At 70.7% G+C, this 52,300-nt stretch carries 49 protein-coding genes and 6 pseudogenes; 28 read left to right on the forward strand and 27 right to left on the reverse strand.

The genetic code is table 11. From position 1 onward, the window contains the following. Nucleotides 1–199: hypothetical protein (locus VS93_RS14870; protein ID WP_046470531.1), on the reverse strand; the 199-nt coding region annotated here is incomplete at its 3' end. A gap of 470 nt (nucleotides 200–669) precedes the next feature. Between VS93_RS14870 and VS93_RS14875 the strand changes: the two genes are divergently transcribed. Continuing rightward, nucleotides 670–981, forward strand: a complete 312-nt coding sequence (locus VS93_RS14875) for a DUF3040 domain-containing protein (RefSeq protein ID WP_046470532.1) — start codon at nucleotides 670–672, stop codon at nucleotides 979–981. Nucleotides 982–988: 7 nt separating this feature from the next. Here VS93_RS14875 and VS93_RS14880 read toward each other — a convergent pair whose 3' ends face one another. Next, on the reverse strand, nucleotides 989–1,723 hold the full coding sequence (locus VS93_RS14880) for a GAF and ANTAR domain-containing protein (protein WP_046470533.1): 735 nt from the start codon (nucleotides 1,721–1,723) through the stop codon (nucleotides 989–991). Nucleotides 1,724–2,343: 620 nt separating this feature from the next. After that, complete coding sequence (locus VS93_RS14885) at nucleotides 2,344–2,814, reverse strand: NUDIX domain-containing protein (RefSeq protein WP_046470534.1); 471 nt, start codon at nucleotides 2,812–2,814, stop codon at nucleotides 2,344–2,346. A 255-nt stretch (nucleotides 2,815–3,069) separates the two neighbouring features. On the opposite strand from VS93_RS14885, the gene VS93_RS14890 reads away from it, so the two are divergent. Both VS93_RS14890 and VS93_RS14895 read left to right on the forward strand, forming a co-directional pair. Beyond that, a complete protein-coding gene (locus VS93_RS14890) occupies nucleotides 3,070–4,794 on the forward strand; it encodes a serine/threonine protein kinase (protein ID WP_046470535.1) in 1,725 nt (574 codons plus the stop codon). An 85-nt stretch (nucleotides 4,795–4,879) separates the two neighbouring features. After that, a complete protein-coding gene (locus tag VS93_RS14895; protein ID WP_236700556.1) occupies nucleotides 4,880–5,659 on the forward strand; it encodes a DUF817 domain-containing protein in 780 nt (259 codons plus the stop codon). A 46-nt stretch (nucleotides 5,660–5,705) separates the two neighbouring features. Here VS93_RS14895 and VS93_RS28200 read toward each other — a convergent pair. Next, nucleotides 5,706–5,858, reverse strand: a pseudogene (locus tag VS93_RS28200) (transcriptional regulator); the annotation flags it as partial. A gap of 316 nt (nucleotides 5,859–6,174) precedes the next feature. On the opposite strand from VS93_RS28200, the gene VS93_RS14900 reads away from it, so the two are divergent. Beyond that, complete coding sequence (locus tag VS93_RS14900) at nucleotides 6,175–7,125, forward strand: threonine ammonia-lyase (RefSeq protein ID WP_046470536.1); 951 nt, start codon at nucleotides 6,175–6,177, stop codon at nucleotides 7,123–7,125. 3 nt (nucleotides 7,126–7,128) lie between these two features. Here VS93_RS14900 and VS93_RS14905 read toward each other — a convergent pair whose 3' ends face one another. Further along, entirely contained in the window at nucleotides 7,129–7,323 is a 195-nt protein-coding gene (locus VS93_RS14905) for a hypothetical protein (RefSeq protein WP_046470537.1), read from the reverse strand. A gap of 318 nt (nucleotides 7,324–7,641) precedes the next feature. Between VS93_RS14905 and VS93_RS14910 the strand changes: the two genes are divergently transcribed. The 4 genes from VS93_RS14910 to VS93_RS14925 all read left to right on the forward strand — a co-directional run bounded on the left by VS93_RS14910 (nucleotide 7,642) and on the right by VS93_RS14925 (nucleotide 11,706). After that, nucleotides 7,642–8,082 (forward strand): pyridoxamine 5'-phosphate oxidase family protein, encoded by a 441-nt coding sequence (locus VS93_RS14910; RefSeq protein WP_046470538.1) that lies wholly within the window; start codon nucleotides 7,642–7,644, stop codon nucleotides 8,080–8,082. 96 nt (nucleotides 8,083–8,178) lie between these two features. Next, nucleotides 8,179–8,595 carry a TIGR03668 family PPOX class F420-dependent oxidoreductase gene (locus tag VS93_RS14915; protein WP_046470539.1) on the forward strand — a complete coding sequence of 139 codons (417 nt, stop codon included), beginning with the start codon at nucleotides 8,179–8,181 and terminating at the stop codon, nucleotides 8,593–8,595. Nucleotides 8,596–8,750: 155 nt separating this feature from the next. Beyond that, nucleotides 8,751–11,141, forward strand: a complete 2,391-nt coding sequence (locus VS93_RS14920; RefSeq protein WP_338022747.1) for a lysylphosphatidylglycerol synthase transmembrane domain-containing protein — start codon at nucleotides 8,751–8,753, stop codon at nucleotides 11,139–11,141. A gap of 22 nt (nucleotides 11,142–11,163) precedes the next feature. Beyond that, a complete protein-coding gene (locus VS93_RS14925; RefSeq protein WP_173434312.1) occupies nucleotides 11,164–11,706 on the forward strand; it encodes an MOSC domain-containing protein in 543 nt (180 codons plus the stop codon). A gap of 271 nt (nucleotides 11,707–11,977) precedes the next feature. On the opposite strand, the gene VS93_RS14930 is transcribed toward VS93_RS14925, so the two are convergent. Then, a complete protein-coding gene (locus VS93_RS14930; RefSeq protein ID WP_046470540.1) occupies nucleotides 11,978–12,229 on the reverse strand; it encodes a type B 50S ribosomal protein L31 in 252 nt (83 codons plus the stop codon). 29 nt (nucleotides 12,230–12,258) lie between these two features. Next, the gene (rpmG, locus tag VS93_RS14935) at nucleotides 12,259–12,423 is read right to left on the reverse strand and encodes a 50S ribosomal protein L33 (protein ID WP_046470541.1); all 165 of its coding nucleotides are present in this window, start codon (nucleotides 12,421–12,423) and stop codon (nucleotides 12,259–12,261) included. A 271-nt stretch (nucleotides 12,424–12,694) separates the two neighbouring features. On the opposite strand from rpmG, the gene VS93_RS14940 reads away from it, so the two are divergent. Beyond that, nucleotides 12,695–13,204 (forward strand): MarR family winged helix-turn-helix transcriptional regulator, encoded by a 510-nt coding sequence (locus tag VS93_RS14940; RefSeq protein WP_046470572.1) that lies wholly within the window; start codon nucleotides 12,695–12,697, stop codon nucleotides 13,202–13,204. Next, on the forward strand, nucleotides 13,201–13,623 hold the full coding sequence (locus VS93_RS14945; RefSeq protein WP_046470542.1) for an organic hydroperoxide resistance protein: 423 nt from the start codon (nucleotides 13,201–13,203) through the stop codon (nucleotides 13,621–13,623). Before VS93_RS14940 ends, VS93_RS14945 begins: the two co-directional genes overlap by 4 nt. A gap of 105 nt (nucleotides 13,624–13,728) precedes the next feature. Here the strand turns inward: VS93_RS14945 and VS93_RS14950 are convergent, their stop codons facing one another. The 4 genes from VS93_RS14950 to VS93_RS14965 form a co-directional block, all read right to left on the reverse strand. Beyond that, complete coding sequence (locus tag VS93_RS14950) at nucleotides 13,729–14,742, reverse strand: hemolysin family protein (protein WP_046470543.1); 1,014 nt, start codon at nucleotides 14,740–14,742, stop codon at nucleotides 13,729–13,731. Beyond that, nucleotides 14,739–16,130: a hemolysin family protein gene (locus VS93_RS14955; RefSeq protein WP_046470544.1), complete on the reverse strand. Its 1,392-nt coding sequence runs from the start codon at nucleotides 16,128–16,130 to the stop codon at nucleotides 14,739–14,741. The genes VS93_RS14950 and VS93_RS14955 overlap by 4 nt, the downstream gene beginning before the upstream one ends. A gap of 212 nt (nucleotides 16,131–16,342) precedes the next feature. Then, a complete protein-coding gene (locus VS93_RS14960) occupies nucleotides 16,343–16,915 on the reverse strand; it encodes a TrmH family RNA methyltransferase (RefSeq protein ID WP_046470545.1) in 573 nt (190 codons plus the stop codon). A 119-nt stretch (nucleotides 16,916–17,034) separates the two neighbouring features. Beyond that, complete coding sequence (locus tag VS93_RS14965) at nucleotides 17,035–17,655, reverse strand: class I SAM-dependent methyltransferase (protein ID WP_046470546.1); 621 nt, start codon at nucleotides 17,653–17,655, stop codon at nucleotides 17,035–17,037. A gap of 126 nt (nucleotides 17,656–17,781) precedes the next feature. Here VS93_RS14965 and VS93_RS14970 point away from each other — a divergent pair, with 126 nt between their 5' ends. The 4 genes and pseudogenes from VS93_RS14970 (at nucleotide 17,782) to VS93_RS14980 (ending at nucleotide 20,877) form a co-directional block, all read left to right on the forward strand. Then, entirely contained in the window at nucleotides 17,782–18,540 is a 759-nt protein-coding gene (locus tag VS93_RS14970) for an SDR family oxidoreductase (RefSeq protein WP_046470547.1), read from the forward strand. 210 nt (nucleotides 18,541–18,750) lie between these two features. Continuing rightward, nucleotides 18,751–18,843 (forward strand): annotated as a pseudogene (locus VS93_RS33440) (chromate transporter); the annotation flags it as partial. Between the two features lie 415 nt (nucleotides 18,844–19,258). Further along, nucleotides 19,259–19,534: a DUF1876 domain-containing protein gene (locus tag VS93_RS14975; protein WP_046470548.1), complete on the forward strand. Its 276-nt coding sequence runs from the start codon at nucleotides 19,259–19,261 to the stop codon at nucleotides 19,532–19,534. A gap of 81 nt (nucleotides 19,535–19,615) precedes the next feature. Beyond that, nucleotides 19,616–20,877 (forward strand): annotated as a pseudogene (locus VS93_RS14980) (APC family permease). A 21-nt stretch (nucleotides 20,878–20,898) separates the two neighbouring features. On the opposite strand, the gene VS93_RS14985 reads toward VS93_RS14980, so the two are convergent. The 5 genes and pseudogenes from VS93_RS14985 to VS93_RS15005 all read right to left on the reverse strand — a co-directional run bounded on the left by VS93_RS14985 (nucleotide 20,899) and on the right by VS93_RS15005 (nucleotide 25,801). Further along, nucleotides 20,899–21,777: an NUDIX hydrolase gene (locus VS93_RS14985; protein ID WP_046470549.1), complete on the reverse strand. Its 879-nt coding sequence runs from the start codon at nucleotides 21,775–21,777 to the stop codon at nucleotides 20,899–20,901. Next, nucleotides 21,774–22,622: an HAD family hydrolase gene (locus VS93_RS14990; protein WP_082126904.1), complete on the reverse strand. Its 849-nt coding sequence runs from the start codon at nucleotides 22,620–22,622 to the stop codon at nucleotides 21,774–21,776. Before VS93_RS14990 ends, VS93_RS14985 begins: the two co-directional genes overlap by 4 nt. A 124-nt stretch (nucleotides 22,623–22,746) precedes the next feature. After that, complete coding sequence (locus tag VS93_RS14995; protein WP_046470550.1) at nucleotides 22,747–23,694, reverse strand: VWA domain-containing protein; 948 nt, start codon at nucleotides 23,692–23,694, stop codon at nucleotides 22,747–22,749. Nucleotides 23,695–23,740: 46 nt separating this feature from the next. Next, entirely contained in the window at nucleotides 23,741–24,718 is a 978-nt protein-coding gene (locus VS93_RS15000; RefSeq protein WP_046470551.1) for a DUF58 domain-containing protein, read from the reverse strand. A 7-nt stretch (nucleotides 24,719–24,725) separates the two neighbouring features. Further along, nucleotides 24,726–25,801: pseudogene (locus VS93_RS15005) on the reverse strand (AAA family ATPase). Nucleotides 25,802–25,995: 194 nt separating this feature from the next. Here VS93_RS15005 and VS93_RS15010 point away from each other — a divergent pair. Together VS93_RS15010 and VS93_RS15015 are read left to right on the forward strand one after the other, a co-directional pair. Next, the gene (locus VS93_RS15010; RefSeq protein ID WP_046470552.1) at nucleotides 25,996–26,778 is read left to right on the forward strand and encodes a hypothetical protein; all 783 of its coding nucleotides are present in this window, start codon (nucleotides 25,996–25,998) and stop codon (nucleotides 26,776–26,778) included. 201 nt (nucleotides 26,779–26,979) lie between these two features. After that, on the forward strand, nucleotides 26,980–27,285 hold the full coding sequence (locus VS93_RS15015) for a 4a-hydroxytetrahydrobiopterin dehydratase (protein ID WP_046470553.1): 306 nt from the start codon (nucleotides 26,980–26,982) through the stop codon (nucleotides 27,283–27,285). A 15-nt stretch (nucleotides 27,286–27,300) separates the two neighbouring features. Here the strand turns inward: VS93_RS15015 and VS93_RS15020 are convergent, their stop codons facing one another. Next, nucleotides 27,301–28,923 carry an AMP-binding protein gene (locus tag VS93_RS15020; protein WP_046470554.1) on the reverse strand — a complete coding sequence of 541 codons (1,623 nt, stop codon included), beginning with the start codon at nucleotides 28,921–28,923 and terminating at the stop codon, nucleotides 27,301–27,303. A 168-nt stretch (nucleotides 28,924–29,091) separates the two neighbouring features. Here VS93_RS15020 and VS93_RS15025 point away from each other — a divergent pair, with 168 nt between their 5' ends. Further along, complete coding sequence (locus VS93_RS15025) at nucleotides 29,092–30,105, forward strand: acyltransferase domain-containing protein (protein WP_046470555.1); 1,014 nt, start codon at nucleotides 29,092–29,094, stop codon at nucleotides 30,103–30,105. 16 nt (nucleotides 30,106–30,121) lie between these two features. On the opposite strand, the gene VS93_RS15030 is transcribed toward VS93_RS15025, so the two are convergent. Then, a complete protein-coding gene (locus VS93_RS15030) occupies nucleotides 30,122–30,307 on the reverse strand; it encodes a hypothetical protein (RefSeq protein WP_046470556.1) in 186 nt (61 codons plus the stop codon). 65 nt (nucleotides 30,308–30,372) lie between these two features. Then, nucleotides 30,373–31,209 (reverse strand): arginase family protein, encoded by an 837-nt coding sequence (locus VS93_RS15035; protein ID WP_046470557.1) that lies wholly within the window; start codon nucleotides 31,207–31,209, stop codon nucleotides 30,373–30,375. A gap of 921 nt (nucleotides 31,210–32,130) precedes the next feature. On the opposite strand from VS93_RS15035, the gene VS93_RS15040 reads away from it, so the two are divergent. From VS93_RS15040 to VS93_RS31750, 9 genes are all read left to right on the forward strand, one after another. Next, nucleotides 32,131–33,552: a heparan-alpha-glucosaminide N-acetyltransferase domain-containing protein gene (locus VS93_RS15040; protein WP_046470558.1), complete on the forward strand. Its 1,422-nt coding sequence runs from the start codon at nucleotides 32,131–32,133 to the stop codon at nucleotides 33,550–33,552. 107 nt (nucleotides 33,553–33,659) lie between these two features. Then, nucleotides 33,660–34,718: a tyrosine-type recombinase/integrase gene (locus tag VS93_RS15045; protein WP_236700558.1), complete on the forward strand. Its 1,059-nt coding sequence runs from the start codon at nucleotides 33,660–33,662 to the stop codon at nucleotides 34,716–34,718. 70 nt (nucleotides 34,719–34,788) lie between these two features. Continuing rightward, nucleotides 34,789–35,592, forward strand: a complete 804-nt coding sequence (locus VS93_RS32565; RefSeq protein WP_338022748.1) for an alcohol dehydrogenase catalytic domain-containing protein — start codon at nucleotides 34,789–34,791, stop codon at nucleotides 35,590–35,592. Then, nucleotides 35,586–35,921 carry a hypothetical protein gene (locus VS93_RS33015; RefSeq protein ID WP_236700559.1) on the forward strand — a complete coding sequence of 112 codons (336 nt, stop codon included), beginning with the start codon at nucleotides 35,586–35,588 and terminating at the stop codon, nucleotides 35,919–35,921. Before VS93_RS32565 ends, VS93_RS33015 begins: the two co-directional genes overlap by 7 nt. A gap of 115 nt (nucleotides 35,922–36,036) precedes the next feature. Continuing rightward, nucleotides 36,037–36,834 carry an exodeoxyribonuclease III gene (locus VS93_RS15055; RefSeq protein ID WP_046470560.1) on the forward strand — a complete coding sequence of 266 codons (798 nt, stop codon included), beginning with the start codon at nucleotides 36,037–36,039 and terminating at the stop codon, nucleotides 36,832–36,834. A 93-nt stretch (nucleotides 36,835–36,927) separates the two neighbouring features. Further along, the gene (locus tag VS93_RS15060) at nucleotides 36,928–37,698 is read left to right on the forward strand and encodes an alpha/beta fold hydrolase (RefSeq protein ID WP_046470561.1); all 771 of its coding nucleotides are present in this window, start codon (nucleotides 36,928–36,930) and stop codon (nucleotides 37,696–37,698) included. A 91-nt stretch (nucleotides 37,699–37,789) separates the two neighbouring features. After that, a complete protein-coding gene (locus VS93_RS15065; RefSeq protein ID WP_236700560.1) occupies nucleotides 37,790–38,455 on the forward strand; it encodes an HAD-IA family hydrolase in 666 nt (221 codons plus the stop codon). A gap of 452 nt (nucleotides 38,456–38,907) precedes the next feature. Then, entirely contained in the window at nucleotides 38,908–40,041 is a 1,134-nt protein-coding gene (locus tag VS93_RS31745; RefSeq protein ID WP_173434313.1) for a cation:proton antiporter domain-containing protein, read from the forward strand. After that, nucleotides 40,011–40,919 (forward strand): NAD-binding protein, encoded by a 909-nt coding sequence (locus VS93_RS31750; protein ID WP_236700561.1) that lies wholly within the window; start codon nucleotides 40,011–40,013, stop codon nucleotides 40,917–40,919. Before VS93_RS31745 ends, VS93_RS31750 begins: the two co-directional genes overlap by 31 nt. Before the next feature lie 49 nt (nucleotides 40,920–40,968). Here VS93_RS31750 and VS93_RS15085 read toward each other — a convergent pair whose 3' ends face one another. Together VS93_RS15085 and VS93_RS15090 are read right to left on the reverse strand one after the other, a co-directional pair. Beyond that, nucleotides 40,969–41,670, reverse strand: a complete 702-nt coding sequence (locus VS93_RS15085; protein WP_046470563.1) for a class I SAM-dependent methyltransferase — start codon at nucleotides 41,668–41,670, stop codon at nucleotides 40,969–40,971. Nucleotides 41,671–41,760: 90 nt separating this feature from the next. Further along, nucleotides 41,761–42,738 carry an EamA family transporter gene (locus tag VS93_RS15090; RefSeq protein WP_046470564.1) on the reverse strand — a complete coding sequence of 326 codons (978 nt, stop codon included), beginning with the start codon at nucleotides 42,736–42,738 and terminating at the stop codon, nucleotides 41,761–41,763. Between the two features lie 140 nt (nucleotides 42,739–42,878). Between VS93_RS15090 and VS93_RS15095 the strand changes: the two genes are divergently transcribed. After that, nucleotides 42,879–43,382: an NUDIX domain-containing protein gene (locus VS93_RS15095; protein ID WP_046470576.1), complete on the forward strand. Its 504-nt coding sequence runs from the start codon at nucleotides 42,879–42,881 to the stop codon at nucleotides 43,380–43,382. Nucleotides 43,383–43,401: 19 nt separating this feature from the next. Here the strand turns inward: VS93_RS15095 and VS93_RS15100 are convergent, their stop codons facing one another. Then, entirely contained in the window at nucleotides 43,402–43,821 is a 420-nt protein-coding gene (locus VS93_RS15100) for an ankyrin repeat domain-containing protein (protein ID WP_082126905.1), read from the reverse strand. Between the two features lie 219 nt (nucleotides 43,822–44,040). Here VS93_RS15100 and VS93_RS15105 point away from each other — a divergent pair, with 219 nt between their 5' ends. Continuing rightward, entirely contained in the window at nucleotides 44,041–44,550 is a 510-nt protein-coding gene (locus VS93_RS15105; RefSeq protein WP_046470565.1) for a hypothetical protein, read from the forward strand. Nucleotides 44,551–44,587: 37 nt separating this feature from the next. Here the strand turns inward: VS93_RS15105 and VS93_RS15110 are convergent. The 5 genes and pseudogenes from VS93_RS15110 to VS93_RS15130 all read right to left on the reverse strand — a co-directional run bounded on the left by VS93_RS15110 (nucleotide 44,588) and on the right by VS93_RS15130 (nucleotide 52,168). After that, nucleotides 44,588–46,047, reverse strand: a pseudogene (locus VS93_RS15110) (hypothetical protein). Between the two features lie 34 nt (nucleotides 46,048–46,081). After that, nucleotides 46,082–47,326 (reverse strand): site-specific integrase, encoded by a 1,245-nt coding sequence (locus VS93_RS15115; RefSeq protein ID WP_046470566.1) that lies wholly within the window; start codon nucleotides 47,324–47,326, stop codon nucleotides 46,082–46,084. Between the two features lie 52 nt (nucleotides 47,327–47,378). Next, nucleotides 47,379–47,840 carry a hypothetical protein gene (locus VS93_RS15120; RefSeq protein WP_046470567.1) on the reverse strand — a complete coding sequence of 154 codons (462 nt, stop codon included), beginning with the start codon at nucleotides 47,838–47,840 and terminating at the stop codon, nucleotides 47,379–47,381. A 75-nt stretch (nucleotides 47,841–47,915) separates the two neighbouring features. Continuing rightward, entirely contained in the window at nucleotides 47,916–48,254 is a 339-nt protein-coding gene (locus VS93_RS15125; protein WP_046470568.1) for a hypothetical protein, read from the reverse strand. Nucleotides 48,255–48,575: 321 nt separating this feature from the next. Beyond that, nucleotides 48,576–52,168, reverse strand: a pseudogene (locus VS93_RS15130) (TM0106 family RecB-like putative nuclease). Nucleotides 52,169–52,300: the final 132 nt, after the last annotated feature.

Below are 52,300 nucleotides of genomic sequence, written 5' to 3' on the forward strand. Positions count from 1 at the left end.
TCCGCCGTACGACCGGGGTGTGCAGCTCGACGAGCTCACGGTAGATGACGTCGCGTTCGTAGTGGTCTTCGGCGTTGTGGAGCCTCTTGAACAGCTCCCTCGTCTTGGTGTAGTAGGCCTCGTCTGATCGGCCATCCCGTGCCGTGCGGGGACGGGGGGTGGCTTCTGTCCGGCTGCGGAGCGTATTCGATAGGTGCATCGGACGACGTTCCTCGCTCATACGAAGTCGGACCGCCGATCGCGTCCCTTAACGCGGCAGGTGCGTGTTGTGCGGCCACCGTGCCGGCGATGTCCCCCCGTAGGCGGCGATATTCACCGTCTGCGCTGTTGCAGGCCACGAGGGCGACAGGGGTTACGCGATCGCGTCGTCAGGCCACTCTGTCGGACCTCGCGCACAACACTTCCGACCCTACGGGAAACATGGGCGAGTTCGCGGATACATGATTGAAGTTTTACGACCTGTCCGGAAGACGGCGCCGCCGTTCCCTCCCGCGGGTATGCCGCTGCCCCTGCGGGGAAGCGACGCCCGGCGGGGCGGCCGACCGCACCGGTGGCCGCGGTGAGGCTACTCACCCTGGTCACCGCTTCGCTCCCGGATTAGGCTCCAGAGCCGACGGGTAGCGGACCGTGCGTTCTTGTGACCAACGGAAAAACGGGGGAGGTAGCTTCATGACCCTGTCGCGCTACGACAGCGAACGGTTGCGCGCGATCGAGGAGCAACTCAAGGCTGAGGATCCCGAGTACGCCCGGAGCCTGGAGCGGTTCGCGGCCGACATTCCGGACAGTCCGGTAAAGGCGCGGGGCGAGCCCGGCCCGCGGTCGACGCTCGTACTGTTCTGCGGCTGGTTCATGGGGGCGCTCCTGCTGCTGGGCCTCATCATGTCGCTGAGCTCCGGTGCGGACGGCGGTAGGACGGACATCGAGCAGGGGTCCGCCAATGCGCCCGGGGCGGAGGTCTCCCGCATGGTCGGGCCTCTGTGAGGCGCCGCTACCTCTCCGAACCGCTGCGGTCCGCCTCTGGGCTGCTCTGCCCGGGCTCCTCCCCGGTGATCGTGATCGTCCTGGCCAGTTCGGCCAACCGGACGTTGAGGTTCTGCGACGCGGAGTTCAGGTACTCCCACGCCTGCTCCGCGGTCATCTGATGGCGTTCCATGAGGATGCCCTGCGCCTGGCCGATGGTCTCGCGGGTCTCCAGCGCCCGGCTCAGGTTGGTGACGCGCCGGGAGGAGGAGAGCGCCGTGGCGGCTTGGGCGGAGAAGATCACACCGACGTCGCGGTCCTGGGGCCGGAAGGCGTAGGGGACCCGGGCGTAGAGGCTCAGCGCCCCCAGCGTCTCCCTGGACGTGAACAGGCGGAAGGTCAGCAGGCTGCCGATGGGGAGTTTCGACGCCTCCTTGGCGTAGCGCGGCCACTGCTCCCCTTCGGCGACGTCGGACAGGTACAGGTACTCGCTCTCCCAGATCGAGTCGAGGGAGGGGCCTTCGCGCAACCGGTACTGCAGGGCGTCGCTCCGCCGTACGACCTCGTGGGTGAAGACGGGGGTGTGCACCTTCGCCCGCCCCTCGACGAGGGAGACGCCCGCATAGTCGCAACTGGCGATGGTCTCGACGGCGAGTTCGACGATCCGCTGCAATGTGTCGTGAAGGCTGGGTTCGGCGAACAAGGAGCGCACGATGTCGGCGAAGCTCTCGGGTGAGAGAGCCCGATCCTCGGGGCTGTGCATCTGTACCGTCCTTTCGCAAAGGCCGGACCAGAACCGTTCCCCCCTTGTTGTTCCCGGGGCGGACGGCGAGCGGGTGGCCTTCGCTACCCGGGTTCTCACACAGGCCCCGTGGAGGCGCTGGGAGACCCTGTTGTCCTTATGTCGAGATAAGCAGGGTTTTCCGGTATGGACGAGCACGGCTCGCCAGCGGATGAGCGAGTATCCCAACATCGGACTTCCAGGTCAATGCTACTCCGCGCCGTGTCGTAAGTGGTGCGTTAAACCCTCTTGTCGGGCCAAGTGTCAGGTCGGCGGCCTTGGGGGATAAGCCGGCCGATGCCGGGAAAAGCCTTTTCTTCCGCGGCCGACAAGATGGGGTGAACGAGCAGAGAGGCCGGAAGGCGTTCCCGCCTGCGGAGAGGCGCTTCCGATGCGGTTTCGCCCGGACCGCTGCGGTGAGTATACCGGCGGGCCTGTTTTCGCCAACGCAGTGGAGATCTCTATAGCGGAACACCATCGGCGGCTAAAAGCGCATTTCAGCGGCATGGAATCCCGCGTGTTTCGCGGTCGCCGCCTTTCGCGCTATTTCTTCTGCTTTCGGGTCCTCGAGAGGAGAGCTGCGGGCCTGCGGCCGGGCCCGGTCATGAGACGTAGACCGTACCGCCCGTCTTGCGGGCGCGCAGAGCGGCGGACAGCCGTGGGGCGATGGGCGGGAAGAGTAGTTCCACCGCGCGATCGGGCTCCACGAAAGCGTAGTCGTCGAGTTCCGACTCCTGCAACGTGATCGTGGTCCCGGAGCCGACCGTGCCGCAGTCGAAGACGAAGGAGAGGAACGGTTTGGGGCGGGCACCGTAAGGGGCGCTCCACTGGACCGAAAGGAGGGCGCCGGCTGTGAGGTCCAGGCCGACCTCTTCTGCGACCTCGCGCTCGCAGGCCATGTGCGGTGCCTCACCGTCTTCCACCACACCGCCGGGAAGCGTCCAGTGGTCCCGGTAGTTGGGGTCGACGATCAGCACGTTGCCGGTCTCATCGGTGATCAGTCCGGAGGAGGCCAGGTACGCAGTGGGCAGCGAGGCGAACCACTGCTCGGGCGAAAGCAGCTCTTGGGGCATATCCGCAGGCTAACCCAGTGCGGGACACGGCCTGAGCGTCCCCTGTCCTCTCCTGAGAGAACAGACGAAATCTACATTGTAAAGGCAGTGATGGATTGCACTCTTTCCACCTACACTGGGCGTCTTCATAACAACAACGGCATGCCGACCCCGGCCCGATCCTCCTCACATGACAGGATCGGTCGGCGCGCTTCTCGGTCTTGGTTACGATCTCAAGGGTTTCAACGGCCCGGCGGCGATTGCGGAGGTTCAGAGGTGGGTCCACTGGAGAACGGTGACCCGGAGCGGATCGGCCGGTACCGGCTGATCGGGCGGCTGGGAGCCGGGGGCATGGGTCAGGTGTTCTTCGGACGTTCCGCGGGCGGGCGCGCCGTGGCCATCAAACGGATCCACCCGCACATGGCCACAGACGCCTCGTTCCGGGAGCGCTTCGCCCGGGAGGTGACAGCGGCCCGCCAGGTGAGCGGCGCGTTCACCGCCCCGGTGATCGACGCCGACACAGAAGGCGCGATGCCGTGGCTCGTCACCTCATACGTTCCGTCCCTGCCGCTGGACGAGGCCGTCCGGCGTTTCGGTCCGCTGCCCGAGCACACCCTGCGCGTGCTGGCGACCGGTCTGGCCGAGGCGCTCAGCGAGATCCACCGCGTCGGCCTGATCCACCGCGACCTCAAGCCGGGCAATGTGCTGCTGGCCGAGGACGGTCCGCGCGTCATCGACTTCGGGATCGCCAGAGCCACGGAGGGGACGGCGGCGACCCAGTCGATCATCGGTACGCCGGGCTTCATGTCGCCCGAGCAGATCCAGGGCGAGCGGATGACCCCGACCAGCGACATGTTCGCCTACGGCGCGGTGCTGGTCTATGCCGCGAGTGGTGCCGGCCCCTTCGGCGAGGGCGCCATGCACACCATGGTCATGCGGATCATGCAGCACGAGCCCGACATCTCCGCGGTGCCGCCGTCACTGCAGCAGCTGGCCGCCGCGTGCCTGACCAAGGACGCCTCCCGCCGCCCGGGTCCGGGGCCCGTCCTTGACGCGCTCGGCGACATCCCCATCGGCCAGTCCTGGCTGCCTCCGGAACTCATACGCGGGGTGCAGGAGCAGGTGAACAAGGTCAACAGCGCACTGAGCGCGGCACCGGGCAGCGGCAACACCAACCCCGACGGCTCGGCCTCGGCGATCGGCGGAGCCGCGGCCGGCGGCATCGCCGGGGCGGCCGCCGGAGCCGCGGCCGGCTCCGTGTTCAACGACCAGCAGGCGACTCAGCAGGACGGCGCGGATGCCACTTCGATGATGGGCGCCTACGGGGAGCAGAACGGCCACCAGTCGACCGCCGTCTACGGCCAGACGGGCGGGCAGACTCCACCCACGTCGATGTACGGCCACGGCGATCAGACAGGAGGGCAGGCCCAGCCGACCGCGGCGATGCCGCCGTCCGACGGTGACGAGTACGGCGGCCTGTACCGCGGTTCGCCTGAGGACCAGGCGCGCCAGCAGCGTGAGCAGCGCCGCCGTGAGCGTGAGGAGCAGCGCTACCGCGAACAGCAGCGTGAGGAGCAACGCCGCCGCCAGGAGGCCGAGCGTGCCCACCAGGAGCGGCTCCGGGCCGAGCAACAGGCCGCACGGCGGGCCCAGGCGCAGGCGCGCCGGGCCGGTCAGCCGGGGCTGTGGAGTTTCGTCAAGCTGCTCCCGCTGCTGATCATCCCGATCGTCCAGATCCCGCTGGGATGGAGCGCCTCCTATGCCTGGCAGTGGTTCTCCGCGACGGAGATGTGGAACAGTCCCTGGTACTACGAGGGCATCCTGACCGAAAGCGGTTTCTTCCACGCTCTCTACCTGGGCTACTTCCTGCTGAACAACCTGGTGGCGCTGGAGTACGTGGTCCGTTCGGCCAGAACGGGCTTCGTCACCGGCACGGTGCTGGGACTGATGGTGATCGCCGGGACCAACGGCGCACTCTTCTACTTCGGATTCTTCGGCTGAGCCCGATTACCGGCCCCCCGAATGCGGCGGACGCGCCTGCAGCAGGCCGAACCGCCGCCGGAGGTCGCCGCAGGCGGCGGGGCGGTTGCGCCATCGCGCCGCCCAGCTTGTGCGGTTCGGCCTGTTGCAGGCGTGGGCGTGCGCGTTCGCGGTGTGCCTGTTCGCCGGCATGGCCGCGTCGGTGGTGCTGCCGATGCCGATCCCGCGTTACGACGCCCTTCTCGGCTACGGGGTCGTACTGACGGCGGTCTTCTGGGGGCCGCGCCTGGAAACCGGCCGCGATGTGGCGGCGATCCTCGGATTCCACGCGGTGGGGCTGGCCTTCGAGCTCTTCAAGGTGCACATGGGGTCGTGGGACTACCCCGAGGAGGCGGCCACCAAGATCGCCGGTGTTCCGCTGTACAGCGGATTCATGTACGCCGCTGTCGGCAGCTATGTGGTGCGCGCATGGAAGCTGCTGGACCTGCGGCTGACCGGGTACCGGCCGGCGGCGACAGCGGTGGTGGCGGTCGCGATCTATGCCAACTTCCTGACCCACCACTGGCTGCCTGACGCGCGGCTGCTGCTGGGAGTGGCGATGGTGGCGGTGACCTGGGGCGCGTGGGTGTACTACACGGTCGGGGACGTGCGCCACCGGATGCCTCTGGCGCTGTCGTTCGTGCTGATCGGGTTCTTCCTGTGGGTGGCGGAGAACGTGTCGACCCTGCTGGGCGCCTGGCGGTACCCGGGGCAGGTGAACGCGTGGGCGATGGTGCACCCGTCGAAGTTCGGCGCTTGGGCGCTGCTCGTGACGGTGTCCTTCGTCCTGGTGGCCAGTTGGAAACCGCCCGGTCGGAACGCGGGCTCCTCGGGCGGCGCCGGGTGACCGCGCGGACCGACTCGCGGAGCCGGTGCCCGGCGGTCGGCCGGACTCAGGTGCGGTAGAGCGTGGCGGTGGCGCGGGCGTAGTCGGCCAGGCCGGCGCGCAGTTCGGGCGGACCGAGTACTTCGATGTCGGGGCCGTAGGAGGCGAACTCGACGATGGCGTACTCGACGCTCTCGACCAGGAGTTCGGCCTCGCGCCATCCGTCCGCGCCGGGTCAACCGGACCCGGGTTCGATGACGCGCCTCACCCGGAACGTGCGGAGGGCGGGGGCGGCTGGTGTGCGGGCGGGCGAGGAAGTACCAGGGTAGCCGGGCGCCGATCGGCCCCGGTCCCCGGTCGGTCCCGCGCTCGTGCGGAGTGCCGCCTGTGTGGTTCGACCACGGCATGGCAGAGCAGGAGAAGACGTGCATAGGCGTTCCGTTCTTCGACGGTGTCGAGGAGCTGGACGCCGTCGGTCCCTCCGGTACGGCTACCGCCGGCCGTCCCTTTCAGGAGGGCCGGGCATACTCCGGGGCATGGAGCTCATCTCACTCGCTGATATTCGTGCCGCCGAAGTGCGGGTCCGCGGCCGTGTCGTGCGTACGCCGTTGCTGCCCTGCCCGTGGAGCGATGCGCCGCTGTGGCTGAAACCGGAGAACCTGCAGCCGGTGGGGGCGTTCAAGATCCGGGGGGCGATCAACGCGCTGGCGTGCCTGGGGGAGGCGGAGCGGAAGGCCGGCGTCATCACGCATTCCTCCGGCAACCATGGGCAGGCGCTGGCGTACGCCGCGCGCGCAGAAGGGGTCCGCTGCGTCGTGGTGGTGCCTGAGGGGGCGCCCCGGGTGAAGATCGCCGCGATGCGTCGGTTGGGTGCCGAGATCGTGCCGGTCGCGCCCGCCGACCGGAAGGCCACCGCCCAGAAGCTGGCGGCCGAGCGCGGTCTGGCGCTCATCCCGCCGTTCGACCACCCGGACATCATCGCCGGTCAGGGCACGGTGGGAGCGGAGATATGCGACGATCTCACCGACTCCGGCACCGTTCTCGTTCCCGTCGGTGGTGGGGGGCTGGCCTCTGGTGTGGCGACCGCGGTGCGGGAGCTGCGCCCCCGGATGAGGGTGGTCGGTGTTGAGCCCGAGTTCGCCGCTGATGCCGCGGAGAGCCTTGCCGCGGGGCGTCTGGTCACCTGGCCGCCGGAGCGGGCGCAGCGCACCATCGCCGACGGCGTCCGGGTGGGGCTCTCGGAGCTGACGTTCGCCCATCTGCGGGCCCGCATGGACGGGATCGTCACGGTCACCGAGGAGGAGATCCGCGCGGCGATGGGTACGCTCGCCCGCAACGGCCGGATCGTCGCCGAACCCAGTGGCGCGGTGGCAGCGGCCGCCTTCCTGGCGGGCAAGGCGCCGACCGGGCACACTGTCGCGGTGGTCTCCGGCGGCAACGTTGATCCGGTCCTGCTGGCCGAGGTGGTGGGGGAGGGCGGTGAGTAGGGGTCAGGCGGGCTGCGCCTCGCTATGGGGCCGCGCTGCGGCGCTGGTGTGTCCCGCGGCGGGGGCGGGGGCCCGCGATGCCGCGCGGCGCCGGCCCACTCCGTCGTAGACGATGTAGGCGATGCCGCCGGCGAAGATGAGACCGATGCCGATGGCGATGGTCATGAACGCGGCTGTGATGGCAGTGGGGTCGATCATTGTCCTTGCCTCTTTCCGCGACGTACGTCCGTGCTGACGTTGACACCCACGAGAGTAATAGCTGTTAACTAATATTTGTTATGTTTTTGAAAGTGAACAGCGTCATACAAGGGTGCGCTGCTCAATGCGCACCATGAGCGCTGGTCACCGTCCTGGAGCCGGGAGCGTGACATCACCCACGCGGAACCGCCCACGACCCCATACGGGTCCGGCCCGCAGAGACGCTTCAGCGGCGGTCAAGCGGGGAACAGCCCGCTAGAGACCGCGGCCCGGGCCGGGCCGCCGAACCGCCGACCGACCGCGTACGAGGAGCCGGCCATGGCCACACTCGACGACGTCCACTCCGTCATCGACAAAGGCGGCCACCGCGGGGTCGTCTCCACCACCCGAGCCGACGGGTCGATCCAGTCCAGCGTCGTGGTCGCGGGGTTCGTCACCCACCCCGTGACCGGTGAGCGCACGGTCGCCTTCACCACACCCGCCGACAGCGTCAAACTCCGCTTCCTGAGAGTCCGCCCCAAGGCCACGGTCGTGTTCTTCGCCGGCTACCACTGGGCCTCCGTCGAGGGCGAGGCCGACCTGATCGGCTATGCCGACCCCTTCGACGGGTTGGACACCGAGGACCTGCGGCTGCTGCTGCGCGAGGTTTTCACCGCCGCCGGCGGCAGCCACGACGACTGGGAGGAGTACGACCGCGCGATGGCCGAGCAGCGCCGCACCGCTGTCCTGCTCCGGCCCGCCCGCATCGTCGCTATGTGAGGCCCGGCACCGGCAGCTGCCGACCAGCGCGGGCACAGCGGGGATGCGGCGCCGGCGGGTACGGCCCGGCCTGCGCGCATATGGCACAGTCGACTTATGCGGTGGAGCCCACAACAGGCCCGGGAACGCTTCGCGCGCAGCCGCGTGGCCCGGCTCGCCACGGTCTCCGGAACGGGACAGCCCCACCTGATCCCGGTGACCTTCGCCGTGCACGAGGACACGGTCGCAACCGCCGTCGACGCCAAACCCAAGAGCACGCGAAACCTCAAACGGCTGGCGAACATCGCCGACAACCCCAAGGTGTGCCTGCTCGCCGATGACTACGACGACGACTGGGAACGGCTTTGGTGGGTCCGCGCCGACGCCGAGGCCCGCGTCGTCCACGACGCTCCGGAGCGCGACGCGGCACTGGAGCGGCTCGCGGAGCGTTATCCCCAGTACCGGCGGTCCCCGCCGGACGGTCCGGTGATCCTCGCCGAGGTGCACCGCTGGTCGGGCTGGTCCTTCCGCTGATGTCACCTCGCGCCCTGCGCGCCGTGGTCGACGTGCCGCGGGCGGGGCCGCCGCGTGTGGCGCGGGGGGCGCTGGCGCAGTGAGCTGAGGCGAGTGCGGTGGACACGCACCGGGGACTCACACGTTACTGATGTCACGTGGGGCAGGCTGGAAACGTGAGACCAGGAGGAATCAGACCGGAGAACGGCGGCGCCGCGCTGGAGGACATCCGTCCGACCGCGCGAAAACCGCTGGATTTGCTGCTCGCCGTGATCGGCGTGCTGGTGGTGGTGGCCGTACTGCTTCTCGTCTGGATCGGGACCGACAGCGACGCGGCCGAGACGACCGATCCGGACGAGCTGCGCGCTCTCGTACCTCCGTCGATACTCGCCCTGATCGTGGGTGTCGCTAACCTCACTGTGATCATCCTGGTTAGCATCACCGCACTGGAGGTTCTCATCCGCCGCGAATTCCGGCAGGTCGTGCGCGGCCTGGTCGCCGGCGCCCTCGGGTACGGACTGACCGGGGCGATCAACGCGGCGGTGCTCGCGATCTCGGTCCCTGTGGGCCCTCCCGACGTGCTTGCGGGCGCGGCCACGGACAGCGTGTTCACCTCGCCGCTGCACGGTTACCTGGCGGCCGCCATCGGCTACGTCCGTGCCGTCCCGCTCGGACACCTTCCCCGGGTGCGCGTCGTCATGTGGTCGGGGATCGCCGTTACCGCGGTCTCGGTCCTGCTGGCGGGGCTGACTACCTCACTCGCCCTGGTGCTGACCGTCCTGGTGGGGTGGACCTGTGCCTCCGTCGCGCGGTACGCGGTGGGACTCTCGTGGCCGGCTCCGGCGACCGAACGCCTCGTCCGGGAACTGCGGCGCTTCGGCCTGGAGCCGTTGACCCTCACCGCCGAGGGCAGCGACGCCGAAGGCAACCAGCGTTTCACCGCGGACACCGTCGACCGGGGCCTGGACATCATCCTCATGCGGGCCGACGACACCGCGGGCTTCTGGAAGCGTCTCCTCGGGGTGGTACTGCTGCGTGCCCCGGTGGCCCCGCCCATGCTGGTCGGGCTGCACCGCAGGGTCGAGCACGCGGCGCTGATGCATTTCGCCGCCGGGCAAGCGGGAGTGGCCGTCCCCCGTGTCCTCGCCATTACCGAGGTGGGCACCGGGGCGGTGGCCCTGATCCGCGAGCAGGTCCGCCTCCGTACGCTCGGCGACCTCCGGGAGGAGGAGATCACCAGCGGGCTTCTGGACCGCGTCTGGACCGAACTGGCCCTGCTGCACCGGCACCGCATCGCGCACGGCAACCTCAACGGCGACACGGTCGGCCTGCGTCTGGACGGCCGGGTCGCCTTCACCGGCATGTCCACCGGGAGCGTCGCGGCGACCCCCCTCAAAGCGTCACTGGACGTCGCCGCGCTACTGACGGCGCTGGCGATGCGCGTGGGCGGGGAGCGCGCCGTTCGTTCCGCGGTGCGGGGGCTGGGGGTGGAGGCGGTGGCGGCGGCGTTGCCCTTCATGCAGCCGGCGGGGATGCCGCAGGCACTGCGCAGTCGGCTGCGCTCCTACCCGCGGATCCTGGGCGCCATACGCGCTCAGATCACCGACGTCGCCCCGGAGGCGCCCGCCCGGCCGGCCAAGCTCGAACGCATGCGTCCGCGGACGGTGGTCAGCGTCGTGGCGGCCACCGTCGTCGGCATCGCCCTGGCCTACCAGCTCGTCGACGTCGACTTCTCCACCATCCAGCAGGCCGACCTCGGGTGGGCGGCCACCGCTCTGGTGACGTCGACACTGTGCATGCTGGCCGCGGCGATGGCCCTCATGGGCTTCGTCCCGCTCAAGCTCCCGTTGTGGCCGACGGTCCTGGCCCAGTACGCCGTGTCGTTCGTCCGCATCGCCGCCCCAGCGGGGGTGGGGATGGTCGCCCTCAACACCCGCTATGTGACCCGGATGGGCGCCCCTACGGGGCTGGCGCTCTCGGCGGTCGGGCTCTCCCAGGCCGTGGGCCTGCTCATCCACGTCCCGCTGCTGCTCGTGTTCGCCTACCTCACCGGCACGGCGCACTTCGCCGACTTCTCTCCTCCGATGACCCTCATCCTGGTGAGCGCCGTGCTGTCGCTCGTGGTCGCCTCCGTGCTGCTGCTGCCCGCGCTGCGCCGGACGATGCTGGAACGGGCGCGGCCGTACTTCCAGGGCATCCTTCCCCCGCTCCTGGATCTGCTGCAGAACCCGCGCCGCCTGGCGATGGGGACCGGCGGGACGCTGCTGCTCACCGCCGGCTTCATCCTGTCCCTGTACTTCTCCGTGCTGGCCTTCGGCGGGACGGCGAACCCGGCCGCGGTGGCGGTGGTCTTCCTGGCGGGCAACGCTCTCGGGTCGGCGGCGCCCACCCCGGGCGGCCTGGGCGCGGTGGAGGCCGCCCTGCTCGGCGGCCTGACCGCGGTGGCGGGAGTGCCGGCGGCTATCGCACTGCCGGCGGTCCTGCTGTTCCGATTGCTCACTTTCTGGTTCCCGGCCCTGCCTGGCTGGGGAGCATTCCATTATCTGCAACGACGAGAGGCGATCTGAGCCAGGAGAGGAGCGGTGCAGGGTGCCCCCGATCGTGAGCGCGGTCAGCCGCAGCCGGACCCACACCCTCAGCAAACCCAACCAGGACCACATCCGGTTGCTGACCGGTTTGGGCGTGGAGGGCGACGCCCACATGGGAGAGACGGTCAAGCACCGCTCCAGGGTCGCGCGCGACCCCTCGCAGCCCAATCTGCGTCAGGTCCATCTCGTCCACGCCGAACTCCACGACGAACTGCGGGCGGCCGGGTTCAGTGTGTCCGCGGGGGAGATGGGGGAGAACATCACGACGCGCGGGATCGACCTTCTCGGGCTCGCGACCGGTGCCCGGCTGCACATCGGAGCCCACGCCGTGGTCGAGGTGACAGGGCTGCGAAACCCGTGCGCCCAGCTGAACGAGATCCAGAAAGGGCTGATGACGGCGGTGGTCGAGCGCGACACCACTGGTGCGCTGGTCCGCAAGTCCGGTGTCATGGGGATCGTGCTCGCCGGGGGCGAGGTGCGGCCGGGGGACCGGATCCGGATGGAGGTGCCCGCCGGGCCGCACCGGCCGCTGGAGAAGGTGTGAGCGTCCCTTTCGGGCGGATAAGCGCCTTTCCTGTCCGGACAGCGGAGGATCGTGCTGGGTGCGGCTTAGCGTTGCAGCAGGCCCCGGCGATAGGCGGGGACCAGCCGGTGCGGAACGAGCGCGGTGCGCCCGTCCGAAGCGATGGGGACCAGCTCGGGGGTGCCGGCCCGTCACCAGGAGCGGCGTTCGCGGGTACTGGAGCGCGACATCCTGTGTTCGGGAACGGCCATGACCTGTCTTTGACGGGTGTCTCTATGGAGCGGGCGGCGGGTTACCTCCTGCGCTTGCCGTAGCGCTGCTCGAACCGCTCCACCCGGCCGGCGGTGTCGATGACCCGGCCCTTGCCGGTGTAGAACGGATGGCTGGCGCTGGAGATGTCGACGTCGATGACCGGATAGGTGTTGCCGTCCTCCCACTCGATCGTCCGGTCGCTCGTGGCGGTGGAGCGGGTGAGGAAAGCGAAGTCGCCCGCGCGGTCTCGGAAGACGACGGGGCGGTATTCGGGATGGATCCCGGGTTTCATCGGTGCGTTCTCCTTGCCGGATCAGGAGTTCAACGGTCTTCGCGGAAGTCCACGTGCTGGCGGATGACGGGGTCGTACTTGCGCACCACCAGCCGGTCCGGTGTGTTGCGCCGGTTCTTGCGGGTCACGTAGGTGTGGCCGGTGCCTGCGGTGGAACGCAGTTTGAGCACCGGTCGCAGGTCGTTGCGCGGCATGGTCGATCTCCTTTTCGGTTCTTGTCCGGGGTGCGGCTCGCCGCCGCCCCACCATGATTATAAGCAAACGATAATCGTTTCCACTTCTTGTCGGGCTGTGCCCTCCCTTCGGGGTTGGGCAAAGTTATAAATCTACGATGTAAAGGTAGCTGTTTTCTCACCACCCCCCAACTCCCGCATCAATACCGATACCCCAGATCAGTTGCACACAACTTAATTGTGCTATCGTCTTCATCGATCGAAAGGGTGAACCCACGTAATGTCGGCCACCATGCCCCCGCAGCGAGAAGAGGACCCCCTCTCCCTCGACAACCAGCTCTGCTTCGCCCTCTACGCGGCGTCGCGGGCCCTGACCGGGCTCTACCGCGAACTCCTCTCCGAGATGGAGCTCACCTACCCGCAGTACCTGGTCATGCTGGTGCTCTGGGAACACGGCTCCATGCCCGTCAAAGAGGTGGGGGTGGCACTGCGGCTCGACTCGGGCACGCTGTCGCCGCTGGTCCGCCGACTGGAGGAGCACGGGCTGGTCCGGCGCACCCGCTGCGCCGAGGACGAGCGTGTCGTGCGCGTCGCCCTCACCGAGGACGGTTCGGCGCTGCGCGAGCGTGCTCTGACTATCCCCACGCGCGTGCTGCGCGGAGTCGGTATCCCGGGGGACAAGGTGGCGGAACTGCGTGAGCTCCTCGATCAGATCACTCGCTCGGCTGGAAGCGCGGCCGCTGAGCTGCACTCCCTCCGGCACCCCTCGAATTACCCGACCCCTGAAGGAGATCACACGTGAAGGTGCTGTACACCGCCGAAGCCACCGTTGGCGGCGAGGGCCGTAAGGGTTACGGCCGTACCAACGACGACCGCCTCAACGTCGAGCTGTCGGTTCCCCGGGGACTGGGCGGAGACGACGGCCCGGGGACCAACCCCGAGCAGCTGTTCGCCGTTGGCTACGCTGCCTGCTTCCACGGCGCGCTGAAGAAGGTCGCCCGCGAGTCGCGCGTCAGCGTCGACGGTTCCACGATCGATTCCAGTGTCACTCTGGGCAGTGCCGATGACGGCCTCACGCTGACCGTTGGCCTGGACATCACGATCCCGGCAGTGGAGCAGGCGGAGGCCGAGCGGCTCGTCGAGGCCGCTCACCAGGTCTGCCCGTACTCCAGGGCGACCCGCGGCAACATCGAGGTGAACCTCACCGTGCGCGCCGCCTGACCGGGCGCCCGCACTGCCCGGCCGGAGCCGTCTCGGCTCCTGCCGGGCTTTTTCGCGCCGAAGCACGGGGCGTGCCGGGGCGGTGTTCCCTGCGCGGGTGCGCGGTCAGGCCGCGGGCTCGACGATCAGCAGCCGGTCCATCATGTCCTGCAGGGTGACCAGCCCCAGCAGACCGTTCTCGTCTTCCACCAGTGCCAGGTGGCTGCGGCTCTCGCGCATGATGCTCAGCGCCGCGTAGATGGGGGTCTCCACGTCCATCGTGAGCACCGGCCGCATCAGGTCGGCGGCTGTTGTCTCCGGGGGGCTGGTCAGCGCGTCACGCACGTGCAGGACGCCGACCGGTTGCCCGTGCTCGTGCACCACCAGGCGGAGGTGGCCCGAGTCGCGCGAGACCTGTTGGATGGTCTCCAGCGAGTCGTCGGGGGAGACCGCGGCCAGTTCCTCCTTTGGGGTGAGGATCTCGCGCAGCGGGCGGGAGTTGACCTCCAGCGCGGTGGCGAGCTGGTCGCGGCGGTCCTCGTCCAGGGCGCCGGCTCTGGCGGAGTGGTCCACCAGTTCGCGCAGGTCTTCGGGGCCGTGCCCGGTGGCGACCTCGTCCACGGCGTCCACGCCCACGCGGCGCAGGCACCAGTTGGCCATGCCGTTGAGGAGGACGAGGATCGGCCGGGTCCACCACATGAAGACCCGCATGGGGATGGCCAGCAGGGTGGCCGATTTCTCCGGGTGCGATATCGCCCAGGACTTGGGGGCCATCTCACCGACCACCAGGTGCAGGAAGGTCACCACGACCAGTGAGAGCACGAAGGCCAGGGCGGTGGAGACCGGATCGGGCAGCCAGCCGTCGAAGAGGGGTTCCAGCAGGTGGTGCACTGCCGGTTTGGTGATGGCGCCCAGCGCCAGAGTGCACAGCGTGATGCCCAGTTGGGATCCGGCGAGCAGCAGCGACAGGTCTCGGGCGCTTTTCAGGGCGGCCCGTGCCGAAATGCTGGTTTGGGCGGCCTGTTCCAGCCGGTAGCGCCGTGCCGCCACGAGGGAGAACTCGACGGCGACGAAGAAGGCGCTGAGGAGGATGATGCTCGCCGAGATGACCAGAGCGAGCAGTGGGTCCATCTCGCTCATGCGTTTACCTCCGGGGGTCGGGCCGTGGACGGCATCACGGGTGTCTCGTCCAGTTCGAGCCGGACCGTCTCGGGGACGTGCCGGTCGACGCTTTGCACGCTCAGCACGAGGAACCGGGGCGGTTCGTCCTCGTCGGCGCCCGGGTGGCGGGGGAGTTCCACGTTGACGATGTCGCCCGGTTCGGGCAGCCGGCGGAGTTCGTTGATGATCAGCCCGCCGATGGTCTCGTAGTCGCCTTCTGGCAGGTCGTGTTCGATCAGGCGTTCCACTTCGTCGATGTGCAGGGCGCCGGGCAGCAGCCAACTGCCGTCGTCGCCGATGCGGGGCATGCCCTTGTCGGCGGGGTCGTGCTCGTCAGCGATCTCCCCGACGAGTTCCTCGGCGATGTCCTCGGTGGTGATGACCCCGGCCAGTCCGCCGTATTCGTCGACGACGCAGGCGAACTCGTCCTCGGCCGCGCGGAGGCGGTCGAGGACGGCGGGCAGCGGCAGCGAGGTCGGGACCATGATCGCGGATCGGGCGATGGCGGAGACCTCGATGCTGTCGAGATCCTGATCACCCAGGGCGAGTACGTCGCGCAGGCAGATGACGCCGAGGATGTCGTCGACATCGTGGCCGAGTACGGGGAAGCGGGAGTGGCCGTGGGCCATGAGTTCCACGACTCGGCTGGCGGGTTCGTCGATTTCGACGGTGGTGACCTGGGGGCGCGGGATCATCGCGTGGCCGGCTGTACGGTCGTGGAAGTCCAGGGCCCGGTCGAGCAGTGTGGACAGCTCCGCTGGCAGGTCGCCGCTCTCTCGGGATTCTTCGACGATGCGTTCCAGGTCGCGGGGGGTCGCTGCGTGCTGGACGTCTTCGACGGGCTCGATGCGTACGGCTTTGAGCAGCAGGATCGCCGCCTGGTCGAACAGCCAGATCAGCCAGCCGAATGTCCGCAGGTACAGCCGGGTGGACAGGGCGAGGGCGATGGCGATCGGTTCGGGCCGGGCGATGGCGAGGTTCTTGGGGAACAGTTCCCCGAAGACCATTTGCACCACGGTGGAGAACAGCAGGGCGGCGACAGCGCCGACGGCCATGCTGAGACCAGCGGGGAGACCGGTGTCATCGAGTATCTCGCCGAGGCCTTGCCCGATCATGGGTTCGGCGACGTAGCCGACGAGCAGGCCGGTCACGGTGATGCCGAGTTGGGCGCCGGAGAGCATGAAGGAGGTGCGGGAGGTGATCCCCAGGGCGCGGCGTGCGCCGGGGTCGCCTGATGAGGCGCGGGCTTTCAGGCGGGAGCGGTCGACCGCCATGTAGCCGAATTCCTGGGCGACGAAGTAGCCCGTGGCCGCGGTGATCGCGAGGACCACCAGCGCTCCGAGGAGGATGCTGAGTGCGACGCTCATTTCGCGCGCACCACCTCGGAGCGGTTACCGGCGCGCGCGCCTGCTGGTGAGGGAGGTTCCTCGGGGTCGGAAGTGCAGCGTCCGTCGGAGACGCTGCCGGTACTTCGGGACGGATCCACTTTTCCTCTCTCTGGTCGCGTGTATGGGGATACGTCGGCGGGAGATGAGAAATTCCCGCAGTGTCCCGGCGGGAATCATCTCGGGGAGGGTGTTTACCCGGTGAGCGCGGTGCCGTTGTCCTGCGCGGTGTCCTCTGCGAGGGCCTGCCATTCGCGGCGCCGGGTTTCGGCGATGGCGATGGCGGCGGCTACGGCGACGTTGAGGGAGCCGACGCGGCCGATTTGCGGGATGTAGCTGATGGCGTCGGCCGCGGATAGCAGCGCGGGAGAGCACCCGTGGTCTTCGGCGCCGATGGCGAGGCAGATGTCGCCGTGCAGGGGCGCTTCGTGGAGGGGGACGGCGTCGCGTGCGAGTTCGATGGCGACGACGCGGAACCCTTCGTCGTGGGCGGCGTTGACGGCTTCGGTGCTGGAGCGTGGTTTCCGGCACTGCAGTTTCCGCTCCGTGCCCAGTGCGGTCTTGCCGACCTGGGGGTGGGAGGGGTCGATGGTGTTGCCGGTGAGCCAGAGTGTCTCTACTCCGAAGGTGGAGCAGGTGCGCAGGATGGAGCCCAGGTTGAACGGCTGGGAGATGGATTCGGCGATGAGGGCGACGCGGCCCTCGGTGCGCCTGCGCCATTGGCGGTTGAGTCGCTTGACGTCAGTGGGGCGCAGCTGCGTGCTCACCTGGGCTCTGTTCCTTGTGTCTGGGCTTGGTTCCGGCTGTGGGCACCGTCGTGCTCTGGTGCGATCTGCTTCAGGATATCGCCGGCTGGATCTGTTGTGTGTGGTGGTCGGTGGGGTTGTCATGGGTGGTGGGTGCGCAGAACGCGGAATCCGGCGCGGGAGGCTGCTCGTTCGGTGGGGTGGCCGTTGTCGTTGAGCCAGCGTTGCAGGGAGTCGGCGCCGAGGTTGCGCTGGACGACGAGGTGGGCGGTGCCGTTGGGGGAGAGGCGGGCCAGCCAGGTGCACAGGAGTGAGTGCAGGGCTTGTTTGCCGACGCGGATGGGCGGGTTGGACCAGATGGCGTCGAAGGGGCCGTTGAGGAGGGCGTGTTCGTCCGCTGGGGCTCCGGTGTTGTCGATGAGGTGGAAGTGGGCGTTGTCGAGGTGGTTGTGGTGGGCGTTGGCCGCGGCCAGTTTGACGGCGCGGCTGTTGACGTCCACCCCCAGTACCGATGCGTTGTGTGCGCGTGTGGCCATTGTGAGGGCTATGGGGCCGTATCCGCAGCCGAGGTCGAGGAGTGTTCCGCCGTTTGGTGGCGCGGGGACGGTTTCCAGCAGAATGCGGGTGCCCAGGTCGATTTTGTCGGGGGAGAAGACGCCCCGGTCGGTGTTCAGCCGCAGGTGGAGGTCGGGCAGGACGAGGTCGACGGTGCCGGGGCGGCTGGCCGCGTCGGGGTCGGGGTCGAAGTAGTGCTGCGCCACGCGGCGACGTTACCAGGAGGTTCGGGGTGGTGAGCTGCACCCTGTGCCGCGACCGACCGGTTGGTCGGTACTGTTGTACGGGCCGAGCACCTGGCGCAACGACGCCAAGACGAAAGGATAGTGGTCGTGGGACGTTTCGACGGGAAAGTCGCCATCATCACCGGTGCCAGCCGCGGGATCGGGCTGGCCGCGGCCCGGCGCATCGTGAGCGAGGGAGGCCGGGTCGTCATCACGGGGCGCAAGCCCGACGCCCTGGAGAAGGCGGTGGCCGATCTCGGCGGGGAGGGGTACGTGCTCGCGGTCGCGGGCAAGGCCCAGGACGCCGAGCACCAAGAGGAGGCAGTGGAGCAGGCGCTGGCGACCTTCGGCCGGATCGACGTGCTCGTCAACAATACCGGGATCAACCCGGTCTTCGACGCGGTCGTCAATGTCGACCCTTCCGCTATGGCCAAGATTTTCGAGGTCAACGTGATAGCCGCGGCCTCCTGGGTCTCGGTGGTGCACCGCGCCTGGATGAAGGACAACGGGGGCGCGGTCGTCAACGTGGCCTCGCTGGCCGGCCAGTACCCCTCGCCCGGTATCGGTGTCTACGGTGCCAGCAAGGCCGCGCTGATCAATCTCACTCAGCAGCTCGCCTACGAGTTGGCCCACAACGGGATCCGGGTGAACGCCGTGGCCCCGGCCGTGGTGAAAACCAGTTTCGCCACGGCTCTGTACGCCGACAACGAGGAGGAGGTGGCCGCCGGCTACCCGCTGGGGCGGCTGGGGGTTCCCGAGGATGTCGCCGCGGCGATCGCCTACCTCGCCTCAGAGGACGCGGCGTGGGTGACGGGGCAGGTCCACACCCTGGACGGGGGGCGCACCCTCAGTGCGGGGGTGGAATGAGCGGCGTACCTGAGATGCCCGCCGGTGATGCGGGAGGCCGCCGCCGGTAGTGGGTGCTTACCGGACTCCGATGTCGGAAAACGGTATCGGAGTCCGTCGGCCGTTGAGGAGGCGAGCATGATCGCACCGCCGGAGGCTTCTCCCGCCGGTGGTGCGCGGGTGAGCGTGGGGGAGGGGCCCTCGGTGAAGGGCGGGGGATCGGCCGCCGAGGTGTTCCGGGTGTTTCTGGGGCTGGGGCTGACCTCGTTCGGCGGGCCGGTGGCGCACCTTGGCTACTTCCGCGAGGCGGTCGTGGTGCGGCGCCCTGTAGGCAGTCGGGGCGGGAGCGGGGTGCGGCCCGCGTCAGCCGGTGGGCCTCTGGCGCGACCGGGGCTCCTTCGGGCTTCTTTGCCACCTGCGGCGGGATGAGAACACCGGGCATTGCAATCCCGGTGTGCTCAGCGGAGGATAGTGGGTGACCCCCTTGTCAGGGGGAGGACCGATGCGAGCGCAGAGCGGCGACCGGCGCGTCGTCGAGGGGCCGCGCGAAGGCGTGCACCGCCGCACTGGTGCGGTGCCGGAGTCCGGGGCGGGGATGGGGCTTTCCGTGCCTGGTCCGCCGGATCGGCGGGGGAGCGGACCATGATGTGCTGGTCTACCCGGGGCCCGAGGCTCATATCGAAGAAGGGCCGGGCGAGCGCTGCGCGCCGGCCATGGGCTATTTGGGGGTGAGCTTCATATGCACACTATGAAGCGATGGAACGTCGACATCCTGCTGTCGGAGGAGACCGAGGGCGACTCCACCCGCACCTGGGCCGAGGCCGGACTCGCCTCCGACGACGGTTCGAGTCTGCGCGGGCACGGCATGGCGCGCAAGCACCCGGCCGACGCCGACGTCCCTGAGATCGGTGACGAGCTCGCGGTGTCCCGCGCCCTGGCCGACCTGTCACGCCAGCTGCGGCAGGTGGCGGCGGAGGACATCTCCGAGCACACCGGGACTCCTTGGCGGCCGTGAGGCGCAGCGGCCGGTTGTGGTCGCATCCGATGCGGGAAAAATTCACTAGGGCGTGATCATGCTGGGGCAGACTCTGCCGGTATGACCACCTCTCCTGGTTCGCATTCGCAGGCGGAGTCGGCTCGGCAGCTGGGCGCCCCGAACGCCGTCGTCATCGGCGCGGCGGCGATGGTCGGCGCCGGGGTGTTCGCCGTGTTCGCCCCGGCGGCCGGCGCCGCCGGGGCGTGGCTGCCCGTCGCCGTGGTGATCGCCGGTGTGGTCGCCTACTGCAACGCGATCTCGTCTGCGCGGTTGGCGGCCCGCCATCCCGGGTCCGGGGGTGCCTACGTTTACGGTCGCGAGCGCCTGGGGGAACTGTGGGGCTACCTGGCCGGCTGGGCGTTCGTGGTGGGCAAGATCGCCTCCTGCGCGGCGATGGCTCTGACCTTCGCGGCCTATGTGCTGCCGGGCTGGGAGCGGCCGGCGGCGGTGCTCGCGGTCGTGGCGCTGACCGCGGCCGGCCATTTCGGGGTGCGCACCCGGCCTGGCTGAGCCGGCTGTTCCTGGCGGCGGTGCTGGCGGTGCTGGCCGCTGTCGTGGTGGCGGCCCTGGGCAGCGGGGGCGCCGATCACGGGCACCTGGCGGTGTCTCGCGAGTGGCCGGGCTTCTTCGGGCTGCTCGGCGCGGCGGGAATGGTGTTCTTCGCCTTCGTGGGGTATTCCCGCATCGCCGTGTTGGGCGGGCGGGTGCGTGAGCCCCAGACCACGATCCCACGCGCCATCACGATCGCGCTGGCCGGTGTGTCGGCGGTGTACCTGCTGGTGGGTGCTTCGGCGCTGATGGTGATGGGCCGCGAGCGGCTTTCGGTCAGCGCCGCGCCCCTGGCCGATATGGTGGCCGCGGTGGGCAGATCCGAGCTGGTGCCGGCGGTCGTCGCGGGGGCCGCGCTGGCCAGCCTGGGGGCGCTGGTCTCGCTGATCCCGGGGGTTTCGCGCGCCGTGTCGGCGATGGCCGCTGACGGTCACCTGCCTCGCTACCTGGCCGGTTCCGGTGTGGCGCACCGGGCGGAGGTCGCGGTGGGTGCGCTGGTTGTGCTGCTGGCGCTGACGTTGGAGGTCCGGGGCGCGATCGGGCTTTCGGCGTTTGGGGTGCTGGCCTACTACACGATCGCCAACGCCTCGGCTCTGCGGCTGGGGCCGGAGGAGAACCGGCCCCCGCTGCTGGTGCCGGTGGTGGGTCTGGCCGGGTGTGTCGTCTTGGCGTTCAGCCTGCCGCTGCCTTCGGTGGTCCTCGGGACGTCCGTGATCGCTGCCGGCGCCTTCGCGTGGCTGCTGCACCAGGCCGTCCCTTGGCGCGGCAGGTGATGGTGGGCCGCGCGCCGGGGCTCAGTGCGGGCTGGCCGCGGTCAGCGCGGTCAGCCCGCGCCGGGCGGTGCTGGAGAGCCGCATGTGGGGCAGGTCGTCGGGGGTGAACCACGCGCTGTCGATGGTCGACCCGGCCGCCTCGGTCACGGTCGGGGTGCTCGGGTGGTCCACGTGGACGTGGAAGAACACCCAGATCGCGTAGATGTCGGTCGCTTCGCTCTCCGGCCCCGGCTGGCCGCCTTTGTGGTGGCGGGCGATGGCGATGAGGCGGCCGACCTCACCGCGCTGCCCGGTCTCTTCGAGGAGTTCGCGGCTCAGCGCCGCGTGGACCTCCTCGCCGTGGTCGACGCCGCCGCCGGGCAGGTGCCAGGATCCGGCGCCGGGAAAGCCGGGGGCGATCTTGGTGAGGAGGACCCGCCCGGTCGGGTCGGTGACGATGCCGTAGGCGGCGAATCGCCGCAGTGAGGGCTGGGCGCGGTCGGGCTCGGCGGGCACCAGTTCGGTGGCCGCGGGGTGGGGGGGAAGCGCCAGGGCCTGGCGCAGGGGCAGGGCGCGCGCGGTTTCGAAACCCGCCGCCTGCGGGGTCACGGGGTCCTGCGGTCCGGCCGTGTAGTAGATGCGGTCGATGTGCAGCCGGACGGGGTCGTGGGGGTCGGCCAGGCTGAGGATGTCGGTGCGCACGTGGTAGGGGCTGATGCGGGCCCCCGGGGGCAGGCCCGCCGAGGCGCGCGCGACGTCGGCGGGGTCCTCACCGAAGCGCACCCGCGCCCCGGGCAGTGTCCAGGGGGTGTCGCCGGTGCGCACCGCGGTGGCCTCCCCCTGGGCGGTGAGCCCGATGAGGTGGGCGCTCACCCGGCGTATGGGCCTTTCCGCGGGGTCGCCGGGGGCGGCGGCGCTCACTGCGGCTCCGGGTCGGCGGGGCCGCCGGCGGTGACGCCGTCTTGGGGGGCGGGGGGCTGGCCGCTCGGCGGCGCGGCGGCGCTGTCGGGGGAGCCGATGCTCCTGGCCTGTTCCATCGCCGGGCGGGGGCGGTCCTCGCCGTTTCCGCTCATCGGGAGCAGCTCGTCCAGGCCGGAGATGGTGGCGATGTCGTTCTGCCCGTGGTGCCGGGCGTGCCGGTCGAGCAGGACGGGGCGCAGGCCGGCGGCGACCGCGCCGAGGGCGTCAGCCCGCAGCTGGTCGCCGATGTGCCAGCACCGGCCGGGGTCGACGTCGAGGTGGCGGCAGGCCGTGTGGAAGATCTGCGGGTCGGGTTTGGCTACTCTCGCGGTGTCGGCGCACACGATGGTGTGGAAGTGGTGGGTGATGTCGAGCACGGCGAGTTTGTCGTGCTGGAAGGACTCGATTCCGTTGGTGATGACGCCCAGTCTGACTCCGGCGGCGGCGAGTTCGCCCAGCACCGGGGCGACGTCGGGGAAGGACCGCCAGGCTTCCCGGTGGGAGCGCAGGTACAGCTGGTAGAGCTCGTCGCAGTGCTCGTCGGGGAGGTCGGGGTGTCCGGCCTGGCTGGCCAGGGCCCGCACGCGTTCGCGGCGCTGCTCGGCCAGGGTGAGCCGCCCGTCGATGTAGGCGTTGAAGGAGATATCGGTCTGGACGTCCCAGAGACGCCGTGCGGCGGTGAACTCGGGGTGGCCGAGTCGGTCCATCAGGGTTCGCAGCCCGGCGGAGCTGGCCGCGTGGTCGTCCAGCAGCGTGTCGTCGAGGTCGAAGAAGATCGCTGCGGGTGTGGGGGAAGGGTCCGGCATCGTTTCGTTTCTCATCGCGTATGGCAACAGGGCAAACATTGACACGCTACCGTTTGATCTGGGACGACGCGGATCGCCGTGCCGGCGGGGGCAGGGGCCCCGCCGCGCCAGGGGCGCGGCGGGCTCAGGGGAGCCGCTGGAACCAGAGCAGGGAGGTGAGGGCGGTGGCACCGGCGAGCAGCAGCGCGACGAACACGAACCTGGTGACGACCTCCTCGTGGACCGTTTCGGTGCCCAGTGAGGAACCGATGTCTGAGTAGACGTCGGTGAGTTCGGCCTCGGACTCGGCCTCGTAGAAGTGCCCCCCGGTGGCCCCCGCGAGCCGCTCCAGGGCGTCCTTGTCGATGTCGGCCTCCACGTACTGGCCGTTGATCTCGATGAGCGAGGCACCCGATCCGAAGGCGATGGTGGACACGGGCACACCGGCGTCGGTGGCGGCGTCGGCGGCGGAGGTGACGGGGCGGCCGCTGGTGTTCTCCCCGTCGGAGAGCAGGACGATGGCCGAGGGCGGCGGGTCGTCGCCGGCTTCCTCGTCGAAGGAGTGGATGGCCTGCAGGGAGGTGAAGACCCCTTCGCCGATGGCGGTGCCGGGTGACATCTGCAGGCTGTCGATGGAGTCGGCCACCCCTTGGTGGTCCTGGGAGGGGGAGACGGCAACGCCGGCGGTCGCGGAGAACTGCACGAGCCCGACGTTGAACCGGTCGGGCAGCGAGTCGATGAACCCCCGGGCGGACTCCTTGGCCGCGGTGAGCCGGTCGGGGTCGACATCGGTCGCCGCCATGGAGGGGGAGACGTCGATCGCGACCATGATGGTGGCGCGCTCACGCGGTACTTCGACCGGCATGGCGGGCCGGGCCACCGCGAGGATCATCACCCCGATGGTGAGGCAGAACAGGGCGGCGCTGACATGGCGCCGCCAGCCGGGCCGCCTGGGCGCGACCTGGTCGAGCAGGGCGAGGTTGGTGAATCTGAGGGTGTAGTCCCTGCGGTGGTACTGCAGCACGACGTAGAGGGCGGCGAGCGCCGCAAGGGCCAGCAGCCACCACAGTCGGCCTGCGGCGAGGAAGGTCACCCGGTTGTCCTTTCGCTGGGGTCAAAGGGCGCGCCGCGGGCGCGGCTCAACGTGGCACCACCGGTGTGTGCCGGGCCAGCCGGTGGGCGGTGCGCCGCTGCTCCACCACGAACCGGGCCATGTCGACGATCCAATCGCGGTCGGTGCGCAGCACCAGGTGCGGGACCCCGCAACGGCGCAACCCGCCCCGCACCGCGGCGCGCTGGGCCTGGGCGGCCTCGCGGTAGCGCTGCTGGACTTTCTTGGTGAGCCGGACTTCGCGGGAACGCCCGGTTTCGGGATCCTGCATCGTGACCAAGCCTATGCCGGGAAGGTCGAGTTCGCGGGGGTCGACAACCTCCACCGCCAGCACCTGGTGGCGAAGGGACAGCTGCCGCAGCGCCGGCTCCCACGGGGCGGGTGCCTGGGCGTCCGCCCCGGGAGGCGTGTCCAGGAAATCGGAGATGATCACGCGCAGGCCGCGGCGCGGGCGGGTGCGCGCCAGGTCGGCGAGGCCCTCGCCGAGCGAGACCCCCGCACCGTTGCGGCCGTCGCCGCGCGGCGCCGATGCCACGGTGGACAGCAGCGCCAAAAGCGCCGCCTTGCCCGAACGGGCCGGCCACCGCCGGATCTGCCCCCGGTGCAGGAAGTGGGCGCCGAAGCGGTCGCCGACCCGCTGGGTGAGCACGTTGACCGCCGCGAGCGCGCCGAGGGCGACCTCGCGTTTCTCCTGGTGCCCGGTGCCGAAATCCATGCTGGCCGACATGTCCACCAGGCTCCAGCTCTCCAGTTCCCGGTCGGCGACCAGGTCACGCACGTGCGGGGTGGTGGTGCGCGCGGTCACGGCCCAGTCCATGAGCCGGACGTCGTCCTCGCCGGGCTGGTAGACGCGGGCCTCGGCGGACTCGCTGCCCGGCCCCAGCCACAGTCCCAGGTGCTCACCGTGCAGCATGCCTTCCAGGCGCCGGACCACGCGCAGGTCCAGGCGGCGCAGCGCGGCGTGCAGGCGCGGGTCGAATCCGGGGCGCGGCGCGGGGTGTGCCATGGCGGGCCTACCGTGCGGCCATGGCGGCCGAGCCGCCGGTGGGCGGATCGTCCCAGATGACCCGGGGCGGCGGTACCGCGGCCAGTACCGGTCGACGACCTGGGCGGTGGTGGTGCCGTCGGCGAGCGCGTCGAAGGTCAGCACCAGGCGGTGCGCCATGACATCGCGGGCCAGCACCCGGACGTCGTCGGGCAGCACGTAGTCGCGTCCACGGATCAGGGCGAGAGAGCGCGCGCAGGCGACGAGCCCGAGGGTGGCGCGCGGGCTGGCGCCGATCTCCAGGATCCGCCGCAGTTCGGGCAACCCGTAGTTCTCCGGTTCCCGGGTGGCCATGACCAGCCGCACCACGTAGTCGGCGATGAGCTGGTGGACGTGTACGCGTTCGGCGTCGCCCTGCAGTTCCAGCAGGGTGACCGGGTCGAGGATCTGGTGGGCCTCGGGCGGGGTCGCGCTCATCCGCCGCAGGATCTCCATCTCCTCGTGCGCGCGGGGGTGCGTCATCTCCACCTTCATCAGGAACCGGTCGCGCTGGGCCTCGGGCAGCGGGTAGACGCCCTCGGACTCCACCGGGTTCTGGGTGGCGATGACGACGAACGGGTCGGGCAGCGGGTAGGTGGTGCCGCCGATCGACACCTGCTTCTCGGCCATGACCTCCAGCAGCGACGACTGCACCTTGGCGGGGGCGCGGTTGATCTCGTCGGCCAGCACGAAGTTGGTGAAGACCGGCCCGAGTTCGACGTCGAACTGCTCGGTGGAGGGGTGGTAGATGCGGGTGCCCACGATGTCGGAGGGCACCAGATCCGGGGTGAACTGCAACCGGGTGAAGGAACCGCCGGTCACCTTAGCCAGGGTGGACACCGCCAGCGTCTTGGCGATGCCGGGCACCCCCTCGAGCAGGCAGTGGCCCTTGGCGATGAGCGCTATCAGGGTGCGCTCCACCATCTGGTCCTGGCCCACGATGACAGTGGAGACCTCCTGCAGGGCGGCCCGAAGCAGCCGGGTCGGCTCGCCGGCGGCCTCGGCGCCGTCGGGCCGGGCAGGCTGTTCGCCCTCGGGGCCGGGTGCAGGCGCGGATTCCGCCATCGCTACCAACCTTTCGACAAGAAGCAGTGGCGCCCCGCCTGACGCCGACGCCGGGTACGTTGATGAACACGCACCGGCGAGACTACCCGCTCGAAGTGATCGGGGTAGGCGGCGGCCGGGGCCGGGCGGCGCCGGTGCGGCCCATGACCGGCCAGTCGTTTCGTGACCGCTTCGCTGAGGAAAGGCTACGGCAGGTGTCTGAGCCGTTGCAGGACAGCGATCCGCGCCAGCTCGGCGCGTTCCGGCTGCGTGAGCGCACGAGTGTGGGCACCGAGGGCATCGTCTACCTGGCGCACGACTCCGCTGGGCGGGCGGTGAGCGTTGCGGTGCTCAGCGAGGGCGCGGCGGCCGATCCCGCCGCCAGGGACAGGTTCGTCGCCGCGGTGGCGCGGGGCGCCGGGGTGCAGAACCCGCCGCGGGTTCTGGCCTCCAACACCTCCAACCCGGCCGCCTCGTGGGTGGCGGTGCCCCACAGCGACGACGCCCCCGGCGCCGGGGCGTTCCTCGAACCGGTCGCGGTGGAACCAGCCGGGGGCACACGGCGCTCACCGGGCTACGTGCCGTACTGGGCGGGGGCGCGCGCGCCGGCATCGGGGCGGTGGTCGTGGCAGGGCGGCGGGGGCAGCGGGGCAGCCGCGGCCGACCCGAGGGCGACCCGGGCGGTGATCGCGGGACTGGTGGTGCTGCTACTGCTGCTCGTCGCGCTGCTGGTGGTGCTGTACATGTGGCTGGCGCAGATATACCAGCAGGCCACGGCGCCCCCCGCCCAGCCCGGGCCGTCACCGACCCAGGAGGAGAGCGGCCAGGAGGAGGAAGAGGAGGCCTCGCCCGAGGAGGCCGAGCCCGAGCAGGGGCAGGACGAGACCGCGCCCCCCTCACCCTCACCGGTGGAGTCCCCGACCGGGCACGTGCCCACCGTCCCGCTGGAGGAGGAAGACCGGGAGGACCTGCCCGAGGACCCCGAGGGCCTCCACTGAGCCCGCCCCGCGCGTCGTAGGGGACGCGCGTCCCCTACGACGCCTCCTTCCGGCCGTTGGCGTCGTCCTGGCGGGGCGGGGGCGTCCGCGGGTGAGAGAGCCTCCCGCCCTGGGAACGGTGGGACCAACGGCCCGGCGGACGGCGCGCCGCAGACCGGGCCGGGCCCCGGGCGCGACGAAACAGCAGTGAAGGAGCGAGCGATGAAGCTACTGGACGCCGAGCAGATCACCGAAGGGCTGAACCGGCTGGAAGGCTGGGAGTGGGACCACGACCGCAACGAGATCCGGCGCACCGTGCGCATGCCGGACTTCCTGAGCGGCATCCACCTGGTCACCGCGGTCGCCCACGCCGCGGAGCAGGCCGACCACCATCCCGATATCGACATCAGGTTCAACAAGATCACTTTCCGCCAGATCACCCATGCCGCCGGCGGCATAACCCAACGCGACCTGGAGATGGCCGCACGCATCAACGACCTGGTCGCCGACGCAGCCACGGCCAGCTGACCGGCGAAAAAGGGGTCACCCGTCCGCGGCGCGCAGCCGCGAACGCCGGATCTTACCCGACGGGCTCTTCGGTAGCTGCTCGACGAAGGTGACCCGGCGCGGGTAGGCATGCGAGGCGAACCGGGTGCGCACCGTTTCCCGGAGCTCCTCGGCGAGCTCCTCGGTGGCCACGACACCCTCGTGCAGCACCACGCTGGCGGCCACCACCTCGCCGCACAGGTCGTCGGGAACCCCGTAGACGGCGGTCTCGGCCACCTCGGGGTGCTGCAGCAGTGCCGTCTCGACGTCGAAGGGCCCGATCCGGAACCCCGACATCAGGATGGTCTCGTCGTCCCGGGAGGACAGGAACAGGTGGCCGTCCTTGTCGCAGGCCCCGGTGTCGCCGGTGAGGTACCAGCGGCCCTCGGGGGTGAAACGGGCGGCCGAGGAGTCGGGGCTGCCGCGGTACCCGGTGAACCACATGAGCGGGCTGTCCTTGATGTCCACGGCGACACGCCCCACCATCCCCGGCGGCGTCTCCTCGTCGGTGGAGGGCTCCAGCACGCTCACCGCCCAGCCGGGGAGCGGTCCGCCGGTGGAGCCGGGCTTGCGGGGGGTGTCGGCGCCGTCGATGTGCTGGTCTCCCGCGCAGATCCCCAGCTCCGTCTGCCCGTAATGGTCGAGGACCGCGACCCCGAACACGTCGCCGGCCCAGTCCACCACATCCGGACTGAGCTGCTCACCCGTGCTGGACAGCCGCCGCACGGCGATTTCGGGCGGCAGCGTCTTCAACGTGGCGCGCAAGGTGCGATAGACCGTCGGCGCGGCGGCGAAGTTGCTGACACCGAAGGTGGCGAGCACATCCAGGGTGAGCTCGGGGTCGAACCCCGCGCGCAGCTGCAGGGTGCGGTGCCCGGCCAGCAGCGGCGACACCAGCCCGTAGTAGAGGCCATAAGACCAGGAGGGGTCGGCGGTGTTCCAGTACACGTCGTCATCGGTGACGTTGAGACCGTAGTGGTGGTAGGTGTGGAACGCCACGAGCGCGCGCACCGGAACGGCGACCCCCTTGGGCGGCCCGACCGTGCCGGAGGTGTAGAGCAGGATGAACGGGGCGTCGCCGCCGGTGGCGGCCGGCTCGGTCACCGGTGAGGCGGCGGCGCAGAGCCCGGCCAGGGTGTGGTCGCCCTCGCGCTGGGGGCGTGCGGCGGTGGTGGCGACGTGCCAAGGGGCGTCGGCGGGGACGTCCTCGCCCGGGTCGAGTTTGCACCGCTGGTCCTCGTCGCACACGACGAGCCGGGCACCCGAATCGGTCAGGCGCAGCGCGATGGCCGAGGGCGCGAACGCGGTGAAGACGGGGACGTGCACGGCGCCGAGCCGCCAGATGGCCAGCGCGGTCACAGCGAGGTCGATGCCTTTGCCCATGAGGGTGGCCACATGGTCGCCGGCGGTGACGCCGAGTTCGGCCATGCCGGCGGCCAGCGCGGCGGAGCGCCGGGCGAGTTCGCCGTAGCTGAGGTCGTGCGCGCGCAGATCGGGGCTGATCTCGGTCACGGCGATGGCATCGGCGGGGTGGCGGTCGCACAGCAGGTAGCCCACCGAGGCGGTGGATGCGTCGTAGGTGGCGAGCCAGTCGCGCACCTGACGCGCCGCGTCTGACATCGGAATTCGTCCCCTTTGCGGTGGATCGTGGCGGCGTCCGGTCATTAAGACTATGCCCTGTGTGTGATTCCGCCTCACGGGTGGGCGGCGGGGCCCACGCTTTCGCGCGGGCGCGGCAGAGACGCGTGGCGGCGTTGCGCCACCGCGCCGGAGCGAGAGGATTGGGCCATGGATGTCGCCGCGGTGGTGGAGCGTTTCGAACTGGGCGCGGACATGCGCGACTGGCTGGCCGACACCGCGGCGCTGCCCGCGCGCCAGAGCGGGGCGGTGCTGCCGCCGCGTGAGCGGGCGAGTGAGGCGCTGGCCCCGTTCGCCCTGGCCGGCTCCGACGAGGCCGAACTGGTGGAGCTGTGGCCGGACGAGTCGTGGCCGGTGGAGCTGTGGTGGCTGGTGGAGTACATGTACGCGCGCCTGCTCAGCGACATGGAGCCGCCGGCAGTGCACTGGCGGCACTGGCCGCCGCTGCCGCACGTGCCAGACGCCCGGGCGCGCTGCGCCCCCGTGTTCGCTTTCGCCGCGGCGGTGCCCGCGCTGCGGGCGGCGCACCGGCGGCTGGGCGTACCGCGGGAGGTGAGCGCGGCGACACTGGCCGACGTCGGCCGGCACGTCGCACACACCCGCCAGATGTTCGGCCGCATCGGCCTGGAAACGGCCTCGTGGATCGCGCTGCACTTCCGGGCGGGCCTGTTCGAGCTGGGGCGGCTGCAGTACGAACCGGCGCGGCTGGGGCCGCGCGGCTCGGTCACATGGTACGGCCGGGCCCGGGCCTGCTCCATGGGGCCGGAGTTCGAGCACGGCGCCCCCGTGCTGCGGCTGCACATCCCCGCCGACGGCCCGCTGGACCCCGCCGGGATCGAGGAGTCCCTGGCCGGGGCCAGGTGCTTCTTCCGCGCCCGCACCGGGGTGGACCACCCGGTGGCGACATGCACGTCATGGCTGCTGGACCCGCAGCTGGCCCGGTACCTGCCGCAGCGGTCGAACATCATGGCGTTCCAGCGCCGCTTCACCCTGGTCGAGCAGGACGCCCCCGGCGACGCCGACGTGTTCCGGTTCGTGTTCCGGCTGGCGCAGGTGCGCCCCGAGCAGGCACCGCAGAACACCCGGCTGGAACGGGCGGTGGTGCGGCACATGCGCGCGGGCCGCGAGTGGCGTGTGCGCACAGGCTGGCTGCGGCTGCCGTGAGGATCACCGGCCGCGCTCAGCCGCCGTCTCTCGGCTCGGGGGAGGAGGACCAGCCCAGCGACGGGATGCGCCCCGAACCGTCGCAGTCGTCGCACGGGCGCGGAACCACCATCTCGCCCGCCACGTTCCTGCCCCCGTAGCCGACGACGTTCACCCGCAGGCCGCTGCCCTGGCATCCCTGACACACGATCGCGATGTCCATCCCGAGCAGGATAGGCCCTCGCGCGCCCGACACGCCCGCGGCGCCGACCGTGTCGGTGGCTGGGCCTACCCCTGGTCCCCGGTGAGTCCCAGAGCCGCCAGCAGTGCCCTGACCCGGTCGGTGTCGTGCTCGATCACCGGGACGTACTCGCACACGCCCACCCCCACCACGTCATGGTGGGCCGCGATCGCCGCCAGGGCCTGGGCCACCGTCGCCGCGCGCGGGCCCTGCGGCGAGGGGCAGGACACCGCGGGCAGGTCGACCGGGTCGCACACGTCCATGTCCAGGTGCACATAGGCGGGCGTGCCCTGGGGGCGAGGGGAGACCACACCGCTGGGGTCGGCGATGACCTGCACCGGATCCACCTGCTCCAGGCCCGCCGAACGCGCGAACTCCTCCTCGCCGGGGTCGAGGTCGCGCGTGCCCACCAGGGTCACGTGCGAGTGCGGCACCGCGGGCCCGCCGTTGCCGAGCAGCCGCGGATGCCCCTCGCCCAGCAGCAGCCGCAACCCCATGCCGTGCGCCTTGCCGCTGGGGGAGGAGTCGGGGGTGTTCAGGTCGGCGTGGGCGTCCACCCAGTACACCACCATTCCCTTATGGCGGGCCGCCAGGTGTTCGGCCGCGGCGACATCGGAGAGGCAGTCGCCTCCCAGCGTCAGCACCCGGACCGGGGCCTTGTGCGCCACCCGTTCGCGCAGCTGCCGCAGCGTGTCGGCCACCACCTGCAGGTTGCGGACCTTGTCGACCTTCTCGCGGGGGCCGTCGGTGACCGACACGTGCAGCCGGCTCCCGCCCGCGGAGGGCACTAACCGCGCCAGCGCGGAGGCCCCCTGGGCGACGCGCACGTCGTCGCCGCCCTGCCAGAGCGGTACTACCAGATCAACGTCCCGCTGCCACATCATGCCCAACACCTTAGGGCCGTGCCCGCCGCCACACACCGCTTATGCGACATGATCTCCCGACCAGGTGTGGCCACCCTTGGTCACAGCGTCGACACGCCGGGTGCGTCACCGCCTGTGCTGGTGGCCGGCCGCAGCGGCGCCCGGGACACGCCGGTGCGCCTCCCCGGTCGCGGTGGCCGGCGAGGTCGGGGCTTTCCTATCTGAAGCGAGGGAGGGGCCTCGCCGGCCGGTGAGACGCGGCGAAGCCCGAAGCCGCGGCGCGGCGTAGGTACTCACCACGCATCCGCGCGAACCCAGGGCGGGGCAGTCGGGAGCCTCGAAAGGGACCGATACGGTCTGACTTTACATAATGTGCATTATCGGCGTTTTGGGAAGGGGTGGCGGAAGGGGCGCCGGGGTGCGTGTCGCGGTACCGGATTTCCGTCCCGTGTCGCGCGGGTCCGGGATGCGGGACTCGCCGGGTGTCGCGGCGCGGTCGGCGGCTGAGGCCGGTGCCGTGCTGCTTGCGGTTCCGGGCTGTCGCAAAGAGACGGAGTCTCTTTGGTCGGCGGCGACGTGCTGTGGCGCCCTTCCTGGCCTTTGATGGATCACTCGCATAGCGTTGCCGGAGAAAGGGGTGATCGCCGCGTTGCGGGGTGCGGCGCCGGTGGTGCCGGGCCGGATCGGGAACTCCCCCTGAGGCGATCTCGTCGTGTTCATGTTCCATGCATAAAGTGTGTTATGCATCACTTGTTACTGAATATGACATCTCGCGCATTTTGTCCGTTTGCTTGGGTGTGCGGCGCGGTCGCACCACCCAGGGCCGGGATCGGGACGCCCCGTTTCCCGGATCCGTTGTCCCCGACCTGGAAAACAGGCCACAAGCGGTCAAAAGCCGCGATGAGCCCTACGGTCGTGCGGAAGTAAGGGGAGTATCGAAGGGTGTCGAACAGTACCAACCCCTCCCCTCGCGGCGGGGCCACCGACGAGCCGCCGCTGGACACGGCGGCTTCCCCCTCCTCCGGGCGTGTGAACGGGCGCGCCTCCGCCAACGCCTCCGCCAACGGCTCGGCCGCGGGATCCGCCGAGGGTGCCGCCTCCGGCCGGGAGCGCCGGGGCAGGCGGCACCGCTCCCCCGGCTGGTGGCGCCGGCGGTTCCGGGCCGCCTCCTCCGGCGACCGGCTTATCGGCATCGACGTCGCGCGCGGGCTCGCGGTGCTGGGCATGTTCGTCGTGCACGTCGGTATCGGCTGGAGCCTGGCCGACGGCGGCAACGCGCTCCTGCCCGTGGTCTCGGGGCGGGCGGCGGCGCTGTTCGCCCTGCTGGCCGGGGTGTCCATCGCGCTGATATCGGGCGGGGCCACCCCCAAGACCGGCGGCGATATGGGGGTCGCGCTGTGGCGGGTGGTGATCCGCGGCCTGCTCATGCTGCCGCTCGGCACTCTGCTGACCATGACGGGTGTGCCGGTCGCGGTGATCCTGGCCTACTATGCGGTGTTCTTCGTGCTGGCCGCGCCGCTGATGGACGAGCGGTGGAAGATCGTCGCCGGGACGGCCGCGGTGCTGGGGCTCGTGGGGCCCTTGGTGTCGTTCTACCTGCGCGGGCTGATCCAGGAGGGGCCGCTGGAAGGGCCGGTGGCGGCGATCAACTCCTACGACCCGCTGGTGGCCTGGTCCGGCGAGGGGATCGTCGACTTCCTGCTGACCGGTTCCTACCCGGCGATCACCTGGATGCCGTTCGTGCTGGCGGGGCTGGCCATCGGGCGGTTGGACCTGCGCTCGGTCAAGGTCCGCTGGGCGCTGGCGGGCGTGGGAACCGCGGTGGCCGCGCTGTCCTACACCGGCTCCTGGTTCGCGCTGAACGCCTTCGGCGGCCGGGAGCGGTTGGACTCCTCCTTCGACGCCGGGTACATGGCGGACCAGGGAGGGGCCGAGACCCTCGATGCCACGCTGCGGGAGGGTGTCGCGGGCACGGTGCCGCTCAACGACTGGGCGTGGCTGCTGACGGCCGCACCGCACAGCGGGAGCCCGTTCGAGGTCTACGGCGCGGGCGGTGTCGCGATCGCGGTCCTGGGGGTGGCCCTGCTGGTGTCGCACTACCTGCGGTGGGCGCTGTACCCGCTGGCGTCGGTGGGGGCGCTGGCGCTGACGACCTATGTGGGTCATGTCCTGCTGATCTGGGTGGGCGAGGAAGGGTGGCTGGCCGGTACGCCGCTGCGGTTCGTGACGGACAACATGGACTGGTCGGTGCTGCTGGGCGCCCTGCTCTTCGCCACGGCGTGGAGGCTTCTGGTGCGGCGCCGCGGTCCGCTGGAAGGCCCGCTGCACGGGGTGTCGATGTGGGCGGCCAAGAAGATCCCGTGACCGCTCCCCCGGTGCCCGGGTTGGCGGGGCGGGCGCGGGGATGCTGACGTTCGGATCGCGCGCCCCTGGTGCGATCGCGGCCCGTGGAATCGGGGAAGCTGTGGGGCATGAGCGTTACCGACGGTGTTGCGGAGGTTGGGGCGTCCCCGATGCGGGCGGTGGATGCCGTTGAGGAGTACCTGGTGGCGCGGCGGCCGGCGAAGCCCTCGCCGCACACGATCGCGGCCTACCGGCGGGACCTGCTGGGGGTGCTGGACCGGGCAGCCGATGTTGAGCGGTGCGAGCGGGCCGATCTGCGGCTGGCGGATCTGGGCGGCGGGGTGCTGCGGCGGGCGTTCGCGGAGTTCGCCGCGGATCGCGCGCCGTCCAGTGTGGTGCGGGCCTGGTCGACGTGGAACGGGTTTTTCGGGTTCTGGGTGGCCGAGGGGGTGGTCGAGGGCAATCCGATGCCGGCGGTGCGCCGTCCCAGGGTGAAGCCGCACGAGCCCAAGCCGCTGCTGGGTGAGGACACACCGGAGCGGTTGCTGGAGGCGTTGGCGGCGGGGTGCCGGCGGGCGCGGGATCCGTGGCCGGAGCGGGATATGGCGGTGCTGGCGCTGGCGCTGCTGACGGGGTTGCGCTCGGCGGAGATGCTGGCGTTGCGGGTGGAGTCGCTCGGTGGGCGCGCGGGCGAGCGCCGGGTGCGGGTGAGCGGTAAGGGCGGTGTGGCGCGGACGCTGCCGATCGAGCCGCCGCTGGAGGCGCTGCTGGAGGAGTACCTGGCGACGCGGCGCGCGCGTTTCGGGGCCCGGTTGCGGGGGTCGGATCCGCTGCTGGTGGACAACCGCGGTGAGGGGCTGCGCCGCGGGGGCCTGCAGTACCTGGTGCGCCAGTGCTACAAGCACGCGGGTGTGCACGACCGGGTGGCGCGGGGGACGCTGGTGCACGCGCTGCGGCACACGTTCGCCACGCGGTTGGCCGAGGACGGGGCGTCGGTGAGCGAGATCATGCGGTTGCTGGGCCACAGCTCGATCACGTCGTCGCAGTCCTACATCGATGTGACGGCGAGGGCGCAGCGCGAGGCGGCGCGGTCGAACCGGACGTATGGCGTGCTGCGTCGGCTGGCTGGTGGCGCGGGGGAATCTGAGGAGGTTGAGGGGAAGGCGTCCGGGTTGCCGCGGATTTGACGTGATGTGGCTCACGCTTTCGGGTAGGGGTGGGATGCCGGTTGCCGAGATCGAGACGAGGGGGCGTCTGATGAGGGCAGTGGTGTACCAGGGACCGTTCGAGGTCGCTGTCGAGGAGGTACCGGATCCGCGGATCGAGCACCCCAACGACGTGCTCGTACGGGTGACCTCCACCTGTATCTGCGGCTCTGACCTGCACATGTATGAGGGGCGGACCGCCGCGGAGCCGGGCATCGTGTTCGGTCACGAGAATCTCGGTGTCATCGAGGAGGTCGGTTCCGCGGTGACGACGCTGCGCGAGGGTCAGCGCGTGGTGATGCCGTTCAACGTGGCGTGCGGGTTCTGCCGCAACTGCGAGGCGGGGAAGACGGGGTTCTGCCTGACGGTGAACCCGGGCTTCGCCGGCGGGGCGTACGGCTACGTGGCCATGGGGCCCTACACGGGCGGACAGGCGCAGCGGCTGCGGGTGCCCTACGCCGACTTCAACTGCCTGGTGCTTCCGGAGGGGACGGAACACGAGACCGACTACGCGATGCTGGCCGACATCTTCCCCACCGGGTACCACGGCTGCGAGCTGGCGGGGGTATCCCCCGGTGACACGGTCGCGGTCTACGGGTGCGGGCCTGTGGGGCTGATGGCGGCGTACTCGGCGTTCCTGCGCGGGGCCTCGCGGGTGTACTCGGTGGACCGGGTGCCGGAGCGGCTGCGGCTGGCCGAGCAGATCGGGGCGACTCCGGTCGACTTCACCCAGGGCGATCCCGCCCAGCAGATCTTGGACCTCAACGGCGAGGGGACGGATGCCGGTATCGACGCGTGGGGTACCAGGCCCACGGGGTGGAGGACCCGGAGCGCGAGGAGCCGGCCGCGGTGCTGAACTCCCTGATCCAGACGGTGCGGCCGACCGGCGCCATGGGGGTGCCGGGGCTGTACGTGCCCGCGGATCCGGGCGGGCCCGATGAGAACGCGAAGCGGGGGCGGCTGCTGTTCGACATCGGGAAGATGTTCGAGAAGGGTCTGCGGATGGGCACCGGCCAGTGCCATGTCAAGCGGTACAACCGGCAGCTGCGCGACATGATCACGGCCGGGCGGGCGACGCCGTCGTTCGTGGTGACCAACGAGGTGTCGCTGGACCAGGCGCCGATGGCCTACGAGAAGTTCGACAAGCACGAGGAGGGCTACACCAAGGTGGTGTTGCACCCCTAGTTCGGGCTGTTCGCCAGGGGCCGGTGCCGGTGGGCACCGGTCCTTTCGCTGTGGTGGCGGCTTTGAGCCGGGACTGCGGCGCCGGCGGTGGTTGGTTACGCTTGCGCGCGTGCAGATGACGATTTCTACGGTGAACGTGAACGGGCTGCGCGCGGCGGCGCGCAAGGGGTTCGTGGAGTGGCTGGCCGCCACGGATGCCGATGTGGTGTGTCTGCAGGAGACGCGGGCGGAGCGTTCGCAGCTGAGTGAGGCGGTGATCGCGCCACGGGGGTGGCATGTGGCGCTGGCGCCGGCGGCGGCGAAGGGGCGTGCCGGTGTCGCGCTGTTCTCGCGGGAGGAGCCGGGGGCGGTGCGGGTCGGGTTCGGCGCGGCCGAGTTCGAGGACGCGGGCCGCTATATCGAGGCCGATCTGGGCGGTGTGGCGGTGGCCAGCCTGTATCTGCCCTCGGGTGAGGTGGGCACGCGGCGCCAGGAGGAGAAGGAGCGTTTCATGGAGGCGTTCCTGCCCTACCTGGTGCGGCGCCGTGCCGAGGTGGAGGCGCAGGGGCGCGAGCTGGTGGTGTGCGGCGACTGGAACATCGCCCACCGCGAGATCGACCTGAAGAACTGGCGGAGCAACCGCAAGACGTCGGGGTTCCTGCCGGAGGAGCGGGCGTGGCTGTCGCGGGTGTTGGAGGAGGCGGGATACGTGGACGTGGTGCGTTCGCTGTATCCGGAGCAGGAGGGGCCGTATTCGTGGTGGACCTACCGGGGCAAGGCCTTCGACAATGACGCCGGCTGGCGCATCGATTACCAGGTGGCCACGCCGGGGCTGGCGGCGCGGGCCAAGGTGGCGCGGGTGGAGCGGGCCGAATCCTACGATCGGCGCTGGTCCGACCACGCCCCGGTGACGGTGTGTTACGCGCCGGCGTGAGGTGAGAGGCAGCGCGGCGGGGCGGAGTCTGGACAATTGTGGGGTGGCCCGCAGGCTCGTGGGCCGTGAGGCGTCGTCTCGGTGAGGGCGGATATGAGCGTTCCGATCGTGTTGGTCCACGGGCTGCGGGTCTCAGGGAGCATGTGGCGTGCGCAGGTGGAGGCGTTGGGCGCGCAGGGGCGGCGTGTGGTGGCGCCGGACCTGCCCGGCCATGGGGGGCGCCGGGGCGAGGAGTTCACGCTGGGGGCCGCGGTGGATGCGGTGGCCGGGGTGATCGACGAGGTCGGCGGGCGTGCGCTGCTGGTGGGGTTGAGCCTGGGCGGGTTCGTATCGATCGCGACGGCGGCGGCGCTGCCGGAGCGCGTGTCGGGGCTGGTGGCGGCTAGTTGCACGGTGCGGCCGGTGCAGGCGTTGACGCATGTGTACCGGATCCCGGCGGTGCTGATGGATCGGTTGCCCGATAAGGGCAAGGCGGTGAACCAGCGTTTCCACCGGTTGACGCTGCCGGGTGAGGCCGCGGAGGCGGTGCTGGGCGGCGGGTTGGCGATGGAGGCGGCCCGCGCGGTGATCGACGAGATCGCCGAGATGGAGGTGTTGGGGGCGCTGGGAGCGTATTCGGGGCCGGTGTGGCTGATCAATGGGGCGCGGGATCATTTCCGGATCCACGAGAAGCGGTTCTTGGACGCCTGTGCTGATGGGCGCTTGCTGAACGTGCCGCGGGCCGGGCACATGGTGAGTCTGGACCAGCCGGAGAACTTCACCAAGATCGTCGCCGATGCCGCCGATGTGGTGGCGGTGCGGGAGGTGGGGCTGTCGGCGCCGCCGCGACCGCAGACCGTGCGGGAGCCGCGTTCTGCGTCCTGAGTCTTTTTGAGGGCGGGTGCGGTCCCGGGCGTGGGTGGTGTCGCGCGGCCGGTGGCGGGGAGGGGCCGGGGCGGTTTCTAGACTTGCTCGGGTGACTCTCCAAGCCGAACCCCTGCTGGCCGATGCCCTCCTGTTCGACATGGACGGCACTCTCATCGATTCCACTGCCGCCGTTGAGGAGGCCTGGTCGCAGTGGGGTGCCGAGTACGGGATTCCGCCGGGGCGGTTGGCCGGTGTGCTGGGGCATGGCATTCCGGCGCGTCAGATCGCCGAGCGGTTGTTCCCGGCTGCGGAGGTTCCCGCGGCGGTGGCGCGGATCGAGCGGATGGAGATCGACCGTGTTTCGGGGTTGGTGGTGCTGCCGGGGGTGCGTGAGCTTCTGGCCGCGTTGCCGGATGGGGGCGCGTGGGCGATCGTGACCTCGTGCACCCGCCCGTTGGCCGAGGCGCGGTTGAATGCGGTCGGGCTTGAGGCCCCGGTGCTGGTGACCGCCGATGATGTGGCGCGGGGAAAGCCTGATCCGGCGCCGTTCGAGCTCGGGGCGAAGCTGGTGGGGGCGGCGGCCGCGCGGTGTGTGGTCTTCGAGGACGCGCCGGCGGGGTTGGCGGCGGGCCGGGCGGCGGGTGCGGCCACGGTCGGGGTGAGCACTACCCATTCGGCGCTGGAGCTGGACGCCGATGTGGTGGTGGCCGACCTGTCCGCGGTGTCGGTCGGGGGCGATGGGGACGGCGGTCTGCGGGTGCACATCAGCGGGTGAGTGCGGGCGGCGTGTGCCGGTCGGGTTCTCGCTGTGGTTGCGGTGGGGTGCTCTTCGGCGGGCCCGTTCGCCGCCGTGTCCTGGACCGTGGTGCTTTCCATCTGGAAGGCGCTGCTCAACGGGATCGGTTCGCGGGGGGCGCTCGCGGGAGGGAGGAGGATCAGGGCCATGGTGCACCCGGTGGCCACAGTGGTGAGGTGTGCGGCGAGGTGACGCACAACGCACTCCAATCACTTTCTGTCATGGTTTCAGTACTTATTGTATGCGGCGCAGGTGTGGTGCGCCCCTTGCGCCAGGCGAAAGCGTCACCGTGGTTTGCGAGGGGCGGAGCGGTGCGGCTCCCCCGCTCAGGGCCGTTAGGCTGGCCTGCGGCTCGGTGTGCTTTTGTGGCCCTCGGGGCGATCACGCCGACCGGAGCTATCCGGGCCGCACCAACACAAGTGGGGTTGCCGATGATCCTGGCGGCGGGAGAAACGCCCGAGTTCCTCGGACCAGTTGTCGCGCTCGTCTGTGTGGCCGGACTGATCGGTGCGTTGTTCGTGCGGTTGCGCGTGGTGCCGATCGTCGGGTTCCTGCTGGCCGGAGTGGTGATCGGCCCGCACCAGCTCGGCTTGGTGGCCGAAGAGTCCTATGTGGAGACAGCGGCGGAGATCGGCGTGATGCTGCTGCTGTTCACCATCGGTATCGAGTTCTCGCTGGAGCGCCTGGCCCAGATCAAACGCTTCGTGCTGGTGGGCGGAGGTGTGCAGGTCAGCCTGACCACCGCCGCTGTCACCGGCCTGCTCCTGGCCTTCGGCCAGGATTGGCGTATCGGTGTGTTCACCGGGTTCCTGGCGGCGCTGTCCTCCACCGCGATCGTGCTCAAGGTGGTCGCCGCCAAGGGGGCCACCGCCCAGCCTGTCGGGCAGACGACGGTGGGCGCGCTCATCTTCCAGGACCTGGCGATCATCGTGATGGTGATGCTGATCCCGCTGCTGGCCGGTTCCGAAGGCGACGCGGGCCCTTTGAGCATCGTCCGGGCACTGGGGACCGCGGCGCTGGTGCTGACCGGGGTCATCGTTGTCGCGCGCAAGCTGATGCCGCCCCTGCTGGAGCGGGTCGCGCGGCTGTGCTCGCCGGAGATCTTCCTGCTGACCATCATCGCCATCGCCCTCGGGGTCGCCTACCTCACCTCCTTGGCCGGGATCAGCGAGGCCCTGGGGGCTTTCCTGGCCGGGATGGTACTGAGCGAGTCCCGGCACAGCGCGCACGCGCTCAGCGAGATCATGCCGCTGCAGATGCTCTTCAGCGCGGTCTTCTTCGTCTCCATCGGGATGCTGCTGGACGTGCGCCTGCTGCTGGATCTGTGGTGGCTGGTGCTGTTGCTGGCGGCGGCCGTCGTCGCGGTGAAGCTGGTGACCGGCTACGTGGCGATGGCGGTGCTCCGGGTCGGTATGCCAACAGCGGTGGCCAGCAGTTTCCTGCTGGCGCAGATCGGGGAGTTCTCGTTCGTCCTGCAGCAGGCCGGCGCGCAGTCCGGGATCAGCCCGGCGGGTATGGAGCTCAGGGCGACCAGTTGCTCATCGCCATCACCGTCATCCTCATGACCGCCACGCCGGCCCTCGCCGCCGCGGGGGAACGCCTGGCCAAGTACATCAGCACGCGCGAGACCGCAGTGGCGCCCCCGGCCGGGGGCGGCGCGGCCGTCGTGCCGCCCGGGGACACCCGAGACCGGGTCCTGCTCTCCGGTTGGGGGCCGGTGGCCCGGAATCTGGGCGCCTACCTGCGGGCCAACGGCATCCCGGTCACCGTCACCACGCTGCACCCGGACCTGGCAGCCGAGGCCGAAGCCGAGGGCCACACCGTGGTCCGCGGCGAGGCGATCAAGGCGAGCGTGCTGCACGAGGTCGGCATGGCGTCGGTGCGGCTCATCGTGATCGGTGAGAACAGCGGTGAGGAGACCACCCACATCGCCGAGGTGCTGCACAACGTGGCGCCGGGGGTGCCGATCGTGGCGCGGCCGCGCGAGTCCACCGATGTCGCCGGGCTGCACCATGCCGAAGTGGCGCGCATCGTCGACACCCAGCGGGCGGTCACCGAGCCGCTGTCCTGGGCCGTCCTGGACCTGCTGGGAATCGACCACGTCACCGTTGGCAAACCCGACCCCACCGTGGCCGTGGCCTTCGCCCCGGCCCCCGAGTCCCACTGCCCGCACACCGGGGCCGTCCGGCCGGTGCTGCCGAAGAACGCCGGGTGCACCGGCTGTCTGAAACAGGGCAAGCACGAGTGGGTGCACCTGCGGATCTGCCTGAGCTGCGGGTATGTGGGCTGCTGCGACTCCTCCCCCGAGCGCCACGCCGGCGCGCACAGCGCCGAGACCGACCACCCCATCGCGGGCTCGGCCGAACCGGGCGAGACCTGGGCCTGGTGTTTCCTCGACGGGATACGGATCGGGCCCGCCGCTGAGCGCTCCCGGACGTTGTGAGCCCCATCGGCGCACCAAACGTCGCGGCGCCGGGACGGCTACGGGGGCGTCACCGGGGCATCGGGAAGAAGATCATCGGGTTGCGCCGGCCGGAGCGGACCGGATCGGCCAGCTCGAGGCGCTCCTTGGCCAGCAGGAGTTCCCGGTGGACCGTCGGATCCTTGGCCGCTGAGGCGGTGAAGTAGCCGGCGCCGCGGCGCGCCAGCCATCCCAGGACGGCCGCGCCCTCGGTGAACGGCAGCGCGCGCCTGCCGTGGAACACATCGTGCACGCTCACCGGCGTCCCCTCCGCGACCTTCGGGAAGAGGTGGGTGAGGTACCAGCGCGCGAACCACCCGTTGTGCGCGGCGTCGAGGAAGAGGTGGTCGACTCCTTCCGGTAGGGCGTCCAGGTTGTGCCGGATGTCGCCCTTGGTGAAGGTCCAGCGCTCTTCGGCCAGCTCGTCGGGAACGTTGGCGACCACGTTGTCCTTGATGTCGAAGGAGTACAGGCTGCCGGTTCCGTTGTCGCGCAGGGCCGAGAGGAGCCAGGTGGTCGACCAGCCGTGGAAGGTGCCGATCTCCACCACGGTCGCGGGGCGGTATTCGCGCAGCAGCAGATAGGTGATCTCGGCTTCGAGGTCGTCCAGCTGCGGGGTCATCGTCGCCTGGTTGGCGCGGCAGAACTCGCGCTGGTCGTCGCGCACCCGTGCCAACGGGTCGCGGTACTTCTGGTACAGCTCGATCACGGATTCGGCGTCGAACCCCCGCAACGGTTACCCCCTTGCGCCCGTACCGGGCACCGACCAATCGGTGTTACCGGGACGCTATCAGGCGGCGCCTCCGAGCGGCTCTGTTCCCGGTCAGTCCGCGCCGCCGGTGTGGCTGAGGGGGCGACCGTCGGGCGTGCGCCCGTGGTCGACCGGTGCGGGGGCGGTCGACGGGACCGCGGTCTGGGCGGTGAACGCACCGGCGATGACGATGGCGGCGCCCAGCGTCTGCGCCGTACTCAGCGCCTCCCCCAGCATCAGCCAGGCCAGCACGATCGCGGTGACCACCTCCAGGTAGGCCACGGCGCCCGCGACCACCGGGGACAACCGCCGGACCGCGGCGACACCGGTCACATAGGCCAACGCAGTGGAGACCACCGCCAGCCACCCCACTGACACCAGCGCGGAGGTGGAGGCACCCGAGATCGTGACCTCCCCGGCCAGCAGCTGCCACGGCATCTCCCACGGCCGGGCGATGACGGTGATCAGGGCGGTGGCCACCAGCGCACCGTAGGAGATGATGGCGATCGGCTCCACGTCGTCGCCGGCGGTGTCGGAGAGCAGGAAGTAGGCGGCCTGGCAGGTCGCCGCGGTCAGCGCCAGGGCGAGCCCGAGAAGATCCAGGCTGATCCCGGCCCAGACCTCGACCAGGCAGGCCAGTCCGGTGACCGCGAGGATGACGCCGAGGGCGGCGGCACGTGAGACAGGGCGGCGCCGCACCAGCCGGATCCAGCCCAGTACCAGCACCGGTCCCAGGAACTCCACCAGCAGTGCCACCCCGACCGGGATGCGCGATATGGCCGCGAAGTAGAACGCCTGCACGCCGGCCATCGGGAACACGCCGTAGGCCAGCAGCAGCCAGGGGTGCGTGCGCAGCACGTTTCGGTGTCGGATGGCCAGTGGAAGCAGGAGCACCGCCGCGCCGGCCCCCCGCAGCCAGGTGACGTGCAGAGGGTCCATCCCGGCGTCGATGAGGGGGCGGGCGAAGGGGCCGGAGCCGCCGAAGGCGAGCGCGGAGGCGACGGCGTAGCCCAACCCCGAGGCGCGGTGCCGGACGGGGGTCTCAGCCATGGCGCGGTGTGCACCGGGCCGATGATAGGGCGAAAGACATGGCTGGAGCATAACGGGGGGCGGTGACATTCCTCCCGGCGCCGCCGCGCATGGCGGGGTGCGCGGCCTCGGCGCGGCTACCGGTGCGTAGGGTCGGTTTCATGCCCGACACCGAGCTCGAGTTCTTTGAGAGCCTGCCGCGAAGCCGGGGCGCGGCCAGCGCGCTGCTTTGTGACGGCGATGGCCGGTTGCTGCTGGTGAAACCCACCTACAAGCCGGGGTGGAACCTGCCGGGCGGGGTGATCGACGAAGGTGAGTCTCCTCTGCAGGCGTGCCGGCGCGAATGCGTTGAGGAGCTCGGGTTCGTGCCCCGCCTGTCCGGGCTGGTGTGCGTGGACTGGCAGCCGCCGCATCTGAGCCCGGACCGGCGGCCCGCGACGGTCTTCGTCTTCTCCGGCCGCCTCTCCCCCGGCGGCTTCGAGGCGATCCGGCTGCCCGCTGAGGAGCTCAGCGAGGCCGTGCTGGCCGATCCGGCCGGCCTTGGCGACTACCTGCGCGAGTCCGTGGTGCGCCGGATCGGCCACGCCGTGCGGGCCGCTCGCCGCGGGCACACCCTGTACCTGGAGCACGGCCATCCGCTCGCCTGGGACGCTGAGGCGCCCTAGCTGTTCTGTCCGGTGCGGTTCAGGCCTCCCCTTGCCCGAACCGGCGCGGGTAGTGCTCCTTGTCGAACATCCGGGCCGCCTGCAGCGCCGATGGTGTTCCGGCCGTGGGGTCGGCGCCGTGCTCGACCAGTACCGCCACCACGTCGTCCTCGCCCTTGAACACGGCGCCGGCCAACGGGGACTGGCCGCGGTCGTTGAGCCGGTCGACATCGGCGCCGTGCTCGCACAGCCGCGCCACCGTCTCGGCGTGGCCGTGGTAGGCGGCCAGCATGAGCAGCGTGTCGCCTTTGTCGTTGGTGAGGTTCACCGGAACGCCCGCGTCGAGGTAGGCGCTCAGCGACGCGGTGTCGCCGTGCCGGGCGAAGTCGAAGATCCTGCCGGCCAGCTCGATGACGTCGGGGGGCGGGCCCTGCTCGGGGCCGTGGTCTGCCTCGCTCACGTTGGAGATCCTAGACGCCGTCGGGAGGCCGGGCCCCTCAGGTATCAATGTGATGAGGGATGAATCATCCTTCTTGTGTGAAAGACGCGGTTCAGGCGGGACGCGCTGTTTCCGAGGCCCGGGTGGCTACCGTTCTGCTGACCGTCAAGCGTGATCCGGATGTCCATCTGATCCGTTTTATCGCTATGGTGCATGCTCAACTCTGAGAGGAGCACTACCGTGCGACATGTTGTCGGATTCCTGGCTGGTCTGATCCTTGCCCCTGTGATCCTGCTTGGAAGCGGATGGGCGTTCGCCCGCCTCACTGGGCTCAACAGGGACGGTGCCGCGTTCCTCAGCACGTCGGGCCTCGTCACCCTCGCAGGCATGTGCGGACTCGCGCTGCTTCTGGCGCTGCTCATGGTCCCGCCCCGGCTTACCCCGCTCCTGCCGGGGGTCGCCGGCCTGTCCCTGGCCGGTTTCACCGCCATCCATGTGCTGCGCCCGGAGATCCTTGAGCGGCTGCCCAGCCTGCCCGGCCTGGGCGGCGCCATTACGCTGACCGGTTTGGGCCTTTACCTCCCTCTCGGGCTCGCTCTCATTGTTCCGATGTTCGCGGCCGCACGCTGGTCCCGGCGCGAGATGGTCGAGGAGAACCTCGCTTCGGGCGAGTACCTCGACGGGATCTATGAGGACGGAGAAGAGGCCCAGCTGCCCCGGCGCGGCGGGCGCCGGCGCAAGAGCGGATGAGGCGCGCCGCGCCTCCCGGGGACGGCTCCGCCTGCGGTCATAGCCAGGTCGGGCCCCAACCGGAGTTGTCGGAGACGCCTGGGGGCAGGGGTGGCAGGCGGCTCGCCCCCGGCGCGGTGCCGCCGTCGGAGTCTTCGTCCTTCTCAGGGGCGGTCTCGCTGTCTTCGGCCGGTGCCGGGGCGTCCTCCTCGCCGGTGACCGCGGGAAAGGCCACGGTGGGCGCTCCTGGGGGCTCGGGCTTCGGTGCGCTCCCGACAGACTCCTCCTCCGGGGCCGTTGCGGGCTCCTCGGCGCTGTCGGGGTGTGCTTCCGCGGCGGGGGTGAACATCTGCCCGGGGGAGGCGGTTCCGGTATCGAGGACGTCTGTTCCCGCCGGTTCCTGCTCGGTGGCCTGCGGGTACACCTCGGGGGCGTGTGTGGGCTCGGCGGAGGGGAAGGCCGCCGACGCCTCTGGTGCGCCAAGGGAGACGTGCTGCCACCACCGGGCGGTTTCCTCGGGGGTGAGTTCCTCCTCGACCTCCAGCCAGCCGCGCACGTGCGGGTGGTGCCGTCCGGCGCTCCAGGTGCGCGGGTAGGGCAGCTCGTCCAGTACCAGCAGATGTTCGCCGTCGGCCGTGGGGATGTCGGCCGGGACTCCCTCGTTCCACACCCAGGAGCCGTCGGCGGCCACCAGGTTCCACCAGCCGTACACCGTCGACGCCTCGGGGTCGGGGGCGGTGTCGCGGAAGGCGGCCGTCCACCGCTCGTCGGGGCGGTGGCCGGCAAGCCCCCGTCCCTCCTCCCCGACCAGCGCGTCGGCCAGCAGGGTGTGCAGCTGGAAGTTGTCGCCGACCCCGTCGAACAGCACCCGGAAGCCGCGCCCTGAAGCGCGGTCGAGGACGACGGCGGAGCCGGCCTCGGCCATCCGCAGCAGCGCGCGGACGTCCTCGAACTCCCAGAGGGCGGTGGCGAGCTGGTTGGCGATCGCGACGAGTTCGGCGTGCAGTTCGGGGTCGGCGCGTACCGCGGAACGCGCGCCTGACTCGCTGAGCATGGTCTTCGCGGCCAGCCCGTGGCGGCGAATGGTCCACCAGCACACGGTGGCCTGCGGCGCGGTGTCGCCGAGTTCGGAGGCGACGCGGTGCTCCGTGGCGGCGGTGACCTCTTCTGGGTCGGGCGGTGCGCCGCCGCCGCTGCGCTCCCATGCGCCCAGGAACACAGCGGCGCCCTGGCCCATGGTGCGCAGCCGGCGCAGGACGGCTATGCCCGCATCGCCGGGGGGTGTGCCCATTTCGACCATGGCGCCGGCGACGACGGTCAGGTCAGCGGTGACGCCGGGGGCGGCGTGGGTGCCGCTCAGCAGGGGAACGAGAGCCTCCAGGGCCATCTCCCGCTCCTCGGAGGAACATGGGAGGCCAGGGTGTAGACCTTGTGGACGGCGGGTGGGAACCGCCGGGTGTCGGTCGCGACAGAGGCGTCGATCAGCTCCTGGAACGCGGCGCGAAACTCATCGATCACCTGGGCATTTTCGCATATGACGGATACGGTCCAGTCACAGCCCCAACCGGGTGACGGCGTTGTCTTCGAGCGGGTTGGCGGTGCGGATGTAGCCGTGCACGGTGCGGGGGTTGCTCCAGCGGCCTTGGCGCATGATCTCGCGGTCGCCGGCGCCGCCGAGCGCGGCTTGGGTGGCGAACCCGGAACGCAGCGAATGGCCGCTGAAGTCGGAGGGGTCCAGTCCGGCGCGCCGGGCGTAGCGTTTGACGAGGTCGGCGATGGCGCGTCCGGAGATCGGCCGCTGCGCCGGGTGGCCGTGCCGACTGACCGCTGGAAACAGTGGGCGGGCGGTGCCGTCGGCCAGGTCGGTGCCGGTGTAGGTGTGGCACCGGTGCGCGGGCGCTGCGGTCGGCCCGGTTTCGCCGTCCAGGAGGGCGCGCATCGCCTCGGTGCCGCCGTCGCGGTCGGCCTGGGTGAGGTCGGCCCAGTCGGCGAACGCGCACACCGGGCAGGTGTGGGTGCGGCGCCCGCGCGGCAGGGCGACCTGGGTGGTGTTGCGCCCGTCCTGGTCGGTTTTGCTGGCTCGCAGCCGCACCACCAGCAGTGGGGCTCCGGTCGCGGGGTCGGTGTCCACGGCGACGTCGTCGAAGGTCAGTGAGGCCAGTTCGCTGCGGCGCAGCGCGCCGGCGAAGCCGGTGAGCAGCAGCAGGGCGTCGCGGCGGCGTGCCACGCCGGTGGGGTGGCCGGGGGGCGGGCGCTCCTCCAGGAGTGCCTCCAGGGTGTGCATCAGGAGGGGACGTTTGCGCTCGGGGCGGGCGCGGCGGCGCCTGCGGATACCGCGCAGTGTCATGCGGACGACGTCGTCGCGGGTGGGTGAGGCCAGCCCGTGGGCCGCGTGTACGGCGGCGATCGCGGCGGCTTTGCGTTCCAGGGTTGAGGGGGACAGTGCCCAGCGGCCGGGGGCGCCCTCGGTGACGGCGTCGGCCGCCGCGGCCAGGTAGACGGCGACGTCGACGGGGTCGGCGGGCAGGGAGCGGCGCTGCTCGCCCTGGCACCAGGCGGTGAACGCGATCCAGTCGGAGCGGTAGGCGCGCAGTGTGTTCTCCGACTGGGCGGAGGAGAGGTAGCGGCCCAGCGCGGCGGCTTGCTCGTCGTCGAAGCGCTGCCGGACCGCTTCGATGGCCCGGGTGTCGACCAGGACGCTGTGGGTGCCCTGTTCCAGCCGGGTCTGGACTTCGGCCGGCAGGAGCGGGGGCGTGTTCTGGGCCGCTTTTCCTGCGGGCGGGCTGTTCTCACTCACAGTGGTCCATGATGGCCTAGCCGTGCGGCGGGAGGGAAAGGGGCGCCGCGGCTCAGCCGAACGCGCCGCGGATGGCGGAGAGCATCTCGGTGGGCGGGGCCAGGGAGAAGAGCGCACCGGCCGAGATGAGCAGAGCGGCGCTGAACATGGCCGCGGCGACCTTGCGCCGTACGACCAGCGCGGTGATGGCCCCGGCCAGCGGGGTGCCCAGCGCGAACACCAGGAGCCAGATCAGGTGCCAGGCGGTGGCGCGGCGGGCTTCGGTGGTGACTTCGCCGCTGGTGAGGAGGTTGAGGCCTTCGGCCAGGTAGAGGACGAAGAAAAGGGCGGAGCCGCCCAGCCATGCCACTGCCAGCACCGTCCATACGGCGAGGGGCCAGCGCCGGCGGTCGTCGAGCACGACGGGGGTGCGGCTGGGCCTGCCCGGTGAGCGGGGGTCTGCGGGCGCCGTCCTGGATGTCGCCGTGCCGTTGCGTTGTGCGCGGTTGCGGGGGTTCTTCTTCTTAGGGGACACACATCCTCCAGCAGCCAGCGGTCGCCGGTGGCGCCGGGTGCTGGTCCCCGCCCCACAGCGGGGACCAGCACCCGGTTATGCCTCGGCGAGCAGGTGGATTGCGGCGACGAAGACGATCGGCCAGGCCAGCAGCGCCAGTGACCACAGGGCCGCACGCCGGTCGGCGGCCACGGTGGCGATCGCCGAGCCCAGTAACGGCAGTCCTACGGAGGCGCCGAATCCCAGGGTGAACCATTCGGCCGCGGAGTTGGTGTCGGCGTAGATCCCGTTGGTGTAGCCGATCGGGCCCAGGATCACGGAGAGGGCGGCCAGGATGGCCACGGTGACGCGGATCCCCGTGGGGTGGCGGGTGTTCCGGGTAGGCCGCTCGCCGCCGTCGGCGGCGGAACGGTTCCCGTTCTCAGTCGACGACAACGGAGAATGCACCTTCCCCCTCGAAGTCGTCAACGGCGGTGGGGCTGGGGTGTGCACGGGTGGCGGGCGGTCGAGCACGGTGTCTGCGGTGCCTTTCAGCTGGTGCGGGTGGGAAGGGGCCTGTGCCGGCAGGATTGGTGGCCTGGGGGCGGTACCCGGAAACCCGGCGTGTGCCGCGCGGGCTCGCCGTGTTCTCGCGGGGTCCCCCGGACCGGCCGGATCGAGGTGGACAAAACGGGCCCCTTCTGGTGGTGCGCAGGTGTCACACCGTTATCCAACTGGGCTCGGGCCCACTGATCAAGTGGACGGAACGGGTGAACGTCATGAAGTGGAGTGTGCGGTTGCGAACACCTCATTGTGCTCATGACCGGCGGATCCGAGCCAGGGGGAGGTTCGGGCGCACAACCCGGTGAACCCGGCGAGCGCCCGCAGCTCGGTCACCGACCGGGGCGAGGATGCCAGCAGGTGCGGAGAGTACACCAGCACCGCGAGAACCTGGGCGCGTGACAACGCCACGTTGAGCCGGTTGCGGGAGAGCACGAAGTCCAGTCCTCGCGGGAGGTCGGAGGCGCTGGAGGCCGTCATGGAGCAGAGGACGACGGGAGCCTCCTGGCCCTGGAACCGGTCCACTGTACCAACGCTGACCTCGCTCAGCCCCGCCTCGTGCAGGGCGGAGCGCAGCGCGCGCACCTGCAGATTGAACGGTGCCACGACGAGGATGTCGGCGCCGGTGAGGGGGCGTGCGCCCGCCTCCCCGTCGTGCAGGGTCCGGCCCACCAGCCGGCCGGCCACATCCACGACGCGGGCCACCTCCTCGGGGCTGTGCGTGTTGCGGCCGCGATGCTCAACGGTGATCCGGCGCAGCCCCGGCTCGACCTGCTGAATGGCGCGTTCGGCGGTCGAGGGGTGGGCGCGCAGCCGTCCCCGGTAGGCCAGTCGCGACACCGGGGCGCACACCGCTGGGTGCATCCGCCGGCTCTGGTCCAGGAAGTAGCCGAGTTCGGGGGCGATGATCTCAGAGTCGCCGACCAGGTGCTCCAACGCTGAGGCCGCCGCGCCCGCGGCGTGGCTGCCCTGCACGACCTGCGGAAGCTGCTGCGGGTCGCCCAGCAGCACCAGGTTGCGGGTGGCGACGGAGACGGCGAGGGTGTCGGCGAGCGCGAACTGTCCGGCCTCGTCGATGATCAGCACGTCGAACGGGTCGGCGATGATCGCCTCGTTGGCGAAGTTCCACGCTGTTCCCCCGACGAGGTATCCACCCTGCTGCTCCGAACGCCAGGCCGCCAGCCCCTTCGGGGAGGTGGGCTGGTCCCACGGCGCCTCAGGGGCGGGTTTTCGCCTGGGGCGCTTGGCGCACGGCAGTGCTGTGCCCCCCGCCCCGCCGGCGGCGCGCACCGCCGCGCTCAGCACGTTCTCAATGGCCGTGTGCCCGGTCGAGCACACCCCCACCGATCGGCCCTGCCCCGCCAGGTGCGTGATGAGCCGGGCGGCCAGGTAGGTCTTGCCCGCGCCCGGCGGCCCCTGCACCGCCAGGTAGGAGTCGTCCAGCCGGTCGACGGCCTCGATCACACAGGCCACGGGGTCGCTGCCGTGGTCGTCCGGGCGCGGCAGCGCCGCGCCGTCGCGCGTCCGCGGCGGGACCCGGCGCAGGATGTCCATCCCGGCTCTGGCGGGGAGTTCCGGCAGGCCGTCGACGACCTCTTCGGTCAGCCTCAGCAGCGCCTCGTCCTTGGGGGCCGAGCGCACCGGTGCGCCGGGCAGGACCGCGGCCGGGTTGCGGGCGTAGGTGTCACCCGGGTCGCTGGTCTCGACCAGGGTGAGGCGTTCGGCGCTGACCGCCTCGATCCTGGCGTTGACGGTCGCGGCCTGCTGGCCCGGCGGCCCCGGGTACAGCAGGCGGACCTCGTCGCCGGTGGTGAAAGGGTGCGGCCGGGCGGGGTCGGCGCGCATCTCCAGCTCGCGGCGCGCCTTGCGCTGCCGCCCGGCGGGCTCCTGCCACTCGCCGCGGTGTACCCGAAGCGGGACCATGCAGTCGCCGTCGGCCTCCAGCTCCTCCGCCGGGGCCGAGATGCGGCGGAAGTACTCCCACCACGCCGGGTTCTCCTCGCGCCGGTAGTAGCCGGCGAGCGCGGCGAGCAGCGCGCGGGCCTCGTAATGGTCCTCCGGCGCCTGGGGGCCGTGCAGCAGCGGCTCGGTCAGCGTGCGCAGCCGCTCCTCGTACTCCGCGCGCCGGCGCAGCCGTTCGGCGGCCCGCTCCTCGGCGTCACCGGCCGTGAGTTCGCCCTGGCCGGCGGGGCGGGCGGTGATCCCGTGCCGGGTGCGCAGCTCCTCCAGCCAGTCGCGCAGCCGGGCGGTGGAGACGCAGTCGTCGCGGTTGTAGGAGGCGATCCCCTCCAGGATCTGGCACGCGCGCCCGTCCTCGCCCGCCTGGACGGCGGCGATGTAATCGGCGTAGGCGTCGATGCTGGACGTGGCGGTGGTGACGTCGCCGGAGCGGGCGCCGTCGAGGTAGAGAGGCTCCAGGTACTTGATGGAGTAGGAGCGCTGGGACACCCGCAGGCTCTTCTTGACCGCGGTGAACAGGTCGACCAGGCGGCGGTGGCGCAGCAGTTCGTCGACGTCGGTCTCGCGGGTGCCGAAGGTCGCGGCGAGCAGCTTCAGCCGGTCCACCTCATAGGAGGCGTAGTGGTAGACGTGGGCGCCGGGATCGGTGTCGATGCGCCGCGCGACGAAGTCGACGAACTCCTCGAAGGCGCGTTTCTCCTGCGCGGAGTCGTGGGCCCAGAACGTGTGGAACTCCCGGCCCTCCTGCGGGTCCTCAGTGACAGCGCCGAACAGGTACTCCAGGCCGCGGCCGTCGGCGCCGCCGAAGTAGGGAAAGCCCTCCATGTCGAAGAACACGTCGCCGGGGCTCGGCTCGGGCAGCATGGCCAGCCCTTCCTCGGAGTAGACCTCGGCGATGACGGTGCCCAGAGGGTCCTCGGCGGTGCGGGTGGCGTCCTGGCGCGTCTGCAGGGTGGCCTGTGCGCGCAGCCGTTCATAGGAGTGGCGGGGCAGCGATTCGGGACGGTCCTCCTCCCCGGCCAGGGCGAGCGCGTCGATGGTGGCGATGCCGCTGTCGGCGAGCTTGCGGACCTGGTCGGTACGGATACCGGCGACCAGGGACAGGTGCCGGGCGCCGGCTCGGCCCTCGGCGCACATCGCGGCGTATCCGCAGCCCTCACAGGAGGGGCGTGGCTCGTCCCACAGTGGGTCCGGCAGGTGTGCGGGCCCACGCAACCGGGCCAGCAGGCGCTCGCGCACCGCATCCAATACCGGGGTGAAGTCGGCGACCCGGTGCGCGTGGATACCGCGGTCCCCGGTGAGCAGGTACATGTACTCCGGTGACCCCTCGCCGATCTTCCCCAAGGCTTCCGCGTAGGCAGACAGCTGCACGATGGCGGCCGGGCCGGGGCGGCGGGCGAGCTTGGTGTCCCAGGGTTCGTGCACGGGTTCGGCGTCGCGCCGCCGTCCCGTGTGCGGATCGACGTCGCCGCGGATCAGGAAGTCAGCGCGGCCGTGGAACGCGACACCGGACTCCAGGGTGCGGTAGAAGCAGCCTGGTAGATCACGGGAGCACCGGAGCGGATGGCCGTGGCGGTGTCCTCGGCGGCACGGCGCATCGAGGTGTCGGTGGCTTCCGGAGCCTCGATGCAGGCGACACCCGAGGCGCCGAACACCTCGCGCAGCCGTTCCAGCTCCGCGTGTTCATGGACCTGGCCCTGCTGGGCCACCAGCGGGTCGATGTCAGCGGGTTCGGGGGCGTCCGGGACGCCGGCCGCGAGCGCCGCCTTGAGCGCACTGCGGTGGTCGCACTCCATGGTGTCGACGAGATCGGTGGGCGAGACGACCCAGCCCGACTCGGTGCGGAACACGCGGATCCCCTCCCCTGCGCGGTCTTTGGGGATTGTGCCATGCCCGCCCGTCGCCCTCCACCACCCTCAACGGAGGCGCGCCGCGCCACACCCCCTCTGCCCTCGTGTGACTGTCTGCACCGGTCCGGTCGC

The sequence above is a fragment of the Allosalinactinospora lopnorensis genome, from assembly GCF_000981225.1.
Taxonomy (GTDB): domain Bacteria; phylum Actinomycetota; class Actinomycetes; order Streptosporangiales; family Streptosporangiaceae; genus Allosalinactinospora; species Allosalinactinospora lopnorensis.

Coding starts and splice junctions, on each gene's coding strand:
- VS93_RS14875 (WP_046470532.1), top strand. CDS start 670: ATGACCCTGTCGCGCTACGACAGCGAACGGTTGCGCGCGATCGAGGAG.
- VS93_RS14880 (WP_046470533.1), bottom strand. CDS start 1,723: ATGCACAGCCCCGAGGATCGGGCTCTCTCACCCGAGAGCTTCGCCGAC.
- VS93_RS14885 (WP_046470534.1), bottom strand. CDS start 2,814: ATGCCCCAAGAGCTGCTTTCGCCCGAGCAGTGGTTCGCCTCGCTGCCC.
- VS93_RS14900 (WP_046470536.1), top strand. CDS start 6,175: ATGGAGCTCATCTCACTCGCTGATATTCGTGCCGCCGAAGTGCGGGTC.
- VS93_RS14905 (WP_046470537.1), bottom strand. CDS start 7,323: ATGATCGACCCCACTGCCATCACAGCCGCGTTCATGACCATCGCCATC.
- VS93_RS14910 (WP_046470538.1), top strand. CDS start 7,642: ATGGCCACACTCGACGACGTCCACTCCGTCATCGACAAAGGCGGCCAC.
- VS93_RS14915 (WP_046470539.1), top strand. CDS start 8,179: ATGCGGTGGAGCCCACAACAGGCCCGGGAACGCTTCGCGCGCAGCCGC.
- VS93_RS14930 (WP_046470540.1), bottom strand. CDS start 12,229: ATGAAACCCGGGATCCATCCCGAATACCGCCCCGTCGTCTTCCGAGAC.
- rpmG (WP_046470541.1), bottom strand. CDS start 12,423: ATGCCGCGCAACGACCTGCGACCGGTGCTCAAACTGCGTTCCACCGCA.
- VS93_RS14940 (WP_046470572.1), top strand. CDS start 12,695: ATGCCCCCGCAGCGAGAAGAGGACCCCCTCTCCCTCGACAACCAGCTC.
- VS93_RS14950 (WP_046470543.1), bottom strand. CDS start 14,742: ATGAGCGAGATGGACCCACTGCTCGCTCTGGTCATCTCGGCGAGCATC.
- VS93_RS14955 (WP_046470544.1), bottom strand. CDS start 16,130: ATGAGCGTCGCACTCAGCATCCTCCTCGGAGCGCTGGTGGTCCTCGCG.
- VS93_RS14975 (WP_046470548.1), top strand. CDS start 19,259: ATGCACACTATGAAGCGATGGAACGTCGACATCCTGCTGTCGGAGGAG.
- VS93_RS14990 (WP_082126904.1), bottom strand. CDS start 22,622: ATGCCGGACCCTTCCCCCACACCCGCAGCGATCTTCTTCGACCTCGAC.
- VS93_RS15000 (WP_046470551.1), bottom strand. CDS start 24,718: ATGGCACACCCCGCGCCGCGCCCCGGATTCGACCCGCGCCTGCACGCC.
- VS93_RS15015 (WP_046470553.1), top strand. CDS start 26,980: ATGAAGCTACTGGACGCCGAGCAGATCACCGAAGGGCTGAACCGGCTG.
- VS93_RS15020 (WP_046470554.1), bottom strand. CDS start 28,923: ATGTCAGACGCGGCGCGTCAGGTGCGCGACTGGCTCGCCACCTACGAC.
- VS93_RS15025 (WP_046470555.1), top strand. CDS start 29,092: ATGGATGTCGCCGCGGTGGTGGAGCGTTTCGAACTGGGCGCGGACATG.
- VS93_RS15030 (WP_046470556.1), bottom strand. CDS start 30,307: ATGGACATCGCGATCGTGTGTCAGGGATGCCAGGGCAGCGGCCTGCGG.
- VS93_RS15035 (WP_046470557.1), bottom strand. CDS start 31,209: ATGATGTGGCAGCGGGACGTTGATCTGGTAGTACCGCTCTGGCAGGGC.
- VS93_RS15045 (WP_236700558.1), top strand. CDS start 33,660: ATGAGCGTTACCGACGGTGTTGCGGAGGTTGGGGCGTCCCCGATGCGG.
- VS93_RS32565 (WP_338022748.1), top strand. CDS start 34,789: ATGAGGGCAGTGGTGTACCAGGGACCGTTCGAGGTCGCTGTCGAGGAG.
- VS93_RS15055 (WP_046470560.1), top strand. CDS start 36,037: ATGACGATTTCTACGGTGAACGTGAACGGGCTGCGCGCGGCGGCGCGC.
- VS93_RS15060 (WP_046470561.1), top strand. CDS start 36,928: ATGAGCGTTCCGATCGTGTTGGTCCACGGGCTGCGGGTCTCAGGGAGC.
- VS93_RS31745 (WP_173434313.1), top strand. CDS start 38,908: ATGATCCTGGCGGCGGGAGAAACGCCCGAGTTCCTCGGACCAGTTGTC.
- VS93_RS15090 (WP_046470564.1), bottom strand. CDS start 42,738: ATGGCTGAGACCCCCGTCCGGCACCGCGCCTCGGGGTTGGGCTACGCC.
- VS93_RS15095 (WP_046470576.1), top strand. CDS start 42,879: ATGCCCGACACCGAGCTCGAGTTCTTTGAGAGCCTGCCGCGAAGCCGG.